This window comes from Candidatus Accumulibacter sp. ACC005, from assembly GCF_907163215.1.
Lineage (GTDB): Bacteria > Pseudomonadota > Gammaproteobacteria > Burkholderiales > Rhodocyclaceae > Accumulibacter > Accumulibacter regalis.
Window position 1 is genome coordinate 402,460 of record NZ_CAJQUB010000006.1, and the last position, 56,382, is coordinate 458,841.

The window sequence follows — 56,382 nt, forward strand, 5'->3', positions numbered from 1 at the left end:
TGGCGATCCCGATCAGACCGATCAAGCCGTCGCTCACGGCACGCCCGACGACACCGGCCGTAGAGGTCGGCTGCCACTCCTGCGCCCATTCCATGAGTGGCGCCGCAGTCCACGCGTCGAGCGTGGTGCTGAGTTTGAAGACCACCACCAGGACCAGCGCGAAGACCGTCAGGCATCCGATCAGCCCGCCCTGCGGATGCAGAAACAGGCCGTCGAGAAAGCGTTGCCAGCGGCCAGCGTCGGCGGCACCGCCAAAGCGCGTCACGTTCTCGAAAATCAGCGCCGCCCGATGATGGCGGTCGGCGTGCAGTTCGTCGGATAGCGAACGCGGCAGATGCGCCTCGGCGGCTACACGCGCAGCCAGCACCTGCGGCAGCAGGTGCGGAAAATGACCGCCGAGCTCCTGCAGGAAGTAGTCGTCGTTCTCGGCCAATTGCATGAGCAGGAAACGCCAGGGAACGCGAAAGGCCTGCTCGACATCGGGCCGGGCGAGCAGCGCACGCAGCGGTTTCAGCGTCGTGCCGAGATGCACGTTGGGCGCCGTTCGCTGCGGCAGTGTCCGGTCACGCGCCGCCGCCAGGGTGGCGGCGAAGAGCTCGGCGACGCCCAGCCCCATGTGCGCCACGGTCGCCACCACCGGCACGCCGAGGCGCTCCGACAAGGCGCGAGTGTTGATGTACAAGCCCTTGCGCCGCGCTTCGTCAACACGGTTGAGGGCGATCACCAGAGGCTTGCCGAGCAGACTCAGTTCCAGGCTCAGCTCAAGATCACGCTGCAAGGCGGTCGCGTCTACCACCTGTACCAGGACGTCGGGTGAACGAAAGGCGACTGCCGGCCGTTCTGCTTCGTGCGCGGCAACCGGCGGCCAGCGGTCACCCCAGAGCAGATACTTGAGCAGCACCCGGTCGCGCGGATTCAGCGAATGCAGCGAATCGATCGACGGCAGGTCGAGCAGCGAGATCTGCTCCAATCCGACGTCGACCAGGCACTCGTCATAGGGCTGGCCATCGTGCAGCCTTGTTTCCTGCTGCGGCGCAGCACTCGAGGCTGCCAGAAACAGGCTGCTCTTGCCCGTACGCAAGCGGCCGACAAGCGCGACTCGCGGGCGCCGCTCACCGCGCAGAAGCTGCCGCGGCACGGCGATGGTCGAGATTCCTGCCGCCACGTCAGTCCTCTTCCCCTGGTTCCGTTTGCCGATGGCGGTGCGCTGGCCGGCAGCGACCCGACTGCTATCCTCGCGGGCGCCGCCGTCGGCTAGCAGGCGGCACGGCCTTGCAACGGCCGACCGAGGGTGCGGCTAGCGAAGACTGCCGGCGACCCGCGCTCGCCAGAGCGAGTCAATCCTCGTCGTCGAAGTCGCCGTCGTGCGTGTGACCGTGGCTGATCTCTTCGGCAGTCGCCGGGCGAACACTGGTCACCGTACAGGTAAACACCAGCGCCATTCCCGCCAGCGGATGGTTGCCGTCGAGAACCACCTTGTCGTCGGCCATTTCCGTCACCCGATAGATCAGGACGTCCTCGTCGTCGTCATCGTCGTCGGCGCCCTCGGGAATTCCTTCGAACTGCATGCCAACCTGCAACTCCTCCGGGAACTGCGCGCGGGGTTCGACCTGGACAAGCGCTGCGTCGTATTCGCCGAAGGCATCGTCCGGTTGCATCTTTACGACCACCGACTCACCAACCTTCTTGCCCTGCACTGCTTCTTCGATGAGGGGAAAAATGTCGTCGTAGCCCCCGTGCAGATAGACCAACGGTTCCTGACCGGCATCGACCAGCGCTCCCTCGAAATCGGCGACGCTGTAGTCAAGGGTGACCACGGTATTCTTGGCAACTTGCATGTTCATGAATTGAGTTCCTTCACCCTGCGCAACATTTCCAGCGCATGGCCTTTGGCAGTCACTCCGTAAAGCGCGAGACGGAGAACGCCCTGTTTGTCGATGACGAAAGTCGAGCGCACAATGCCGTACTTCTTGACACCATTCACTTCTTTCGCCTGCCAGACACCGTACCGCTTGCAAGCCGCTCCTTCGCTGTCGGAAAGGAGTGCGACCGAAATCCCGTGCTTGTCTCTGAATTCGGCGTGCCTGATGCAGTCGTCACGGCTGATGCCGATAATCGTGCAATCATGGCGCGCAAACTGATCCTCATGATCGGAGAAATCGGTTGCCTGCAAGGTGCAGCACGGCGCGTCATCTCTGGGGTAAAAGAAGAGAATGACATTATTCTTGCCCTGGAAGCGGGCAATATCGATGAGTTCCATGTCCGCATCAGGGAGGACGAACATCGGTGCTGCCTGTCCTGCTTTCAGCATGGTGACCCCTCAAAGCTTCCCAACGACCCTTACGGCCCCTACGCGCGCAAATGGGTGTAGCCGATTCTAACCAAGCTTCCGGCAACTGGCCACAAGAAAGCGCTGGCAGCTCAGGCTACAATGAGCTGGCGACGAGGATGCTCGCTGACTCCGGTTACACGCCAGGAACACTCTCGCATCGTCGCCGCCCCCAGCTACGCGCGGAGCTGAAGGATACCCGTCATCCTCGTACGCCGCAAACCCGGAGAGCGACCCCATGACTTTCATTCGACCTCTGCTGCACGCCACACCCCTGCTGCTCATGGTACTCGCCACGCCGGCACCGGCAGCAGCGAGCGACGAGGCGCCAATCACCACCGTCGAACTTTCGGCCGAGGCGGAACGCCCGGCAGCCAACGATCTGGCGCGCGCCTCGGTCTTTGCCGAGGCCAGCGGAGCGACACCGGCGGAACCGGCCGGCCGGGTCAATAAGCTCATCAGCGACGCCCTGAAGACGGCCAGGACCTACGCCAAGGTCAGGGCGCAAAGCGGCGCCACGCACACCTATCCGATCTATGGCAAAGACGCCAGGATCGAAGCCTGGCGAATGCGCTCCGAGCTGACCCTCGAGTCGCGCGACAGCGCTGCGCTCTCCGAGCTCCTCGGCCAGCTCCAGACCGCGCTGGGTGTCGCCAACCTGATCATGCTGCCGAGCCCGGAAACCAGAAAACAGGCGGAAAACGAGGCCATCATCGAAGCCATCGCCGCGTTCAGGGAACGCGCCAGAACAGTCGCCGACGCACTCAGAAAAGACTACCGCATCAAGCAACTGTCGATCGGCAGCGGCGGTCGGCCACCCGCTCAACCCAGGATGCGTTCGGCAGCCCTGGCCTCGGCCGATGCCGCACCGATGCCGATCGAAGCCGGCGAGACGCTGATCCGGGCAACGATTTCCGGCCAGATCGAGCTGACCGACTAGTCGCCGCAGGCGCTGCGGCCAGCAGCGCAGGCGCGCCGGGACCTCCTGTGGGTGAGACCGGGCGAGCGCGCTCCGTAGCTTTCGCTAGCGCTTGGCCGGTTTCGCCGGAGCGACTTGAGCGGCGACGGCCGCGCTCCTGGCCGCCGGCGCGACGGCTGGCGCGGCGCGAGGACGATCAGGAATCTGCACGAAAACCTCATCCTGCTTGACCATCCCGAGTTCGAAGCGCGCACGCTCTTCGATGGCGTCGTAACCCTGCTTCAGGTCGCGCGCTTCGGCGTCGAGCCCGGCGTTGCGCATCTCGAGCGTCTGGTTGATTTCCTTCTGCTGCTGCAACTGCCGGTCGACATCCCATACCCGCAGCCAGCCCCCTTTGCCGATCCACAGGGGGGCCTGCAGCAAGACGACGACTACCAATAGCCCGACAGCAAGCCAGCGCACGGTGCGGGACGTCTAGGGCGCCGGGGGGTCAGGACAGATTGTAGAAGGCATCGCGGCCCGGGTAACCCGCCGTGTCGCCAAGGTCCTCCTCGATGCGCAGCAGCTGGTTGTACTTGGCAATGCGGTCGGAACGTGACAGCGAGCCCGTCTTGATCTGCAAGGCGTTCATGCCGACGGCGATGTCGGCAATGGTGCTGTCCTCGGTTTCCCCGGAACGATGTGAAATGACCGCTGTGTAGCCTGCACGCTTGGCCATTTCGATGGCCGCAAAGGTCTCCGAGAGCGTGCCGATCTGATTGATCTTGATCAGGATCGAGTTGCCGATTCCCTGCTTGATGCCTTCCTTGAAAATCCGTGTATTGGTGACGAAGACGTCGTCACCGACGATCTGCACGTTCTTGCCCAGCCGCGCGGTGAGCACTTTCCAGCCGTCCCAGTCGTTCTCGGCCATCCCGTCCTCGATCGAGACGATCGGAAAGCGGTCGGCCAGATTAGCCAGATAATCGGTCAGTTCGTGCGCGTTCAGCTGCAGGTTCTCGCCCTTCAGGTGGTAACGGCCATCCTTGTACAACTCTGACGCCGCGCAGTCGAGACCGATCAGGACGTCGGCGCCGGGACCATAACCGGCGTTTTCGATCGCCGTAACGATCAGCTCAAGGGCTTCGGCGTGACTGCCAAGGTTGGGGGCAAAGCCGCCTTCGTCGCCGACGGCGGTCGAGAAACCTTTCTCGTGCAACAGTTTCTTGAGCGCATGAAAGACCTCGGCGCCGCAACGTAGCGCTTCGCGGAACGAGTTCTGACTGACCGGGAGAATCATGAACTCCTGGAAATCGAGGCTGTTGTTGGCGTGCTCGCCACCGTTGATGATGTTCATCATCGGCACCGGCATCTGCATCGGCCCGGAACCGCCAAAATAGCGGTAGAGCGGCAGCCCGGATTCCTCGGCCGCGGCTTTGGCGACGGCCATCGACACGGCGAGCATGGCGTTGGCGCCCAGACGAGCCTTGTTGTCCGTGCCGTCGAGATGGATCAGCGTCTGGTCGATGAACGCCTGCTCCTGGGCGTCGAGACCGATGATCGCTTCGGAGATCTCCGTATTCACGTTCTCGACGGCTTGCAGCACGCCCTTGCCCAGATAACGCGCGGCATCGCCATCACGCAGTTCAATGGCCTCGCGCGAGCCGGTGGAGGCCCCCGAAGGCACCGCTGCCCGGCCCATGACGCCGGATTCGAGCAGAACGTCACATTCGACAGTAGGGTTGCCGCGCGAGTCGAGAACCTCGCGGGCGACAACATCAACGACAGAGCTCATGGTCTTTCCCTCGTCTGCAAAAATACTAGATTGGTAATCCCTCGACGACCAGTATGTTCATTTTCGCCGCATCCTTGCGCGCGGCTTTGGCTGCCTGGTATTCGGGAGAATGATAGAACTTCCTGGCCTGCTCGAGCGAATCGAACTCGACGATCACCAGCCGCTCCGGCGCCGACCACTCGCCTTCAAAAACTTCGAGACGTCCGCCACGCGCGCGATAGCGCCCGCCGTACAGCGCGATCGCCGCCTGCGCCAGACTCTTGTAAGTCTCATAGGCGAGCGGGTCGCTGATCTTCGCTTCGGCCAAGAGGTAAGCCGCCATTAGCGCGACTCCTCGAAACCCGCGGCCTTGACCAGGCGGTCGAGCGCCACCAGCGTCGTCAACAGGCTCTCCATGCGCGCCAGCGGCCAGCTGTTCGGCCCGTCCGAGAAAGCCTTTTCGGGACAGGGGTGCGTTTCGATGAACAGCCCGGCGACTCCCACCGCCACCGCCGCCCGCGCCAGCACCGGGACGAATTCGCGCTGGCCGCCGGAAACGCTCCCTTGTCCGCCTGGCAACTGTACTGAATGCGTGGCGTCGAAGACGACCGGGCAGGCGGTCTCGCGCATGATCGCCAGGCTGCGCATGTCCGAAACCAAATTGTTGTAACCGAACGACGCGCCACGCTCGCAGACCATGATCGTGTCGGCCCCGGCCGCGGCATCGCGGGCCTTGGCGACCACATTGCGCATGTCGGCGGGCGCCAGGAACTGCCCCTTCTTGATATTCACCGGCTTTCCGGTAGCGGCGACGGCCTGGATGAAGTCGGTCTGCCGACAGAGGAAAGCGGGGGTCTGCAGGACATCGACGACGCCCGCAACAGCAGCGACGTCCTCCTCGCGATGCACGTCGGTAAGCACCGGGACGCCGATCTGACGGCGCACTTCCGAGAGAATCTGCAGACCGGCGTCGACGCCAGGCCCGCGCGCCGTCCGACCCGAACTGCGGTTGGCCTTGTCGTACGAGGCCTTGAAGATGTACGGCAAGCCGAGCCGCGAACAGACTTCCTTCAGCTGCCCGGCGACGTCTATGCACAAACCCAGCGACTCGGCGGTGCATGGACCGGCAATCAGAAACAGCGGCTGGTCGACGCCGGCAGTGAAGCCGCAGAGTTTCATGACTTCGCCTGGTACGCTGCGGCAGCGGCGACGAAAGAGGTGAACAGCGGGTGGCCCTTGCGCGGCGACGAGGTGAATTCGGGGTGGAACTGGCAACCGAGAAACCAGGGGTGCGCGTGCGGACCATCGGTCGGCAGCTCGACGATCTCGCAAAGGTCGGTCACCGGTGCCCGACCCGAAACGACCAGGCCGCTCGCCTCGAGCTTGTCGAGCAGGGTGTTGTTGACCTCGTAGCGGTGGCGATGCCGTTCGGTGATCTCGGGCTGCCCGTAAATCAGACGCGCCAGCGTGCCGTCGGCAAGCTTGCACAGCTGCCCACCAAGGCGCATGGTGCCACCCAGGTCGGAGTTCTCGTCGCGCTTTTCGAGCCGGCCCGACGCGTCCTGCCATTCGGTGATCAGGGCGACCACCGGATACGCGGTGTCCTGGTCGAACTCGCTGCTGTGCGCGCCGTTCATTCCGGCCACGTGGCGCGCAAACTCGACAACGGCGAGTTGCATGCCAAGGCAGATGCCGAGAAACGGAATGCCGCCTTCACGGGCGTGGCGAATGGCGGCAATCTTTCCTTCCGTCCCGCGTCGCCCGAAACCACCGGGAATGAGGATCGCGTCCATGCCCTGCAGAGCAGCGCAACCCTGGCGCTCGATGTCTTCGGAGTCGATGTAGCTGATCTTGACCTTGCTGCGCGTCGCGATTCCCGCATGGACGATGGCTTCGGTCAGCGACTTGTACGATTCGGTGAGGTCGACGTACTTGCCGACGAAAGCGACATCGAGCACCCGCTCCGGATTCTCGAGCGCGTGCACGATCGTCTTCCAGACCGTGAGATCGGCGGCCTTGGCGAGAATGCCGAGCTTGTGACAAACAATTTCGTCGAGCATCTGGTCGTGCAGCATGGCCGGGATCTTGTAGATCGAGTCGGCGTCGCGCGCCTCGATCACGGCCTCGCGCTGGACATTGCAGAACAGGGCCATTTTCCGCTTGTCGTCTTCGGGAATCGGCCGATCGGTACGGCAAAGAAGGATGTCCGGCTGGATGCCGATCTCGCGCAGCTCCTTGACCGAGTGCTGCGTCGGCTTGGTTTTCAGCTCACCCGCCGTCGGAATGTACGGCACCAGCGTGAGATGCATGTAGCAGGCGTTGTTTCGCCCTTCCTGCAAACCCATCTGGCGGATCGCTTCCAGGAAGGGCAGCGACTCGATGTCGCCGACCGTCCCACCGACCTCGATGATCGCCAGTTCGGCACCCTCGGCGCCGCGCCGGATGTGCGCCTTGATTTCGTCGGTGATGTGCGGAATCACCTGCACCGTCTTGCCGAGGTACTCGCCGCGCCGCTCCTTCTTGATCACTGACTCGTAGATCTGGCCGGTGGTGAAGTTGTTGCGCCGCTCCATGCGCGCGTTGGTGAAACGCTCGTAGTGGCCGAGGTCAAGGTCGGTTTCTGCACCATCCTCGGTGACGAAGACCTCGCCGTGCTGGAACGGACTCATCGTGCCGGGATCGACGTTGATGTAGGGGTCGAGCTTGAGGTTGGTGACCTTGATCCCGCGCGACTCGAGAATCGCCCCCAGGGATGCGGCCGCAATACCTTTGCCGAGCGACGAAACCACGCCGCCGGTGACGAATACGTATTTGATCATGGAGAGCGCTGCAGCGGGAAAGCCAAATTGTAGCGGAAAAGGCGCTCTGCTCAAACCTCGCGGACATGGCTTGGGAGCTCGCGAGCGCCCCGTCGCCGCAACGGGTCAGCGAATGAACTCGCGGCTGACCGCACGAAAGACGTCCGTCCCGGCCTTTCCCAACCACTCGAAGGCGACCATTTCACGCGACACAATGTCGGCGCCGTGTGCACGCATGCGCTCCAGCGCCAACGCCTTGTCGCTGCTTCGCCGTGAGCCAACGGCGTCGTCGACGACGAAAACACGGCGACCGGCGGCGATCAGGTCAAGCACCGTCTGCTGAACGCAGACATGCGCTTCGGTGCCGGCAACGACAAACTGCGCGCGCTCGCCACCGGGCGCCCGAAACAGGGCCCCTTCGGCGACCGCCGAGAAATGCATCTTCTCGACCAGGCAGTCGTCGGGCAGCAAGGCCCGCAAGGCCGCCATGGTCGGCCCGAGGCCTTGCGGATACTGCTCGCTGCAGATGACCGGGACGCCGAGACGCTGCGCCAGCCGGGTCAACCACAAGCCGGCCTCAAGGACGCCTGCCGCGTCGTGGATGGCCGGGTACAGGCGCTCCTGCAAATCGACCAGCAACAAAGTGGAACGGTCAGCATGGATCAACATCTTCTCTCTCCAGACAATCAAACACGGGTGGCGAGGAAGCGGCGCGTACCCCAGGCGACAAGCAGCAGGCCGATCACGGCACCGCCCAGCATCCAGGGTACGAACGGGCCCAGACCGCCAGCGTCGGGATCGTACACAAAACCCAGCAGGTCGGTGCCCGGCTTGAGCTTGCCCTGCGCGGTGTAGACATCGACGATGTGCTGCCAGCGAGCGATGCTCATCACTCCGGGCTCGACGCCCGCTGGTCGCGCCAGGCCGCCGATCTGGCGCGCCTCGAAGAGCAGCTGCTCGCGGCTCCTGCCCTGCGTGTTGTAGCGGGCGAGGATCAGATCGACCACTTCCTCGGGATGATCGAGCGCGTAATCCAGGCCCTTGACGGTGGCCGCGCGAAACGCGCGCACCATGCCGGGCTGGGCCTGCAGAACGCTTTCCGAAGTGAACAGCAGCGTAGCGTAGAAGTCGATCGCCGCGCTGCGTGGCAGGAGCAGGAGGTAATCACCACTGCCGGTCAGCTCGCCTACCGCCGCGTCGCCGACGAACACACCGACCGCATCCACCTGCCCCGCCAACAGCGCCCGGCGTGCATCGCCGATAGCCGGCAGATGCTCGAATTTCCCTGGCAGCAGCGCGCTCGCCGCGAGGAAGGCCAGTATCTCGTCCTCGGTCGCGCGACCGGTGCCGACGCGCTGGCCGGCAAGATCGCCCGCCGCGGCGATTCCCGGCTGGCGACGGGCCAGCAGGCCCACCGGCGAGTGCTGCAGCAAGGCCGCCAGGGCAATTACCGGCCGCCCGTCGGCACGCTCGACGATCAGCGTCGAATCGAGCGTACCGAAGTCGGCCCGCCCGTCGGCGACCTCCTTGGCCACGTCGACAGCGGGCGACCATTCCCTGAGCGAGACATCGAGCCCGGCTTCGTGGTAATAAGCCTTCTCCAGAGCCGCGATGAAGGCCGCGAACTCGAACTGATACTTCCCGCCAAGCTGCACGGAAACCATCTGCCGAGGCTTGCCCTCGACGGCCAGGCCCTGTGCTCCCGCCGCAGGCAGGGCGGTCATCAGGGCCCAGGCGGTCAGGACAAGCGTCATTCGGGCAAGGGCGCGCAACAGGCGACGCGGGTGATCGGGCCGAGCGCGGAGGCGGGGAAACGTAGTCATCGGCAGCGATGGTAATATGCGCGACGCTGGGTGCCAAGCATTGACTGGACATTGCAGTCGCGCAGGAAGCCGACCCAGGCGGCGGCCGACCAGCGCCGAGCAAGAGATCGCGCAGAATGACGAACGAATTGGCGACTAGCGCCGAAGCCGTCGATCACAGGGTCGACAGGCAGGCGCCAGGGCCATCAAACTGGCGTCTGAGAGCAAATGAACAGCAGTTTCATTCGGGCAGGAGAACTACGCAGATGAAAACAGCCGCACCTCGCACCGCGCTGCTGGCCGCTGCCGTCCTGGCGCTCGCCCTGACCGGATGCGGCGAGAAGTCGGCGGACAGTGCACAGCCGGTCACGCCCGAGGTGGTGGAAAAAACGCCGGCTGAAGCACCGCCACTGGTCAAGGCAGCCATTGCCGGCGACCTGGCGGAAATCAGGGCCTTGCTCGACGCTGGCGCTGAAATCGATGCCACCGACGCACTGGGCAGAACGCCGCTGCACCTGGCCGCGTTCTACGGCCATCCGCGTACGACGGCGCTGCTGATTGCCCGTGGGGCAAACATCGAAGCCAGGGACGGCATCGGAATGACGCCCTTGCATGCAGCGGTGATTTCAGGAGGCCGGCGCGAGGTGGAAACGCTGATCGAGAGAAACGCCGACGTGACCGCGAAAACCGCCGCCGGACAGACGCCGCTCCACCTCTCGGCCGCCACCGGCCAGCCAAAGCTCTCGCAGTACCTGATCGCACAAGGCGCCGATCCGAATAGCACCGACCGCGACGGCAAGACGCCGCTCTTCTATGCCTCGCGCAACGGCCACCCGATCACCACCGGCGTGCTCAACAAATACGTCAAGAACAAGGATTGAGAGCGCGACGGCAGGCGTGGTACAGCACGAGGACCGCACCGCCGTCCGCTAAGGCCACGAGCAAATCAGGCCTTCTTAAGCGCCTCGTCACGCAGTTCGCGGCGCAGGATCTTGCCCACGTTGGTCTTCGGCAATTCACTGCGAAACTCGACCTGGCCCGGCACCTTGTAGCCCGTCAAATGTTCCCGACAATGGGCGATCAGCGCCTCGGCGGTCAGTCCTGAATCCTTCTTGACGACGAAGATCTTGACCGCCTCGCCCGATTTTTCATGCGGCACGCCAACCGCCGCCACTTCCAGCACGCCAGGATGCTGCGCAACAACATCCTCGATCTCGTTCGGGTAGACATTGAATCCGGAGACGAGAATCATGTCTTTCTTGCGGTCGACGATGCGCACGAAACCATTTTCGTCCATCACCGCGATATCGCCGGTAAGCAGGAAACCATCGGGCATGATGACCTTGGCGGTTTCGTCGGGACGATTGTAGTAACCCTTCATTACCTGTGGGCCACGCACGCAAAGCTCGCCGCGCTCACCGAGCGGGACATCGGCACCCGCGTCGTCACGAATTACCACTTCGGTCGACGAGACGGGCAGGCCGATAGACCCGGTGTACGCGGGAATGTCGAGCGGATTGATGGTCGCCGCCGGCGAGGTTTCGGTCAGGCCGTAAGCCTCGATCAACGGCTTGCCCGTGACCAGCTTCCACTTCTCGGCGACCGCTTTCTGTACGGCCATGCCGCCGCCAAGCGTGACCTTCAGCTTGCTGAAGTCGAGGGCGCAGAAAGCGTCGTTGTTGAGCATGGCGTTGAACAGCGTGTTGACACCGGTGATCACCGTGAATGGATACTTGGCCAACTCGGCGACAAAGGCCGGAATATCGCGCGGATTGGTGATCAACAGGTTGCTGGCCCCGACCTTGAAGAAGGTGAAGCAATTCGCGGTCAGGGCGAAGATGTGGTAGAGGGGCAAGGCGGTGACCACCAGATGCCGCTCCTTGCCAAGTGCCGGCCTGATCCATGCATGCGCCTGCGCCAGATTTGCCAGGATGTTGCGATGGATCAGCATCGCCCCTTTCGAAAGACCGGTCGTGCCACCCGTGTACTGGAGAAATGCGAGATCGTCCTGGACGACGGTCACTGATTGCAGTTCCGCTGCCGCGCCCTTGGCCAGCGCGGCCCGGAAACTGACCGCCCGGGGCAGACTCCAGGCCGGAACCATTTTCTTGACGTACTTGACGACGAGATTGACGATCGCCCCTTTCGGGAAACCGAGCATGTCGCCGAGGCGCGCCACCACGATGTGCTTGACCGGCATCCGGGCCACCACCTGCTCCAGAGTCACGGCAAAATTCTCCAGAATGACAATGGCTTCAGCGCCCGAATCCTTGAGTTGATGCTCGAGTTCGCGCGCGGTGTACAGCGGGTTTACGTTCACCACCACGTAGCCTGCACGCAAGGCGCCGAATATACAAACGGGATACTGCAGAATATTCGGCATCATCAGTGCAACACGTGCCCCCTGCGGCAACCTGAGGACCGATTGCAGGTAGGCGGCAAAATCACGCGACAGCTTGTCGAGTTCCCCATACTTGAGCTCGACGCCCATGTTGATATAGGCGACACGATCACGATACTGGGCGACGCTTTTCTCAAAAAGCTCGCCAAGCGACTGAAACTCGTTCAATTCGATCTCGGCGGGCACGCCCTGCTGATAGCTCTTGAGCCAGATCTTTTCCACCTGCTCTCCTCCTCAGTCACGCTGTTTATGGGTGAACCGCTAGCGCCACGTGGCTCGCGGCCTCACGGCAGCGCACCAGCGCAACAACTAACGCACATCTGTGCGCCACTGCTGCAATTCTAAGGGATTCTTGCTGCGCCGACTGCACTTCGCGCGGCAGCAACGTCGCCATGCGGAGCGCTGACGCGAAGCGGCCGTCCGACGATCCATCGCGCGCCAGAGCATTCCGGCAGCACTGCCCGCGCAGCTCGCCCGGGATGCCGCGACGGGTGGCGATGGCGTCGGCGGCGATCAGGACAACGCCATCCAGCGATCAAGACAATCCGGCCCCGGGCGGCGGGCGCCAATGGCAAACCCGCCGTGCCGCAGGCTCAGCGCTCGAGAAGCTTCAGCTTGTCGGGCTTGTTGTTCCACTCGTCGGCATCGTGTGGAGCCTCCTTGCGTTCGGAGATGATCGGCCAGCTCTTCGCCAACTCGGCATTCAGCGCGATGAAAGCCTGCTGCGAGTCGGGCACGTCGTCCTCGGCGAAGATAGCCTCCGCCGGGCACTCCGGGACGCACAAGGTGCAATCGATGCACTCCTCCGGGTCGATGACCAGGCAATTTGGACCTTCATGAAAGCAGTCGACGGGGCAGACATCGACACAGTCCGTGAATTTGCACTTGATGCAGTTCTCAGTAACGACGTAGGTCATTGTCTCTATTCTGAAAATTGAAACGCGCAACACTATAGCGTATTTGCGAACCGCGAGACAGCTCAGCGGCTTCCCTTCCCCGGGTTTTTTCGCTAGCATGGCAAGGCTAGCTGGCACTACGCGTGTGACTTCGTCCAAGCATGCGGCTCGCGTCCGTTACGCATCCCATCCCAGTCCCCCGCAAGAGGCTTCTTTTATGAGCGAACACATCCACCATGTTACGGACGCCAGCTTCGGCGCCGATGTCCTTCAGTCGGAGCAGCCTGTCCTGATTGATTACTGGGCCGAGTGGTGCGGTCCCTGCAAGATGATTGCCCCCCTTCTTGACGACATCGCCAACGATTACGCCGGCCGTCTCAAGGTTGTCAAGTTGAACATCGATGACAATCAGCAGACGCCCGCCAGCTATGGCATTCGTGGCATTCCGACGCTGATGATTTTCAAGAACGGGCAACCGGCAGCGACCAAGGTCGGCGCGCTGTCCAAGCTGCAACTGACCACTTTCATTGACAACAATCTTTGAAGCCGATACCCTGAGTCGGGTAGGTTCGATGGGCGCAAGTTCTGGCTCATAGCCAATCAGGAGCCGGCGCTGAGTCGATTCAGCGCGGCGCCCCCTTCAGTTGAACCTGCAGGCTTCCTCTCCCGACCGTAGTTCCCTCCCGCCTTCGCCGCACCGCGTTCAGTACGCGCTTCGTTCGCGACAGCGCGCGGCGCTTCTGGTTTTTCTCTTCCCGCTCTCCCCCTTCTTCGTCTCCGGCACATGCATCTATCCGAACTCAAAGCTCTCCACGTAAGCCAGCTCCTTGAAATGGCCGTCACCAACAATGTCGAGGGCGCGAACCGCCTGCGCAAGCATGAGCTGATCTTCTCCCTGCTCAAAAACCAGGCGCGAAAAGGCGAGACCATCTTCGGCGATGGAACCCTGGAAACGCTGTCAGACGGCTTCGGCTTCCTGCGCTCGCCCGACACCTCGTATCTGGCCAGCACCGACGACATCTACGTCAGCCCCAGCCAGATCAGGCGCTTCAACCTGCACACCGGGGACACCATCGAAGGCGAAATTCGCACGCCCAAAGACGGCGAACGCTATTTCGCACTGGTCAAGGTCGACAAGATCAACGGTGAAGTGCCTGAAGCGTCGAAGAACAAGATCCTCTTCGAGAATCTGACACCGCTGCACCCCTCGGAGCATCTGAAACTTGAACGCGAGATGCGTGCCGAGGAGAACATCACCAGCCGCATCATCGACATCATCGCACCGATCGGAAAAGGCCAGCGTGGCCTGCTGGTGGCCAGCCCGAAGAGCGGTAAGACGGTCATGATGCAGCACATCGCACACGCCATTACCACCAACCACCCGGACGTCACGGTAATCGTCCTGCTCATCGACGAGCGCCCCGAGGAAGTCACCGAGATGACGCGTTCGGTGCGCGGCGAGGTCGTTGCCTCGACTTTCGACGAACCCGCCACACGTCACGTGCAGGTTGCCGAGATGGTCATCGAAAAGGCCAAGCGCCTGATCGAACACAAGCGCGACGTGGTTATTCTGCTCGACTCGATCACCCGTCTGGCACGCGCCTACAACACCGTACAGCCGGCATCGGGCAAGGTCCTCACCGGCGGTGTCGATGCCAATGCACTGCAAAAGCCGAAACGCTTCTTCGGTGCGGCACGAAATATCGAGGAGGGCGGCTCGCTGACCATCATCGCCACCGCCCTGATCGACACCGGCAGCCGCATGGACGACGTAATCTACGAGGAGTTCAAGGGAACCGGCAACATGGAAATCCACCTCGATCGTCGGATGGCCGAAAAGCGCGTCTATCCGGCGATCAACGTCAACCGCTCGGGCACTCGCCGTGAAGAACTGCTGCTCAAACCGGATGTGCTGCAAAAGATGTGGATCCTGCGCAAGCTGCTCTACAACATGGACGATCTCGAAGCAATGGAGTTTCTGCTCGACAAGATCAAGGCGACCAAGAACAACGCCGAGTTCTTCGACTCGATGCGCCGCTGATCGACGCCGCGATCAGCGGTAGATTGCAGATGATCAAGAAATCACCGATAATCGCGTTCCTTCCAAAAAAGCCTCACCTGCCGATCGCCGATCCTGGCGATGGACGGACTGATCTAACACACAGGACACGCACCAGATGAAAGCCAACATCCATCCTGCATACAACGAACTCGCGGTGACCTGCTCCTGCGGCAACACCTTCACCACCAAGTCGACGATGAAGAAAGACTTGCATGTCGAGGTCTGCGCGGCCTGTCATCCTTTCTACACCGGCAAGCAGAAGATCATCGATACCGCTGGTCGGGTCGAGAAATTCAACCAGAAGTACGGCGCCATGCGTAAATCGGCTTAGGTCAACGCAAGGAGTCGACTGGGGTCGGCAGAAAGGGCAGCCGCGGGGCTGCCTTTTTTATGTGCATCGGCAGAAAACGAGGATGAGCACCAGTTCAGCGATGTCAGCTCCGCCGGAGCAGAAGCGATTGAAGGGGATCACGCTGCCGCCGAGTGGCTGGACTCTGGCGATTCTGCTCGCCCTCTACATTTTTACCGGGCTGATCGGCCACGACCCGTGGAAAAACGACGATGCGGTGACCATCGGCGTGGTCCACGATCTGGTCCGCAACGGCCACTGGCTGACCCTGAGCCTGGCGGGCACTCCCTACCCCGACGCGCCCTTGCACTATTGGGTGGCGGGGGCCACTGGCCACCTGTTTGCCTGGCTTCTGCCACTCCATGAGGCGGCGCGACTGGCCAGCGGCGCGTTTACGCTCCTCGCCCTGGCTTTCATCTATCTCGCCGCACGTGAACTGCACGGCCGCGAGCAGGCTCCGGCCGCCCCTCTGCTGCTGGCCGGCAGCATCGGCTTCCTATTCCACGCCCATGAGGCGCAGCCAATGCTGGCAACACTGACTGCGCACACCGCCGCCTATTGGGGCCTCGCCCAACTCAACAGACGGGCGCTGCGCGGGGCTTGTTGCTTCGGTGCCGCTCTTGGCCTGGGTTTCCTCGCCAACGGTCTGGCGCCGATGCTGCCGCTGCTACCCGTGGCCGCCTTTGCTGCCTGGTACTCCGGCGACCGCCAGCGTGCACTGCTGATGCTACTCGGCTCGCTGCTTGTGGCCGCTTTGCTTGCCGGCGCCTGGCTCGGCCCCTTGCTGCTCGGCGCCCCCGACTTCCTGGCAGCGTTCTGGCAGGGCGAACTGGCCCTGCTCCGTGGTGGCGATCAGCCGCTGCTCAATCTGATGCGTCTTCTTGGCTTGCTCCCCTGGTATGCATGGCCGGCTCTGCCGCTCGCCGGATGGGCGCTCTGGGCGAAACGCCGGCAATTGCGCACGCTCCCCATGGCCTTGCCGGTTCTTGCCTTTCTGTTGACCCTGTTGACCATCATTACCTACCTTGGCGCACGCAGCGCGACCGCCCTGTTACTGCTACCGCCGCTGGTCCTGCTTGCCGTCCCGGGCGTCTCATCGCTGCGCCGAGGTGCGGCGAATGCTTTCGACTGGTTCAACATGATCACTTTCAGTTTTTTTGCCTTGCTCGCCTGGATCGGCTGGTCGGCGCTGGTATTCGACTGGCCGGAGAAACTCGGACAACAGGCGAGGCAACTTGAGCCCGGCTTCGTCGGTCAGTTCAACCTTTTCAGCAGCGCTTTCGCGGTGCTCGGCACACTGATATGGTGCTGGCTGATCGCCACCAGTCCACGCTCGCCGATGCGCGGCATCATGCATTGGATGGCCGGTCTGACGCTGTTCTGGCTGCTCATTGCGACGCTGTGGATGCCATGGATCGACTACGGAAAAACCTATCGCCCGGTATCGGCAGCCCTGGCCAAAGCACTGCCCGAGAAGCGCGCCTGCATCGCCAGCCTGAATCTCGCCGACTCGCTGCTCGCCTCGTTCGACTACTTTGACGGCATACGCACGCTCAGCCTGTCCAGCCGCGCGGGGATGAACTGCGACCTGCTGCTGACACACGGTGCGCCCAGCCCCGCAGGCTGGCAGAAGGTATGGGAGGGGGGACGGCCAGGCGATCGTCGGAACAACGACAAGCTGCAGCTCTACCGGCGCGACGTAGATACGGCCGACAGGGATCAGCCAGGCGGCGCACAGCAGTAAGACCCGCCGGCAGCGACGCTCTCAAGACCGGATGAAGTGCTCGCGGTAGTATTTCAGCTCTTCAACAGACTCCCGGACATCCGCCAGCGCGGTGTGATCGGCTTTCTTGACAAAGCCTTTCGCCACCTCGGGTTTCCAGCGCCGGCACAGTTCCTTCAGCGTGCTGACGTCGAGATTCCGGTAGTGGAACCACGCCTCGAGCTGTGGCATGTACCTGACCATGAAACGACGGTCCTGACCAACCGAATTACCGCACATCGGGCTGACCGACTCGGCAACGTATTCCCGCATGAAGGCCAGTGCCGCCGCTTCGACCGCCCCCTCGTCAAGTGGAGACGCCTTGACTCGATCGATGAGGCCAGAGCGCGCGTGCGTTTTTCGGTTCCACTCGTCCATGGCGTCCAGGCAAGCGTCGTCCTGATGCACCACCCACACCGGTGATTCGGCGATCGTAGTCAGCTGACTGTCAGTGACGATCATCGCCAGCTCGATGATACGATCGCGCTCGGGTTCCAGGCCGCTCATTTCCATGTCCAGCCAAACGAGGTGATTCGCATCCTGTGCCATATAATCCGCCTGAACCGACAAAACGACTATTGTGTCACACCCGCATGCTCAATCCCTTCTCTCTCGCCTTTCTTGCCGCCTTGGCGGTGATGTTCGTCCTGCGTCTCTGGCTAGGCCAGCGCCAGATTTCGCATGTCATCGCGCACCGCACGGCTGTTCCCGACAGCTTCGCCGAACGCATCGAACTGCCCGCGCACCAGAAAGCCGCGGACTACACGGTGACGCGCACCCGTTTCGGGAGAATTGGCCTGGCCGTCGAAGTGGCGCTGCTGCTCGCCTTGACGCTGGGGGGTGGCCTGCAGGCGCTGCACAACTTCTGGTCACCACGACTCGACGGCCTTTCCTACGGCGTCGCCCTGACCTTCAGCGTGTTGGCAATTTCGGCCGCCATCGATCTGCCACTGGCCTATTATCGGCAGTTCGTCATCGAAGAGAAGTTCGCCTTCAACCGCATGACCCCACGCCTCTTTTTCGGCGACCTCCTGAAGCAGGCGGCGCTGGGCGTCGCCATCGGCGCGCCGGTGCTGCTCGCCGTGCTCTGGATGATGGAAGCAATGGGCAGCCTGTGGTGGCTCTACGTGTGGCTCTTCTGGTGCGCCTTCAATCTGCTGATCCTGTCCCTCTACCCGACCTGGATCGCGCCGCTGTTCAACAAGTTCGTCGCCCTCGACGACGGCGAACTGAAAGCGCGCATCGAAGCCCTGCTGAGCCGCTGCGGCTTCAGCAGTTCGGGTCTCTTCGTCATGGATGGCTCGAAGCGATCCAGCCACGGCAACGCCTATTTCACGGGCTTCGGCAAGAGCAAACGCATCGTTTTTTTCGACACCCTGCTCGGCCGCCTGCGGCCCCTTGAGGTGGAAGCCGTGCTGGCGCACGAACTCGGCCACTTCAAGCACCGGCACGTACTCAAGCGGATTGCCGTGCTCTTTGCGCTGTCGCTCGGCTTTCTCGCCCTCCTCGGGCAGCTGATCGATGCCCGCTGGTTCTTCACGGGCCTCGGTGTCGAAACGCAGAATACGGCCCTCGGACTGCTGCTTTTCTTCCTTGCCGGACCGGTTTTCTCCTTTCTCCTGACGCCACTGCTCAGCCTGCTCTCACGCCGCGACGAGTTCGAGGCCGACCGCTACGCGGCCGACAAGGCTTCCGCCAGCGATCTCGTTGCCGCACTGGTGAAACTGTACGAAGACAATGCTGCCACCTTGACGCCCGACCCGCTGCACTCGCTGTTCTTCGATTCTCACCCACCCGCCGCGCTGCGCATTGCACGCCTGCAGCAGGTGTAATCAAAGCAACCGAGGACCTCGCCGCCATGACCACCTTGGACGAACTAAGCCGCGAACATTGCCGCCCCCTGCGCGGCAGCGAACACCTGCTCACTGCTGCACAGGCCAACAGCCTGCTGACCTGCCTGCCGGACTGGTCCGTTTCCGACGGCGGTCTGCTTGAGAAGGAATTCAACTTTGCCAGCTACGCCGCGACGCTGCTCTTCGTCAATACCGTCGCCGGCCTCGCCGAACGCGAAAACCATCACCCGGACCTGGAAGTCGGCTATGGGCGGGTCAGGGTCAGCTACAGCACCCATGACGTGGGAGGCCTATCACGCAATGACTTCACCTGCGCTGCCAAGATCGAGGCCCTGATACGGATCTGAAACTCGCCGGCACCGTCGTCGCCGCCTACGGCCGCCAATACCGCGTCGAATTGGCCGACGGCGCGACGCTTCTCTGCTTCCCTCGCGGCAAGAAGAGCGATGTCGCCTGCGGCGATCGGGTGATGGTCGAGCAGACGAGTCCCGGCCAGGGCGTGATCAGCGCGATCGAAGCGCGCCAGACGCTGCTCTATCGATCGGACCCTTTCAAGCAGAAGCTGATTGCCGCCAACGTCACGCAAGTGATTATCGTCGTCGCCACCGAACCTGCTTTTTCCGACGAGTTGATCAGCCGCTGCATCGTCGCTGCCGAGAGTCAGGACATCGAGCTGCTCGTCGTTCTCAACAAGTGCGACCTTAGCGAGCGTGTGCCAGCCGCCAGCGCAGCACTGGTGCAGTACGAGACGCTCGGTTACCGGGTCGTCAAGCTCAGTGCAACGCACGACGGCGCGCGGCTGCTACCGTATCTCGCGGACCACCTCAGCCTCCTGATCGGCCAGTCCGGGATGGGCAAGTCAACGCTGGTCAATGCCCTGGTTCCCGACGCCCGAGCAGCCACGCGCGAGATCTCGGAAGCGCTCAACACCGGCAAGCACACCACCACCCATTCCCGGCTCTATCGTCTGGGAACGACCAGCGCGCTGATCGATTCGCCCGGGATGACCGAGTTCGGCCTGCACCACCTGTCGCCGGAAGAGATCGCGCTGGCGTTTCTCGAACTTCGCCCCCTGCTCGGCCAGTGCCGCTTTCGCAACTGCCGACACGACCGTGAACCCGACTGCAGCGTACATGCGGCGCTCCGGAATGGCGAAATCAACCCGCGCCGCTATGCGGCGTTCCGCTCACTCTGTGCCGAAATCGGCTAACCCTTCAGGACCCCACTTCCGATGAGCGACATCAGCATTCGCCGGCAACACGGCAAAACCCGCGCCGAGGCCCGTGCCTCCGCCGAACACATGGCCTCCGAATTGCAGGATGAATTCGACCTGGACTACGTCTGGGACGGCGACGTGATGACCTTCAAGCGGCCGGGAATTGTCGGCGAGCTGGTACTCGACAAGCAGGAGGTCACCCTCGACATCAGCCTTGGATTGATGCTCTTCGCCCTCAAGCCAACCATAGAACGCGAAGCTCACCGCTTCTTCGACGAGAACTTTCCCGCCTGATCACTCTCCGCGCCGGTCAGTTGGCCCCTCAGCCGGCTTGCAAGCCCTCGACCAGGGCGATGTATTGGCTCATCGCATCGTCAGCGGCGGTGCCCTTGACCGCCGCCCAGGCATCGAACTTGGCACGACCGACCATGTCGGCAAACCCTGGCCGACGGCCCTCGACGTCGCCATCAACAGCCTGTTTGTAGAGGGCATAGAGCTTCAGCAAGGAAGCGTTGTCGGGGCGCTCGCTGAGCGTCCGGGAACTGGCCACGGCGGCCTCGAACTGAGCCTGTAAATCACTCATGCTGATCTCTCCCGTCGATGAACTGTTTGAATGGCTTGCTATTATAGGGCTTCGCCATTTTCTCCGGGAGCAGCTGCGATGACGGTGCGCGAGAGAGTGTCCCACGTCGATACGGCGTGGCTGCGCATGGACCGGCCGGAAAACCTGATGCAGATCGTCGGGGTGATGATCTTCGTCGGTCGTATCGACGCCGCGCGCTTGAAGCGCACCCTCGCCAAGCGCCTTCTGCGCTATCGCCGCTTCCGGCAAATCGCAACGCTGGACGCTGACGGCGCCTGCTGGGTGGACGATGCCGATTTCGACATCGACCGCCATCTTCGCCACTCGCTGCTTCCCGCTCCCAGCGGCAAACACGAGCTCCAGAAGTTCGTCGCCGAGATGGCCAGCGAACCGCTCAACCCGGCGCGCCCGCGCTGGGAATTCAATCTCGTCGAACTTGCCGACGGAAACTCGGCGCTGGTCGCCCGCATCCATCACGCCATTGCCGACGGGATTGCCTTGATCGGCGTCATGAACACGCTGACCGACGAGCGAAGCGACGCTCCCGAGGATGACCGCCAGCCAACGCAGTCTGGCGCCAATGATTCGGGCGACAGCGATGCCGGCAACGTTCTCTGGCGCTGGGCCCTTGCGCCACTTACCGACGTCACCCAAGGCGTGCTCAGCGTCGGTGGCCAGCTCTGGGGGCAATACCTCGGCCTGCGCAAACAGCCCGGCGCAATCGCCGACTACGCCCGCGTCGCCGCCGCCATTGCCGAGGAAATCGGCAGGCTCGCGCTGCTGCCTGGCGACAGCCAGACGCGTTTCAAAGGCCAGCCGGGCACGGTCAAACGCGTCGCCTGGTCGGAACCTGCGTCGCTGGCCGAGATCAAGGCCTGCGGCAAGCTGCTCGGCTGCTCGGTCAACGACACCCTGCTCTCTTGCGTGGCCGGTGCCTTGCGCGGCTACCTGGTGGCCAAGGGTGAGCGCGTGGAGAACACTGAAATCCGCGTCATGGTGCCGGTCAATCTGCGTGCGCCGGACGACGCCGAGACGCTCGGCAACCGCTTCGGCCTGGTCGCGCTGGAACTACCTATCGGCATCGCCAACCCGCTCGCCAGGCTGTATGCAATCCGGGCCCGGATGGCCGCGTTGAAGGGCTCCTATCAAGCCTTGCTGACCTTCGCCCTGCTCGGCGCAACGGGCATGGCACCGAGCTTCGTCGAGGAACAGGTGCTCAAAGTGCTGGCCAGCAAGACGACCGCGGTGATGACCAACGTCCCTGGCGCGCAGCAAGCCCGCTATCTTGCCGGCGCCAGGATCGACCAGCAGATGGTCTGGGTCCCGCAGGCCGGCGACATCGGCATGGGCGTCAGCGTCCTCTCCTACGACGGCCGGGTGCAATTTGGCCTACTCACCGACAAGACCATGGTCGACGATCCGCAGAACATCGTCGATCGCTTTGCCGACGAATTCGAAAAGCTGCTCTGGCTGGTCCTGTTGCAACCCGTCGACCGGCTCGCCGACCCGAACGCCGTTGCCGAAGACCTGGCCCGCAGCGCGCGCGGCCCGCGCGCGGCGGCGAGCCCTCAGTCGGCCAGTTCGGCGCGCGCAGCTTCGACGTCGAGACGCTCCATCGCGTCCATCGGCACCAAATCCGCGGCTTCCTGATAGAGGCGCTCGGCGTCCTTCATTTTCGCCTTGCCAAACATCATCACCAGAGCATTCGCATATTCAATGCGCGTGATCGCCGAATCGGGATTGAGCTTGAGAGCCGCTTCGAGGAGAGCGTTACCGGTACTCTTCTTGGCGCCGTAAGTGAGCCCGCCGACCATCGCCCCGACCTTGTCGAGGACCTCGGCGTGATAGGCGCCGAGAGCAACCTGCGCATCGGCGTGCCTCGGCTCGATTTCGAGCGCCTGCGTCAGGCTGTGTTTGATCTTGCCACCGAGGCCCTGCGCCAGCGCCTTGACCACCGAGATGCTCTGGCTGTAGCGGCCGAGGGCGTAGGCATGGAGGTACCAGCCATTGGCATCCATCGGCGCTTCCTTCTGCTGCTCCTCGCAGCGTCGGGCGACCTCCAGGAGCAGGGCGCACTTACGCTCGTCATCAGTCTCGAGGTAATTCGCGTAGATGGCGGCCGCCTTGTTGGCCGCGTTATAGCCGGCCAGACCACAGGCCAGACCCGATTCGACGGCCTGAGCAAAGTCTCCGGCGTGATAACTGCGCCAGGCGTCCGCTACTTTCGCATCGTCCGGAAACGGCTCGCAGTCGCCGCGATGCAGGCGTGCCCAGTTCTTCTGCAGCGCAGCACCGGGATAGCTATAGGCTTTTTCGGGATAGGGAAACTTGCGCCAGGCCATGATCTTCCTCCAGGTTCGTGAATCGCCACCGCGAGCCAGCGCTTATGGTCAGAGATACTCTCGCGACAACTTGTCCAGCAGTCCTTTCGACTCTTCTAGCAGAAATGGCGAAATCATCGCCATCACCTGATACACACCTCGTCCAATGCGATCGCTTTCGACCTTGCCGCGCGGATCGCAGGCGTACTCGAAAGACAGCCAGTAACTGGCGATCACCGCCATGTTAGTCGCCAGCGCACGCAGTTCCAGCGTTGTCGCGCGCATGGCACCGGTCGACACCAGGCCCTCGCAGAGAATCGTCGCGGTGTGCACCTTGTGCGCCATGATCTGCTTGAAATGGATCTCGAGAAGCCGATTGCGGGTGAGCAGATCGTTGAGGTCACGATAGAAGAAGCGATACTTCCAAATCTGTTCGAACAGCAAATGCAGGAACAGCCAGATGTCTTCCACGTCGGCCAGGCGGCGCGTCGGCGCAGCGAGCGTTTCCTCGATCTCGCGCTCGAAAGCGACGAAAATCGCCTCGATGATCTCGTCCTTGTTGTGGAAGTGGTAATACAGGTTGCCAGGACTGATGTTCATCTCGTCGGAAATGACGGTCGTCGTCACGTTCGGCTCGCCAAAGTCGTTGAACAGCCGCAGGCTGGTCTCGATGATTCGCTCGCGGGTCCGCCGCTTGGGCTTCTTTTCCATCAGCACCCTATCGCCATGGTGATTGTCGACAGCGGTCAGCATAGCACCGCCGCAAAGCGCAGGGAACGCCGCCTGCCTGAAGGCCTACGCCAAGATCGAAACGATCAGCCTTCTTGCCCCTGCAACCAGAGCTCGAGATCGGCCAAGGACGAATCCAGCGCGCTGACGCTGGTCGCCAGATCGGGGCGGCGCCTGCGTGACAGCAAGGATCGCGTGTGATCCTTGAGCACCCCGAGATTCAGGTGAATGCCATGCCGTTCGAAGATCGGCCGTAGTTCGTGGCGCCGCTGATAGAGGTCCTTGCGGGTCCGCTGATAGGCATGCTCGCACAGGCGACTACGACCACGATAGCTGAAGACGTTGGTGAAGAACATGTCGGCATCGTCACGGCTGGGTTCGAAGAGCACCACGTCGGCATCCTTGAACTCGAGCCGGTAGCGATCCATGCCGGTGCGCATGCGCGAATGGATGATGGCGCGGAAGGTCTGCGACAGGACGACCGGCAAACCGCCTTCGACCAGATGTGCGGGTGCCGGTGTCGGCCGCTCGTGAGGCGGCCGCCTGGCCGCCAGGCGGGAATCAAAGGGCACCAGAGGGTTGATGCAAATCACCAACTCGGCCCCCGCATGCAGCGCGACCGAGGCGTGCAGGGTCTTGATCAAGGCACCATCGACGAAATAGCGCTCGCCGATCCTCACCGGCGGAAACAGACCGGGCAAGGCGGCGCTGGCCTGCACGGCGACGGAAATCGGCACGTCGTCGTGACCTGCGGAGCCGAAAGCCACCGATTCCCCGCTGTCGAGGTCGGTGGCGACCAGAAACAGCCGGTGCTTGAGCTTGCGAAAATCGTTGCTTCGCCCGCCGCTCGAAAACAGCTTGCCGAGCAACTCATCGATTCCGGCGTTGTTGAAAACGCCGGTCGGAATGGCATGGCTGAGGCCCTGGAAAGCCTCGAGCAGACGAACATGCCAGGGGTCGGCGAGGTACTGGCGCAGCGATGACCAGAAGAGCACCGGCACCGACAGGGCGCGCCGAAGGTATTCACCAAAAGCGGGCCGCAACAGCACGCCGGGGTCGAACACTTCGGTGCTATCGTCTTCCACGAGCATCCTGGCCAGCGCCGCGGGGCCAAGCCCGTTGGCGACCGAGGCCGAAAGCAGCGCCCCGGAGCTGACACCTACGTAGATGTCGAACGTCGTAAAGTCGACGCCTTCCAGTGCCTCGGCCAGCGCCGCCATCGCACCGACTTCATAGATTCCGCCGACCGGACCGCCGCCAGCGAGCGCCAGAGCGATCTTGGAACGTCTGCCTGTAGCAGTCATCGAGTAGCCCCTATCGTCGAAGGAAGCAGCGTATGGCGGCCGACGAAACACCGCCTAGCAGCCTGTCGGACTTGATTCCGGCCAAGTCCGCGAATTTCACTATGCGGAACAAAAAAGCCGGATTTCCTTGATTTTCTGGCTTTTCCGAGGGTTTCCCCCTCCTTTTCCCTACTGTGGACGCAATACGGCCAGGCGCTTCAAATTCCATGCCATGCAAACCAGCGTCCACTCACCGGTGACCTTCTTCAAACCGCGCAGAGAGAAGCGGCGAAATCCCATCACCGACTTGATGATCCCGAACACCGGTTCGATGGTCTGCTTGCGTAGCGCGTAGTGCGCTCGTCCTGCCTTGGTCTTCAGCCGATGGGACATGGCCTGTGTTGGCGTGGCGTTGTCAGGCAATAGGGCCGGTTCGCTGTGGCGCTCCCGCCAGCCCGGGTGGTGCTCGTCGCGCGCGACAGCGATCAGGGGATCGATGCCGGCCGCTTCACACGCCTTGATGTTCTTCTCGCTGCAGTAACCGCTGTCGGCGATCAGGCATTCCACGGTGCCGAGCACGTCGACCTGCGCCTTGAGGGTGGCCAGCATCGGCTCGACCTGCTCTTTATCGTTGGGCGCCTGCGAGACCCCGGTGGCGACGACCAGCATCGTTGCCGCATCAGCCGCCGCCTGGGCGTTGTACGCTTGTTTGAAGCCGCCACCGGCCACCGGCATGATGCGCGACTCTTCGTCCGTGAGGTTGACCTGATCACTGGCCCTTGCGCCAGGCTCGGGGGGCTTGGGTGGCTTGCCGCCCAGCTTCTTGCCGGTCGCCTCTTCCTTGGCGGCGCGGCGGGCGACCTTCTCGTCGTACTCGGCCTTCTCCCGCTGATAGCGCTCCTTGGCCCGAGCAGCAATCGTGGCCTTGGCGGCGGCCATGGCTGCCAAGCGATCTTCCCGACGCTTCAGCTCCTCGGGCAGGTCGACACCCGTCGGAAGGTCGGCCTGATCAGCTTTTTCCGCCAGTGCCAGCAATTCCTGAACCTCGGCCTTGAGCTGAACTTCCAGCTTTTCGATATACCCGTGTGACAGCGCACTGTGCCGTGAGGCATTGGCCTCCATCTTCGTCCCATCGAGACAGATGTTACCCACCTTGAGCACCTTCATTTCCTTGGCCATTTCGAGAATCTGTAGAAACAGGTCGCTCAGTTCGTCAAGGAAACGTCGGCGGAAGGCCGCCAGACTGTCGTGATCGGGATGAAGATTGGCGGCGATGAAGCGGAAGGCCACCGAGTCGTAGGTTGCCTGTTCCAGCCGGCGGCTGGAGAAGACACCCGTAGCGTAGCCATACACCAGGATCCCCAGCAGGGTCGCCGGATGATAGGCTTTCGATCCGCGCCCGGCGTACTGCTGAATGAGTTTGGAAAGATCAAGCTGGTCGATCACGTCAACAATGAATCGGGCCAGGTGATCCTGGTTCAGCCAATCGTCCAGCGACGGCGGGAGTAGATAGTCGGTCTTGCGGTCAGCGATAATGAAGTGGGCCATGTGACGACTCGGTAGCTCGAACAAAGTATGATTTTATCATGTACGGCTTACGGCACCGCGAAAGTCCGACAGGCTGCTAGATCTCCGCCCTGCATGTATGTTTCAGCGCACACCGCATCGCAAGATCAGCAGCGGCGCACCACTGCCGACTGAGCGCGGGTCACCGGCGGTCGCGCAGCGGGCTCACCCGGGGGGCGAGCCCGCTGCGCGCCAGAAAACGCTGCCCGCCACTTCCGGAGTCAGCGCAGGCGGTGCAAGCGGGCGACGTGACTACTCACCACTCTTGGGAAGGGTATTCAGGACGTCGGCGGGAGTGACCGGAGCCGCCGGTTTTACCGCTGCGGGTTTGCGCACCGGCGGTTTGCGGACAGCCGGCTTGGCCGCTGTCGCGGCCTGCGCGACGCTTGCCGCCGCCTGCGTCGCCGACTTGACGGTGGCTCTTGGCGCGGCCACTTTGGCGACAGGCTTCCCTTCAGTCAGCGCCTGCACGGCGGCGCTCAGATCGACGACGCGTCTGGACAAGCGATCAATATCCTGCTTGCTCGGTACGCCCAGGCTTCCCAGCGCCCGCGCCACGCGATCCTCGAAAACCTGCTCGAGACGATCCCAGGTACCGGTTGCCTTGCCCGCCACTTCGGCGATCTTCTCGTCGGTGGCCTTGCGCGTTTTCGCCTGAATGCTCTCGCCTTCCTTGACCAGCGCGTCGAACACTTTGCCGCCCTCTTCCTGTGCCTTGGCAAAAGCACCCAGACCCGCTAGCCAGATCTGCTGGGCAGAATCCTTGACCGTCGATGCCAGTTGGTTTTCCTTGACCTCACCCGCCAGTTCTTTGAGTTTCTTGCCCATCTTCATCTCCTTGAACGTACCAATCAAAAGGTGACAAGCTTTTTCGCTTGCCCTGGAAAGCCAGTCTAGTGACAATATCTAGAGGACGCACACTAAAGGCCTAGAGTGCGGCGCCTAGGCATCGACAGTCTAGCAAATACCCACCGCGCAACAAGGCCATGAATCTCGGGAGACAGCAATGAATTACTTCGTTACGGGCGCCACTGGTTTCATCGGCAAACGGCTGGTGGCAAGGCTCTTGGCTCGCCCGGACGCCGTCGTCTATTTTCTGGTACGCAGCGTCGAAGCAGAGCGCCTCGGGGAATTGCGCGAATACTGGAACAGTGATGACAAGCGGGTTATCGCCATCGTCGGCGACCTGACACAGGGAAAGCTCGGAATCTCGAAAACCGATATTCGCAAGCTGAAAGGCAAGATCGATCACTTCTTTCATCTGGCGGCCGTCTATGACCTCAAGGCCAGCGCCGAGGAGCAACAGCGGGCTAACGTCGACGGTACGCGCAACACGGTGCAACTGGCCGAGGAGATTGCCGCCAGGCACTTTCATCTGGTCAGTTCGATCGCCGCAGCCGGACTTTTCGAAGGGCTGTTTCGCGAAGACATGTTCGACGAAGCGGAAAACCTGGAAAACCCCTACTTCCGCACCAAACACGATTCCGAAGGCATTGTGCGCAAGGAATGCTCGATCCCGTGGCGCGTATTCCGTCCGGCCATCGTCGTCGGTGACTCGCGCACCGGCGAAATGGACAAGATTGACGGCCCCTACTACTTCTTCAAGCTGATCCAGAAGATCCGTAAGGCCTTTCCGGCATGGATGCCGACCATCGGCATCGAGGGTGGGCGCATCAACGTCGTACCCGTCGACTTCGTGGTCGCCGCGATGGACCACATCGCGCACCTCAAGAACGAAGACGGTCGCTGCTTCCACCTCACCGATCCAACACCGATGCGCGTTGGCGACCTGCTCAACACTTTCGCGCGCGCGGCGCACGCGCCGGAAATGGCGATGCGCATCAACGCCGCGCTGCTCGGCTTCATCCCGCGCTCGGTGCGCAAGGCGATGTTCGCCCTTACCCCGGTGCGACGCATCCGCAACGCCGTCATGAAAGACCTTGGGCTGCCCGACGATATCCTCGACTTCATCAACTACCCGACCCGCTTCGACTGCCGCGAAACGCAACGCGCGCTCAAGGGCAGCGGCATTGGCGTGCCGCCGCTCGACAGCTACGCGTGGCGCCTGTGGGACTACTGGGAACGCCACCTCGATCCGGACCTGTTCATCGATCGCACCTTGCGCGGCCAGATCGAGGGCAAAGTGGTGCTGGTCACCGGCGGTTCGTCCGGGATCGGCCGGGCGACCATCCGCAAGATGGCCGAGGCCGGGGCCATCGCCATCACCATCGCCCGCGATCAACAGGCGCTCGACGAAACCCGCCGCGAGTTCGAGGCCGCCGGTCTGCAACTGATCACGCACGCCGTCGACATCGCCGACAAGGAGCAGTGTGACGCCCTGGTAAAATCCCTCAACGAGGAACATGGAGGCGTCGACATCCTGGTCAACAACGCCGGGCGCTCGATTCGCCGCGGCATCGAAAACTCCTTTGATCGCTTCCACGATTTCGAGCGAACGATGGAAGTGAACTACTTTGGCGCCCTGCGGCTGACCATGGGTCTGCTGCCAGGAATGCTTGCCAAGCGCAAGGGACAGGTCATCAACATCTCGTCGATCGGCGTCCTCACCAACGCCCCGCGCTTCTCGGCTTACGTCGCGTCGAAGGCGGCAATGGACGCCTGGGCGCGCTGCGCCGCCTCCGAGTTTACCGACCGCGGCATCGAATTCACGACCATCAATATGCCGCTGGTGCGCACGCCAATGATTGCACCGACGAAGATCTACGAGCAGGTGCCGACGCTATCGCCCGAAGAAGCCGCCGACCTGGTTGTCGAAGCGATCATCCACAAACCGGTGCGTATCGCCACGCGACTGGGTATCTTCGGTGCCTTGCTGCACTCGCTGACGCCAAAGGCGGCGCAGATCATGATGAACACCAGCTTCCGCATGTTTACCGATTCCAGCGCCGCCACCCACCAACCGGGTGACACGGCACCGCAAACTGCGGACCAGATCGCCTTCTCGCAAGTGATGCGCGGAATCCACTTCTGACCCGGGCCCGGGCAGTCTACGCCGCTGCGCGGCGCGGATTCCCTGCGCTTTTTCCTTCCTGCCTTTTGCGCCAAACACACTATCAAGCCCACCATTCATGACTACACCCTCCGCTAGCCAGGAAACCAGCCCGGAAGCCCTCAAGCCGCAGGCGAGCCCGCCGGACAAACCGCTTCCGGCCCAGAACGCTCGCCAATTGCTGAAGGACCTGCAGGAAAGATTTCCCGTCTTCCGCGACTGCCAGCCACTGGCCATCGGCATCGACAAGCAACTCATGGCGCGACTGCCGGGTCTTGAGCGCAAGTCCTTGCGTATCGCTCTGGGGATCCACACACACTCGCTGCGCTACCTGAAAGCAAGCGAAAAAGCGCCTGGCCGGGTCGACCTCGACGGCCAGCCCGCCGGCGAAATAACGCCGGAGCAACGCCTGCATGCATCCGAACTGGTCAAGGAGCGCCTGAGAAAACAAGCCGAACAGCGCAAGATGCAGCGCCAGGCCGAAGCCCAGGAGCGCCAGCACGCGGCCAAACTCGGCCAACTGGTCGAGAAGTTCGGCCGTAGCACCTGACCCGCCCGGCGCCGTTCACCACTCGCCAGAGCAATGATGGATCACCTGCTCAGGGACAGCACCACACTCGAGTTGTACGCCTGGCTGGACAGCGATGGCGAACTGCCAGGCTGGGACATCCTCGTCGGCAACCCCTTCGCCGAGGCACTCGCGGCAGACCGCATGGCGACGGTTCAGAACTACTTTGCCGAGTACCACCTCGAGTACTTCCGTCAACGCCTGTACCAGCACTTCCCCAGCCGCCTGCACGCCGTCGTCCTCTTTGCCACCCGTGTCGACGCGGAGACCTTCCGCAGCAAGCATCCAGCCCGCGTTTTCGGCAAAGCCCTCACGCCGGCGCGTAGCAAGGGGACCTACCGCTGTTCGTTTCATGATGCCAGTTGGCTGGACTACCTGCGCCTGCCGCACAGCCTGAGCCTGGCGACACTCGACGAAATCGCCAATCATTACTGGAAAGGCGCGCTGGTCGAAGAAGTTGGATTAACTTTCCTCAATGAGCGCTGGCGCGAGCCACCGGTGATCGAAGCCGTATTTCAAGGCACGCTGGAAACCGTGATCCCGACGCCCCAAAGCGCCTGGCTACCCGGTTTCGCATGACGTCCGGCAAGCCTTTGCGGGCAACGTCGCGGCGCATCGGTTCAGGCAGCCAATGAACGACGCGCCGATCAGCGGCGTGATCCTGGCCGGCGGCCTCGGCCGGCGCATGGGAAACGTCGACAAGGGGCTGCAATTGCTTGCCGACAAGCCGCTCGTCCGGTGGGTGATCGAGCGCCTCGCGCCACAGGTCGACGAGCTGCTGATCAATGCCAATCGCAACGCCTCCCACTACGCGAGCTTCGGCTACCCGGTCATCGCCGACGAGATTGCCGGCTTTGCCGGCCCGCTCGCCGGCGTGCACGCGGCGCTGAGTCGCTCGGCCCACCCGCTGCTGCTCACCGTACCCTGCGACTCGCCGTTCCTGCCGGCCGATCTCGTCGCCCGCCTGCGTACGGCGATGCTGAGCAGCGGCGCCGACCTGGCCACGGTACGCAGCGGCGGGCGGGCACAGCCGGTGTTCTCGCTCTTCCGGCGCGAACTCCTGCCGCAACTGACCGACTTCCTGGCCACGGGCGGGCGCAAGATCGACTTGTGGCACGGGACGCTCGAACGTGTCGAGGTGCCTTTTGACGATCAGGTCGACGCTTTCCGCAACATCAACGACGCGGCAGAACTGAGCGAAGTGGGCCGCCACCACTGTCGAAATTTTTTACACAAAACGGCAAACAGCACCGAGTAATTTGCGCAAGCCATTGCTAGATATGGATGTTTTTTTACTGGCATGGTACGTGCTTTGTAAGGGCAAGTGGCTGCCGAGCGCAGTAGTCACGGTATACGAGACACCCATACCTACTCACTGGAAGGATACGATAATGAAAAAACAACTTTTGGCCGGCGCAGTTCTCGCCGCCCTGGGTAGCGGTGCGGCACACGCGGCTTTCCTCAGCGGTGGCAGCTTCAACAACGCCCTTGCGAACACGGAAATTTCCCAAAGTGGCAACCTGAACCTGTTCGACAGCGCCCTCGGCAACCTGCTCGGCGCAACGCTGACGCTCACTGGCCAGGATGCAATGACCATCGTCTTGACCAACAACGCCCAACAAGCGCAATTGGTCGAGGCCACCGGCAGGGTCCGCCTTTTGTTTGGCAGCTCGATAGTCCCGCTGAACGGCATTTTTGCCGGCGCCAATCCGCTGATCACCCTTTTGAACCCGACCGGTATCAACACTCTGGCATCGGGTGAAACCCGTAGCTTCGGCCCGCTCCTCGCTTCCGACAGTGCGACCATGAGCGCACAGCTGACCCCCATCCTGGCGAGCTTCTCGCAAAACGGCGGCGGCACGTTTAGCATCAGCTGTCAATCGATCAGCGGCCTGGCGCTGGACGGCGGCGGCGGTCAAGTGGCCTCCCAGCAGACTACGCAAGCTGCCTGCGGCGCGAGCATCAACTATGAGTATGAGGCTCGCAACCAGACACCTGAGCCTGCCTCGATGGCGCTGGTTGGCCTGGGCCTGCTCGGCCTCGGCGCAGCACGCCGTCGCAAGGCCTGATCGACGACGACAGCTCTGCGTCGCCGGAAAAGCCGCTCCCAGGAGCGGCTTTTTTCTTGCCTGCAGGCCTCGCGCCGACCACCCGCGGCGAACGGCGGGGAACACACTCCTTGCCGCCCGACCGCCCGCAAGATAGAATCCCGGGTTCGCTTCGCCGAGCGAATCCCACCCTTCATCCATCTGGCGTCGGCTCTATCAAACTGGGGCTGCGTCGTTCTTACGAAAGAGAGTTTGACATGGCGATCAATGTTGAGCAGAAAGCTCAAATCATGGCCGAGTACCAGCGTACTGCCGGCGACTCCGGTTCTTCCGAAGTCCAGGTAGCGCTGCTTACCGCGCGCATCAACGACCTTACCGGTCACTTCAGAGAGCACAAGAAGGACAACCACTCGCGCCGCGGTCTGCTGCGCATGGTCAGCCGCCGCCGCAAGTTGCTCGATTACCTGAAGCAAACCAACGTCGATTCGTACCGCACCCTGATTCAGCGTCTCGGCCTGCGCAAATAGGCCCGCTCGCCGATCCGCCCTGCGGTCGGAGGTGCAGGCCATTCCCAGAGCCGCCAGCGGCCAGCCCCACGCGGGCTGCGCCGCTGTTTCTGCTGCCGCGGCTGGCATATTGGTACGTCGTTTGAATGGTTGAGCTGTTGAATTTCCTGCCGGAGTCGTGGGCAGGCACGTACCAGACTATTGAGAGAGGCAACAATGTTTAATATCGTCAAGAAAAGCTTCGCCTATGGCGCCCATCAGGTCACCCTGGAAACCGGCGAAATCGCGCGCCAGGCCGGTGGTGCGGTCATCGTCTCGGTTGACGACACCGTCGTCCTGGTCAGCGCAGTCGGCAACAAGACGGCCAAACCCGGCCAGGATTTCTTCCCGCTGACCGTTGATTACATCGAAAAAACCTACGCCGCCGGCAAGATCCCCGGCGGCTTTTTCAAGCGCGAGGGTCGTCCCTCCGAGAAGGAAACGCTGACCTCGCGCCTGATCGACCGGCCGCTGCGCCCGCTCTTCCCCGAGGGCTTCTATCACGAAGTCCAGATCGTCGCCATGGTGATGTCGTTGAACCCGGAAATCGACCCCGACATCCCGGCGATGATCGGTGCCTCGGCCGCGCTGGCGATCTCCGGCATTCCCTTCGACGGCCCGATCGGTGCCGCCCGGGTCGGCTACCTCAACGGCGAATACGTGCTCAACCCGAGCACCAGCCAGCTCGACGCAAGCCAGCTGAACCTGGTCGTCGCCGGAACGCAGGCAGCCGTGCTGATGGTCGAATCGGAGGCCAAGGAACTGTCCGAAGAGGTGATGCTCGGTGCCGTGATGTTCGGCCACCAGCAGATGCAGGCAGTGATCACCGCGATCAACGAACTGGTCGATGAAGCCGGCAAGCCGGAATGGGAATGGTCGGCTGCCGCCAGAAACGAGGCCGTCCACGCCAAGCTCGACCAACTCGTCGAAGGCGAGCTGAAGGAAGCCTACGGGATCACCAGCAAGGGCCTGCGCAGCCAGCGTCTCAAGGAGATCACGGCCTACGCCGTCGAGGCCATGACCGCCGACGACAACGCCCCCGACGCCAGCGCCGTCCGCCGCATGGTTTCCGACGCCGAGGCACGCATCGTGCGTGGCCGCATCCTGGCCGGCGAGCCGCGCATCGACGGTCGCGACACGCGCACCGTCCGGCCGATCGCCATCCGCTCCGGTGTGCTGCCGCGCGCGCACGGCTCGTCCTTGTTCACACGTGGCGAAACGCAGGCCATCGTCGTCGCCACGCTCGGTACCGGTCGTGACGAACAGATCATCGACGCACTGGCCGGCGAGTATCGCGAGCGCTTCATGATGCACTACAACTTCCCGCCCTACGCCACCGGCGAATGCGGGCGCGTCGGAACGCCAAAGCGGCGTGAGATCGGCCACGGCCGCCTGGCCAAGCGGGCAATACTCGCCGTGCTGCCGTCGCCGGAAGACTTCTCCTACACCATCCGTGTCGTCTCGGAGATCACCGAGTCGAACGGATCGAGCTCGATGGCGTCGGTCTGCGGCGCCTCGCTGGCGCTGATGGACGCCGGCGTACCGCTCAAGGCCCACGTCGCCGGCATTGCCATGGGCCTGATCAAGGAAGGGAATCGGGTCGCCGTCCTGACCGACATCCTCGGCGACGAGGATCACCTCGGCGACATGGACTTCAAGGTTGCCGGTACCGATAGCGGCGTCACCGCGCTGCAGATGGACATCAAGATCCAGGGCATCACCCAGGAGATCATGAAGATTGCGCTGGCCCAGGCCAGCGAAGCCCGCCTGCACATTCTCAAGCAGATGCAGGATTCGATGTCGGCGCACCGCGAAGAAGTGTCGACCTACGCGCCGCGCCTGTACACGATGAAGATCAATCCGGAGAAAATCCGCGACGTGATCGGCAAGGGCGGCGCGGTCATTCGTGCCATCACCGAGGAAACCGGGACGACCATCGACATCAAGGACGACGGCACGATCACCATCGCCTCGGTAAGCGGCGACGCTGCCGACGCCGCCAAGGCACGCATCGAGTCGATCACCGCTGACGTCGAAGTCGGCAAGGTCTATGACGGCACGGTTCTCAAGCTGCTCGACTTTGGCGCCATCGTCAGCATCCTGCCCGGTCGCGACGGCCTGCTGCATATTTCGCAGATCGCCAACGAACGCGTCAATGCCGTTGCCGACTATCTGAAGGATGGCCAGAAGGTCCGCGTCAAGGTCCTCGAAGCCGACGAGAAGGGACGCGTCCGCCTGTCGATGAAGGCGCTCACCGTCGAGGAGGGCGGCGTGCCGCCAGCGGCTTGATCGGCATCGCCTGACGGCGGCCAGCGAGCCGCTGTCGACAGCAAAAAGGACGCCACGGCGTCCTTTTTTTGGCCTCGGCGGGGCAAGCATGCAGCCGCTCGCCAGACGGCGGTGTCGTTGCCTCGCGGTGACCGCCTGCGGCTACACGCGCCCGCCAGCTACTTGGCCATCTGCTTCTCGCGCACTTCTTCGAGGGTCTTGCAGTCGATGCACATCGTCGCCGTCGGACGCGCTTCAAGACGCTTGATGCCAATCTCGACTCCGCAAGCAGCGCAATAGCCATAGTCGCCACTGTTGAGCAGCTCCACGGTTTCTTCGATCTTCTTGATCAGCTTGCGCTCGCGGTCGCGGTTGCGCAGTTCGATGGCGATGTCTGTTTCCTGGCTCGCGCGATCATTGGGGTCAGCAAAAACGGTCGCCTCATCCTTCATCGTATGCACCGTACGCTCGATGTCTTCGATGAGCTGTTGCTTCAGCGCCTCGAGGATGCCGCGAAAATGAGCCAGCTGATTGCTGTTCATGTACTCCTCGCCCGCTTGCGGCACGTAAGGGGTGAAATGCTTGTACGTCAACTCATCAGCCATGTTCGAAGACCCTATTGCAAAAGAGACGACTAAATATCAGAAATGGCGCCGCCTGGCAAGCAGACGACCGCTGCCGGCCGGCGCAAGCACCGTTTTCCCGCCCCTGCAGCGCCGCCCTGGCAATGCTCCCGACAGCCATCGTTCACGTCATCACCTGACTCCCTCTCCGCCAGGCGCGTCACTGAGCGACGTCCGCCGCAGGGCCGCGACGGCTCGCCCTGTAGCGCGCGCGCTGGGCCATCGCCATTTCGAACGCGGCCTGCGTGAAGCCGAGAATCTCGGCGAATTCCTCGTCGCTAAGGGTGCGCGCGTCGTCGTTGCTGCGATAGACATTGACGAACTGATGTTCGCGCACGGACTGCAATACCAGCTTGCCGACGCCGAGTTCTTCAAGGCTCTTCCACAGCTCCGGGTTGGCCGTACGCGTCAGGCCCATGACGAAACCGATCGGATCCTGGCGACCAAGGACCGCCGCCAGGCGCAGGATGAGTTCGAACGACACCGCCAGGCGCCCGTTCTCCAGCGCTTCGACCAGCGACGGGTCCTTGAGGTCGATGGCCACGCCGAGTTCGGCAATCGTCAGCCCCGCGCGCTCGCGCATCCTGCGCACGACGGCCCCGGTCTTGGCCCAGGCGGCGGACTCGGCGGCGCTCGGCAGCACCACCCGCAAGACTTCCGACGCGGCCTCGATGGCCTGCCCGTCGAGGAGTGCTCGCGAGACCTTGCTCGCCATTTCCAGCGTTCGCCCGGCGACACCGGCCGCCGAACTGACGTCGAGCAGCCTGCCAGCCATGGCACGCACCTGGTCGACCAGACCGGGATCGCTGGCCGCGGGCGCGATCGGCTTCGCCGGCGCCGCGGCTTTCTTCCCTGTCCGTTTGCCAGGCGCTGCCGCCTGGGGCTTGGCTGCTGACGCGGTTGGCCTGTTCATCGACAATCCTCCACAGAGTAGCCGGGTCGAAAGGTGAGCACTGTGCCGGCCGCCGCTTCGCGTCGACGGTTCGCCGCCGCGACCGGCGAACAACCTTGCACAGCCTGCGGGTCAGCGGCCACTATAGCCGGGAAAGCCTTTCCCCGCCATGGCCGGCGGCTACTGCATCGGCTTCCCGGACGGGGTTGGCGCCGCGCTCTTGCCCCCCTGGCGCGAAAAGCTCGACGATGGCCCGCCCGCGCCACCGCTGATCGCCGGAAAACTCGCCCGGCACTTGATTCCCGCCGGCAGCTTGAAATCCGCATTGGCCAGTTCGAGGCGTACGCCGAAAGTCCCGCTGGCGGCGTCGAGAACCCGGTCGATCACCCGCACCGTCGCCGTATACCGCCCGCCGATCGGCGCCTCCGGAAATACCTCGACCTTCTCGCCGGCCTTGAGCTTGCCGAAAGCGTCGAGCGGCATCAGCACCTCGACGTACAGGGTGCCGATGTCGGCCAGTCTGAGAATCGGCTTGCGCAGGTCGCGATTGTCGGCCAGCTCTCCGGCGCTGAGCAGGCGATCGACGACCACGCCGTCCACCGGGCTCTCGATCGTGCGCAGGCGCAGCTGCTCGGACAGACGGCGATACTCGAGCTCCGCCAGGCGACGGTCGTCGCGGGCTTCGAGCAGCTCCGTTTCGGCGAGCCGCTTCTCGGTCAGGGCTTCGTCGCGATCGTGCAGCGACATGAACGACTCGCCCGCCAACTTCTCGCGCCGCTTGTATTTCGTCGTCGCGAACTCGACGCGGCTTTCGCCGGTGCGGATTTTTCCCTGCATCGTCGAACGATAGCGCGCGGCTTCGGACGCCGCGTGTTCGACGCCCGAATCGAGGCTTACGAGGACCTGGCCTTTCTTGACCAGATCACCACGATCCACCCAGATTTTCTCGATCAGACCTTCGCTCGCTGCGCGCACGTCGACGGTCTTGCTCGGTTCGATGATGCAATCGAACTCGGCGGCCAGCCCCCTGCCCGCCGACAACAACGCCAGCAACACGGCGCTCCCGAATCCGTTCACCCACATTCGACTTGTCCGACTCGGCATTTTCCTACTCCCCTCTTCCGGCAAACGCCAGGGACCGTTCCACTCTCTTGTCCATCTCGATGGTCTGCCGGCGCACCCGCGAATTCTGTCGCTCTGCCGCTGCCTGCGCGGACTGACGCAGCACGCGCGCCAGCGGCGCCGGTAGCAGCCCGGCCTCTGAAACGCACCCGCGCAGCCAGCCGAGCAGCGCTGAAGCGTGGGCGAGAAACAATTCGTCATCGAGCGCGACGATCGCTTCGCACGATCCGGGATCGCCCTGCCGACCGGCACGGCCGAAGAGCTGCCGATCGACGCGCGCCGAATCGTGGTATTCGGAAAGAATGACGTGCAGACCGCCCGCCTGGCGAACCTCCGGGCTGAGGAGAATATCGGTGCCGCGCCCGGCCATGTTGGTGGCCACGGTGATCCGCCCCGGCTGACCGGCGTCGGCGATGATCTCCGCCTCGCGCTGGTCCTGGCGCGCGTTGAGCACCTCATGCGCCAGTCCGGCCGCGCCCAGGTGCACGCTGGCCAGCTCGGAAGCCGCCACCGAACGCGTTCCGATCAGCACTGCCCGTCCCGCACGGCGCATTTCGGCCGCACGCTGCACCACCGCGGCCCAGCGCCTGTCGCCGTCGAGAAATACCCGCTGCCCGAGGTCGCGGCGCGCAAGCGGTCGATTCGGCGGGATGCGCAGAACGTCCATCGCGTACACCGAACGCATTTCCGGCGCCACCTCGGTCACCGTGCCGCTCATCCCGGCCAGGCACAGGTAGCGACGGAAGAAACGCTGATAGGTGATCCGCGAAATGGTGTCGCGTCGCTTGCTGGTCGCCAGCGCTTCCTTGACCTCGATCATCTGGTGCAGGCCGCGCTCCCACGAACGGTCGGCCATCACCCGACCGGTGTACTCGTCGACGATCTGCACCTTGTCGTCGGCGATGATGTAATGCCGGTCGAGCTGAAAGAGATACAGCGCCGACAGCCCCTGTTCGACGAGTTCCTCGCGCGCCCGCGGGATGCGCCACAGTCCAGGCAGCCCGCAGGCAAAATCGCCCACCGCCGCCCGGCCGGCGTCGGTCAGTTCGATGCTGCGTTCCTGCGCCCGGAGCAGGTAATGGCCCTTGCTGTTCAGGCTCGCGGCCAGCGCCAGCGCCTGCTCGTAGAGGGCGCGCCCGTTCGGGTCGTCGACGTCGCTGGAGATGATCAGCGGCGTTCGCGCCTCGTCGATCAGGACGCTGTCGGCCTCGTCGACGATCGCGAAGTACAAGCCGCGCAGCAGGACGCCGGCGCTCCCCTGGGCCGGACTTCGCCGCCCCGCCAGCCAGCCGTCGAGCAGCGCACGCTGACCGCCGCGGACACGCTTGCGGGCAACCCGATCGCGAAGATAGTCGAAGACCAGATCCTTGTTCACGCAGTAGGTGACGTCGGCGGCGTAGGCCGCGACGCGCTGCGCAGGCTCCTGGTCGGGGACGATCAGACCGACGCGGAGGCCGAAAAACTCATAGACCGGCGCGAGATACTGTGCATCGCGAGCCGCCAGGTAGGGGTTGACCGTAATCACATGCACCGGCGCACCGGCAAGGGCCACCGTCACCGCCGGTAGAACGGCGGTCAGCGTCTTGCCCTCACCGGTCTGCATTTCGGCCAGCGCGCCGCGCAGCATGGCGTAGCCGCCCATCAGCTGCACCGGGTAATGGCGCGGGCCGAGCTGGCGCGAACATACCTCGCGTACCAGCGCGAAACACTCGGCAACCAGCGCCTCGGCTGGCCCCTGGACGGCCAGGGCCGCGCGTACGGCCAGCGCCCGGCTGCGCAGTCGCTCGTCGTCGGCGGCCAGAAAGGCCTCTTCCAGCGCCTGTACGCGCGCGGCAAAACGGCGCAGCCTGTGCAGGCGCAGCGGCGAGCCCGCCTGCGCCCAGCGCCCCAGCAGACGCCCAAGGAAGCGGTCGAGACGATCGTCCTTGGGGTCGCGACGCTCGGGGTACAGTCCTGGAGCGAACTCATGCACCTGCCAGCACTCGAGCAAGGCCCTAGACATCGAAGCGCGAGAGGAAGAGCTGCCGCAGCCGCCTCGCCCACTGCTCGGCGAGGGGCTCGGCGCGGTGGTGGAAACGCACGTAGACGCGCGTGCCGATATGCAGCGGCCCGACCTCCGGCGGCAGTTCGAGGTCGAATTGAAACAGCCTGTGCAGCGACTTCAGGCCCTTCGGGTCGCGCGGATCGGTGCCCTGCTGGCCGCCCCCTGCGATCGACAGCGCCTTGCTTGGCAACTCCTCGTGCGCACCAGGCACCTCGCGTATCAGGCGCGCGCTATAGGTGTGTTCGAGTCGGTCGGCGATCTTCACCTGCACCTCGGCGCGCGCTTCGCGAACCAGGGCAATGTCATCCTGGACAACGACCACCCGCGCCAGCCGCGGCGGACCATCGACGATATAGCCGAGCAGCTCGCCTTTCTTCACGAAGCGCTGCGGCAGGTCCTGGGGCCGGGCCAGCTTGAGCGCGCCGGATACGGCGGCGACAACCAGCAGCGAATCCAGCTTTTCTTCGGCGCGCGCCAGGGCAAACCTTTCCCGGCGCAGATCCTCGCGGGTTGTCGCCGCCTGTACGCGCTCGTCGAACATCTGCGTGGTGTACTGCACCTCGAGCTGCCGTACCCGCGCCTGCGCCTGCTCGACCTCGGCGGCAAGCGTCGGTCTGGCCGTGACCAGCAACAGATCGCCGACCTCGACGTGCTCCTCTGGCTGAACCAGCAGCTGCTCGACAAAGCCGTCGGCACCGGCCCGCACTTCGGCCTTGTCGGGAACCCAGACCACGCCTTCGGCGTGCGTGCGCAGGGGCATCGGCACCGCGAGCACGAAGACCAGAACGAGCGCCAGCGAAGCGAAGCTGACGATGCGCGCACGCGTCCGCTGGCGCTGCAGCTCGGGGCTGGAAATCACATAGCTGAGGCCCTTGCCGATCGGCAGAACGAACATCGTCGTCGCGGCCCATATCGCCAGCACGACGCCGACGAAAAAGAACTCCCCGGCGATGAACAGGATGATGGCGATCATTACCAGCGTCCGGTAGACGAAAGACGCCGCCCCGTAGAAGAGAAACCAGCGGCGCTCGCCCGTAGTGGCCTGAGGTCGCTCGACGCTCTTGACGCCGAACAGGTAGCGCTTGGCAAGCCATTGCCAGTATTGATTCGAACGATTGCTGAGATTGGCAATCTCGATCAGATCGGCGAGGACGTAATAGCCGTCGTAACGCAGCAGGGGGTTGCCGTTGAAGAGCAGCGTCGACGCGCCGGCGACGAAGAGCACGTTGAAGGCGACCGAGCGCACCAGCCCGGGCTCGACCATCACCCACACGGCCATGGCGATCGCCGCCAGGAACAGTTCGACCAGCATCCCGGCGGCGCCGACCAGCGCCCGCCGCCACTTGTTGCGAAAGGCACCGGCGGCGGTTGCATCGACGTAGGGAATCGGCGCCAGGACGAGCAGCATGATGCCCATCTCGTGCACCTCGCCGTCGCCGGACTTGACCGCATAGGCGTGGCCGAGTTCGTGCAGTGCCTTGATCAGCGGATAGACCAGCCAGAGCAGGAAGAGGTTGTGCGCCGAGAGTACCTGGTCGCTGAGGTTGGCCGTCAGTTCATGCCAGTTCACCGCCGCGACGACGATCGCCGGCAGCACCGCCAGCAACCACAGCACCATTCCAAGTCGGCCGAAAATCGGCCGCAGCAGCGGCCAGCTGCGATTCAGGAAGGCGTCGGGATCCCACAGCGGGATGCGGATCGACATCGGGTTGATGAAGCTCTGCAGCAGTTTCTGGCGCTTCTGCTTGCGACCACGCTCGGCGAGTTCGTCAACGTCGGGTGGCAGTTCGGCCTGCAGCAGGTCGCCAGCGTGCAGTTGCGCCAGCAGGCGGATCACTTCGTCCTGCGTCGGGGCGTCCTCGCCGGCTTCGGCGGCGACCTCGGTCCACATCTCGTCGATCGTGCGCTGGCCGTCCATCAGCTGGATGACTCGGTACGCGGCAGGGCTGAAACGATGCAGCTTGCCCGAAGCGCCATCGTGCAGCACGTACCACGGCTCGCCACGAAAGCGCTGACGATGGATGCGCGCATGTGCGCGCAGTTCGGGGCGCAGCTCGGCGACACGATACCAGGAGGCGCTGAGGAAAGGGGCGGCCATGGCTGTCAACGCCCTACGGCAACCAGATCCAGGCCTGCATGCGCAGCCAGTCGCTCAGGCGATGCGTCCAGATCCACACATAGCTCTGTTCGCCGACACTGATCTTGCCCACCCCTTCCATGCCGGGACGCAGCTTGAGGTCGCTGCGCTCGAGCTGCGCTTCGACGCGAAAGGTATTCCTGCCGTCTTCGGCCTCGGCCATCGACACGTTGCGCACTTCGAAAACCAGGGCTTCGCCGGCCAGCCCGGCGAGCACCAGACGACCCGACTGGCCGACGCGCACATCGCGGATATCGCGGTCCTCGACTTTCAGGATCACCCGATAGGCGTCCAGCGGCGCCAGTTCGAAAAGGAGTTTGCCCTGTTCGACCGGCGAACCGAGCAGCTGGCTGAGATCGCCGGAGACGACGACGCCGTCGAAGGGGGCGACGATGTTGGCACGCGCCAGCTTCTCGTCGACCAGCGCCAGTTGCGAGTCGGCTTCCCACATCTGCGCCAGCGCGACATTGGCATTGGCGCGTTCGTGCTTGGCCAGTGCCTCGCGGTAGCGCGCCTTGTGCTGTTCGCGCTCGGATAGCCAGCGTTGGCGCTCGACGCGCAGATCGCGGTCGTCGAGCGTCGCCAGCAGCTGTCCCTGCTTGACGACAAAGCCGGCACGTACCGGCGCCTCGCGCAGGAAACCATCAAAGGGGGCCACCGCCGCGCGCTGCACCGCTCCCTCGACGACCGCCCTGGCGCTGACGCGATAATCGCCGTCAAGAACGAAAAGGCTCAGCAACACGAGCAGGGCGACAGCCATGGCGACACGAAAACCAGGCCGGCGGGGATCCTTGAGATGCCGCCCCCAACCGCGCAGCTGGTCGGCAAGGCGACCGGCGAACCAGCGATGCAGGTCAAGCCGGCTGTCGAGCAGCGGCCCGAGCAAGGCGCTGACAGCCTCGAAGGTCCTCGTTTCGTCGCTGCTGAAAGGCGTCCCCTGATGGCGCTCGAAAGTCAGTACGCCAACGCCGATGCCGCGGCTAACGACGAGCACCGAGCACACCGCTCGCGTCGCGGCGAAATCACGGTGAGCAATGGCGATCGCGCCGGAGCTTTCCGCCGTGGGCGGGAAAACGACGCTGCGCCGCTGATCGAGCGCCTCGTCCATGGCGTTTTCGAGACTGCTGACAAACTGGCTCTTCTTCTCGAAGAACGCGGAGTGCGACATGGCCAGCAAGCGCGCCCGCCCTCCCCGGTCGACGCCGAGCGAAACCCTGTCGCAGTCGAAACGGCTGGCAAGGTCGTTCACCACGGCCATGGCCATGGACTCGAGGCGGGCCTCCTCGGCCGCCACGGCAAGCACGTCGAGAGCGACGCGCGCGCGCTGCAAGGCCTGCGCGTCGTCGCCGTTCTGGCGGCGCAGGAAAAGCGTCTCGACCCAGCCGATTCCCCAGTGCAGTTGCCTGAGCACCTGCTGCAGCGCCGCTTCCGGGCGTTCGCCGACGTCGAGCACGACCGCGCCATGCACCTGTCCCTCGAGCTCTACCGGATAGGCGACGACGAGCAGCGCGCCCGCCTGGTCGGCAAGCAGAACACCGCGCCGCTCGCTCAGGCACTGCTGAGCGGCTGGCGCAAGATAGGTAACGTCGGTCTGCTCGGACGGCCATACGGCGGCCGGGACGAAGGTGCTGCTGCCCTGCTCGAGCAGCAGCAGCGCAGCGCGCACGTCGGCAACCTGCAGGCATTGCAGTGCCAGCCAGCTGCGGCAGAATTCGCCCGACGTCTGCGCTGAAGCGAAGGCCCCCCACAGCGCGTCGTCGTGCGCCCGCCTGGCGTGATCCCCAGGTCCGGGCGACGGGCCTGCGCCTGGCGCGGTCGAAGAGCAGAAACTGGAAGACAAGTGCTGACCTCGCAACCAGAGTAGCAATGACGAATGCAGCGTAAAGCGACGCCATAGATTGTAGCCAAGCCACAGGGCCTATCTGCAAGCCACTGTTTTCATTGCTGTAACAACCAAGAAAACTGCTCGCCAACCCCCTTCGCCGCTTTACAGTTGATACTCGGCGTCCGGCCGTGCACCGGCAATCGCCATGTCGACCGCTTTTCGCGTCAGCTGCGGCGCAAACAGTTCGATGAATTCGTATTCGTAGCGACGGATGTGGTTGCCGCGGCGCAGTCCGATGCGCGTGGTGTTCGAACCAAAGAGATGTTCGGCGGGCAGCGCCTGCAGACCGGCGTCACGGGCAGCATCGAAAGCCATGCTGGCGATGATGCCCAGGCCCAGGCCGAGGCTGACGTAGGTCTTGATGACGTCGGCGTCGATGGCGGTGAGCACGACGTTGGGTGTCAACTGCGCCAGCTCGAAGGCCTTGTTGATGCGCGAGCGACCGGCGAAGGCGGAGTCGTAGGTGATCAGCGGCCAGCGTGCCAGCGCCGTCAGCGACAAGGACTTCTCGCCAAGGATAGCATGCCCGTCGGGGGCGATCACGCAGTGCACCCATTGGTAGCAGGGGAGCATCAGCAACTGCGGGTACTGGTCGAGGGCTTCGGTGGCGATGGCGATGTCGGCCTCGCCCTTCAGCGCCCATTCGGCGATCTGCGTCGGATGCCCCTGGCGCAACGACAGCCGTACGCGGGGATGGCGCTCGACGAACTGCTTGACCACGCCGGGAAGCGCGTAGCGCGCCTGCGTGTGCGTCGTGGCGATGACCAGGCTGCCGGAGTCACCGCCGGCATACTCCTCGCCGACGCGACGGATGTTCTCGGCGTCGCGCAGGATGCGCTCGGCGATTTCGAGCACCGCCCTGCCCGGCTCGGTGACCGCCGTAAGGCGCTTGCCACTGCGTTCGAAAACGATCACCCCGAGTTCGTCTTCGAGCAGCTTGATCTGTTTGGAGATTCCCGGCTGCGAGGTATACAGCGCCGCCGCGGCCTCGGAAACGTTGAGGCCACGCTGCGCCACTTCGACGAGATAGCGAAGTTGTTGGAGCTTCATTGCCGCCTTTAATTGCTATTGGTTATAACAATCTAACTGAATATTCTTTTTCGATCAAACCGCCTGCTGCTACCATGCGCGCTCGTTTTCGCTATGGCTCATTGCTGATGGACTGGATGTTCACCCTGTCGGGCTTTGTCGTCGGCGCCATCGTCGGGCTCACCGGCGTCGGCGGCGGCTCTCTGATGACGCCGCTGCTGGTGCTCGTCTTCGGCGTTCACCCGGCAACGGCCGTCGGCACCGACCTGCTTTACGCGGCAATCACCAAGGCCGGCGGCACCTTCGTGCATGCCAAGAAGGGCCACGTCGACTGGCGCATCACGCGCCTGCTGGCGAGCGGCAGCATTCCCGCCGCACTGCTCACCGTCTGGGGGCTGTCGTTCCTGCCCAAGCAGAGCGCCGAGGTTTCGCACGTCATTTCGGTTTCGCTGGGGATCGCGCTGCTGCTCACCGCCGGCGCGATCATCTTCCGCCACCAGCTGCAGACGCACGCGCTGGCACACGCCGACGACGGTGCGCACACACAGCTTCGGGCGCCGATCACCGTCGCCTTCGGTGCGCTGCTCGGCGTCCTGGTCACCGTGTCATCGGTCGGTGCCGGCGCGCTCGGCGTCGCCGTGCTGTTCTACCTTTACCCCCGGCTGCCGACGATCCGCATCATTGGCAGCGATGTCGCGCACGCCGTGCCGCTGACCCTGGTCGCCGGCCTCGGTCACTGGCTGCTCGGCAGCATCGACTGGTCGTTGCTCGGCAGCCTGCTGCTCGGCTCGCTGCCCGGGATCTGGCTCGGCAGCCACGCCTCGGCAAAAATCCCGGACCGTATTCTTCGCCCCATTCTGGCGTGCATGCTGCTCCTGATCGGCGGCAAGCTGATCGCCCAGTAGATGCCCGTGCCCGGCCTGGCCCACGCAGTGGCAGGCATGGCTTCATTTATATAAGGAGCGACCCATGTATCGCTACGACAGTACTGACCAACAACTGATCAACGAGCGGGTAAGCCAGTATCGCGGCCAGATGGAACGTCATCTGGCCGGCGAGCTCTCGGAAGACGAGCTGCGTCCGCTGCGCCTGCAGAACGGGCTGTACATCCAGCGGCACGGCCCGATGCTGCGTATCGCCATCCCCTACGGCATGCTCTCGTCGGCGCAGCTGCGCAAGCTGGCCGAAATCTCGCGCCGCTACGACCGCGCGGTCGGGCACTTCACGACCCGCCAGAACATGCAGCTCAACTGGCCGCAATTCGAGGAAACGCCGGAAATCCTGGCCGAGCTGGCGAGCGTCGAAATGCACGCCGTGCAGACCTCGGGCAACTGTATCCGCAACATCACCAGCGATCACTTTGCCGGCGTCGCGCCCGACGAACTGGTCGACCCGCGCCCGTACTGCGAACTGCTGCGCCAATGGTCGACTTTCCATCCGGAATTCGCCTTCCTGCCGCGCAAGTTCAAGATCGCGGTCAATGCTGCGGCGCAGGACCGCGCCGTGATCCGGGCGCACGACATTGGCCTCGAGGTGGTCAGCGACGAGCGCGGCGAGATCGGCTTCAAGGTCCTCGTCGGCGGCGGTCTCGGGCGCACGCCGATCCTCGGCAAGGTGGTTCGCGAGTTTCTGCCGCGCCGGCACATCCTTTCCTACCTGGAAGCCATCGTGCGCCTTTACAACCGCTACGGTCGCCGCGACAACATGTACAAGGCACGCATCAAGATTCTCGTCCAGGCGCTCGGGATCGACGAGTTTGCGCGCCAGGTGGAAGCCGAGTGGGCGCATCTGCGCGACGGCGAGACGACGGTCACCGACGCCGAGTTCGACCGAATTGCCCGCCATTTCGAGCCGCCGGCCTGGGAGACGCTGGCCGCCGAAGACCCCGTGCATAGTGCCCGTCTGCATACCGACAAGGCCTTCGCCAACTGGGTCAAGCGCTGCGTGCACGCCCACAAGACCCCGGGCTACGCCGCCGTGACGCTGTCGCTGAAGGCGCCGGGAGTCGCTCCCGGCGACATCAGCGACGTCCAGATGATCGCCGTCGCCGACCTTGCCGATCGCTTCAGCTTCGGCGAACTGCGCGTCAGCCACGAACAGAACGTGATCCTCGCCGACGTCAAGCTGGGCGACCTGCATGAAGTCTGGCAGATTGCGCGCAGCCAGCGCCTGGCAACCGCCAACATCGGTCTGCTGACCGACATGATCTGCTGCCCTGGCGGCGACCTCTGCTCCCTGGCCAATGCGCGCTCGCTGCCGATCGCCGAGGCGGTGAACGACAGGTTCGACGACCTCGACTATCTCTACGACATCGGCGACATCTCGCTCAACATCTCCGGTTGCATGAACTCCTGCGGCCACCATCACGTCGCCAACATCGGCATCCTCGGCGTCGACAAGAATGACGAGGAGTGGTATCAGATCACCGTCGGCGGCCAGCAGGGCAACGGCGCGACGATCGGCAAGGTCATCGGCCCCTCGTTCTATGCGCAGGAAGTGCCGGAGGTCATCGACGCGCTGATCGCCGTCTATCTCGAACAGCGCACCGCCAGCGAGCGCTTCATCGACACCTGGCAGCGAGTCGGTGTCGAGCCCTTCAAGGCGCGCGCCTACGCCGGCCGCGACCGTCGCCGAACCGCCAAGGTCGCCGGCACGGGCAGCAACGCAAAGGAAATCGTCAATGCCTAGGATCATCAAGAACACGCAGATCGTCGACGACCACTGGCAGGTGCTGACGCTGGCCGAGGGCGAGACGCCGGAAAGCGTCACCCTGCCTGCCGAACCGACGCTGCTGCCGCTGGCCGTGTGGCTCGCGCGCAGGGACGGGATCGCCGCCGCCCGCCTACCCATTGGCGTCTGGCTCGACGCCGGCGAGGGCCCGGAAGCGCTGGCTGACGACCTCGACCGATTGGCCGTGATCGGCGTCAACTTCCCGAAGTTCACCGACGGCCGCAGCTACTCGAGCGCCCGTCTGCTGCGCGAGCGCTACGCCTACAAAGGCGAGATTCGCGCCCTCGGCGACGTCCAGCAGGATCAGCTGTTCTTCATGCGCCGCTGCGGTATCGACGCCTACGCACTGCGCGCCGACAAGGACCTCGAAAAAGCGCTGGCCGGCCTGGCGGTGTTCAGCAACACCTACCAGGCGGCGGTCGACCAGCCGCAACCGCTCTTCCGGCGGCGCCCGGAAAACGGCAAGGAGGCGGCATGAACCACCTCGGCAAGCTCGACGACCCGGCGCTGCTCGACGCGCTGGCGAGCAAGGTCGCCGACGCGCGCCGCCTGCTGCGCGAGATCGCCGACGACTTCTCGCCAGCGGCGTTCGCCAGCAGTCTCGGTGGCGAAGACATGGTGCTCACCGACCTCATCGTCCGTGATGCACTCGCCATCGAGATCTTCTCGCTCGACACCGGCCGCCTGCCGGCCGAGACCTATGCGCTGATCGCCCAGGTGAAGAGCCATTACGGCCTGGCGCTGCGCCTGTACTATCCACGCCACGACTTGGCCGAGGCGTGGACCCGTGAGCACGGCATCGACGCTTTTTACGAGTCGGTGGAGCTGCGCAAGGGTTGCTGCCATTTCCGCAAGGTCGAACCGCTGCAGCGCGCGCTGGCCGGCCGCAAGGCCTGGATCACCGGCATGCGCGCGCAGCAATCAGCGACCCGCGAAGGCTTGCCGGTGCGTAGCTTCGACCCTGGCAGCGGCGGTTTGGAGAAATTCAACCCGCTCACTGCGTGGAGCGAACGCGAAGTCTGGGCCTACCTCAAGCAGAACCAGGTGCCGTACAACGCCCTGCACGACCAGTTCTACCCGAGCATCGGCTGCGCGCCGTGCACGCGCGCCATCACGCCCGGAGAAGATGTGCGCGCCGGCCGCTGGTGGTGGGAGAATCCGGAATCGAAGGAATGCGGCTTGCACATCAAGCGCGCCTGACACCCGCCAAAACAAACAATCGATGAATCACACAGGTCAATCATGAGCAGCGCAGCACTCTCAAGTGTCACCCTATCCCATCTCGACTGGCTCGAATCCGAGGCCATCCACATCATGCGCGAGGTCGCCGGCCAGTGCAGCAACCCGGTGCTGCTTTTTTCCGGCGGCAAGGACTCGATCTGCATGCTGCGCATCGCCGAGAAAGCTTTCCGCCCGGGCCGCTTCCCGTTCCCGCTGATGCACATAGATACCGGCCACAACTACCGGGAAGTGACCGCTTTCCGCGACCAGCGCGCGGCCGAACTCGGCGAGCGGCTGATCGTTCGCTCGCTCGAGGACTCGATGGCGCGCGGCACGGTGGTGCTGAAATCGGCCGACGAACCGCGCAACAAACACCAGTCGGTGACGCTGCTCGAAGCGATCGAGGAGTTTGGCTTCGACGCCTGCATCGGCGGTGCGCGCCGCGACGAGGAAAAGGCGCGCGCCAAGGAACGGATTTTTTCCTTCCGCGACGAATTCGGCCAGTGGGACCCGAAGAACCAGCGCCCCGAGCTCTGGGATCTCTACAACGCACGCAGTTTCAAGGGTGAAAACATTCGTGTCTTCCCGATCTCGAACTGGACAGAAATCGACGTCTGGCAATACATCGAACGCGAGCAACTGGCGCTGCCGTCGATCTATTTTGCCCACCGCCGCCCCATCGTTCGCCGCAGCGGCGGCCTGCTGCCGGTGACCGCGGTGACACCCGTCAAGCCCGGCGACGTGGTCGAGGAAATGATGGTTCGCTTTCGCACCGTCGGCGACATCACCTGCACCGCGCCGGTCGAGTCGGAAGCCGACAGCGTCGCGGCGATCATCGCCGAGACGGCAATCACGACGATCACCGAGCGTGGCGCAACCCGCCTCGACGACCAGACCTCGGACGCGTCGATGGAGCAACGCAAGAAGGAAGGCTATTTCTGATGTCCGCAATCGACCCCATTGAACCCATGCAAGCATTCTCCCTGGAAGACGTCCCCGACAACGGCCTGCTGCGTTTTCTGACCTGCGGCAGCGTCGATGACGGCAAGAGCACGCTCATCGGCCGCCTGCTCTACGACAGCAAGACGATCCTCGCCGACACCCTGCACGCCATCCAGCGCACATCCGAAAAGCGCGGCCTCGACGTCGTCGACCTGTCGCTGCTCACCGACGGCCTGCAGGCCGAGCGCGAACAGGGAATCACCATCGACGTCGCCTACCGCTACTTCACCACCGGCACGCGCAAGTACATCATCGCCGACGCCCCGGGCCACGAGCAGTACACGCGCAACATGGTCACCGCCGCGTCGACGGCCGACCTGGCGATCATCCTCATCGACGCCCGCAAGGGCGTTCTCGCGCAGACCCGCCGCCACTCCTATATTGCGCACCTGCTCGGTATTCCGCACGTCGTCGTGGCGGTGAACAAGATGGACCTGGTCGACTACTCACCGGAAGTCTTCGCCCGCATCAAGGCCGACTACCTGGCCTTTGCCGGCAAGCTGGGAATCGAGGACGTACGCTTCATGCCGATGTCGGCGCTGCACGGCGACATGATCGTCGATCGCGGCGAACGCCTCGACTGGTACGCGGGGCCGAGCCTGGTCGAGGTCCTCGAAACGGTGCCGGCGGTGCATAGCGCGCACGCCGAGAAATTCCGCTTCCCGGTACAATACGTGTGCCGTCCGCAGGACTCGGCGAACCCGGAGCTGCACGACTACCGCGGCTTCATGGGCCGTGTCGAGTCCGGCGAGCTGGCCATCGGCGACGCGGTGACGGTGCTCCCGTCGGGGCTGGAAACGCGCGTCAGGGACATCCAGGTTCTCGCCGAGTCGGTGCCGCACGCGGTCGCCGAGCAGTCGGTGACCATCCTGCTCGACGACGAGATCGACATCTCGCGCGGCGACATGATCGTCAAGAGCGGCGAACTGCCGACGGTCAGCAAGCAGATCGACGCCATGCTCTGCTGGCTGGCCGAAGCGCCGCTCGACCCGCGCCGCAAGTACCTCATTCGTCATACCACGCGCGACAGCAAGGCGATGCTTGCCGGCATCGATTACCGGATCGACATCAACACCATGGAACGGCAGGCTTCCGAGCGCCTGGCGATGAACGACATCGCCCGCGTACGCTTCAAGCTGGCGCAACCGATCTTCGCCGACCCCTACGCGGAGAGCCGCGGCACCGGCGCGTTCATCGTCATCGACGAGTCGTCGAACAACACCATCGGCGCCGGCATGATCGTCTGATCGGCACGCGCCAGTCATCTGGCGCGTCCTCCCGGCGAAAATCGCAGCCGCGTTTGACCCGAACGCCGACGCCACCGATACTTCATAGGGTTCAGCGGTGTACGGGTCGCTGAAACGTTCGGTCGGCGCGCGACCGTTTCTTCGCGAGGCTGCTGCGGCCATGGATATTCACGGAAAGCCGATCGCCGAACGCATCGACTGGCTGTTCGGTCTGGCCGACCGCCATGCAGCGATGTACCGCAGCCCTGAAGCCTGGCTCGCCCGCCAGCGCTATCAGGCCGAGCATCCGACGGCAATCGCCGTCCTCAAGTGCATGGACGGGCGCATCAACATCCCGGTGGCGACCAACACGCCGGTCGGCCTGCTGATGCCCTTTCGCAACCTCGGTGGAATCTTCGACCTTGGCTGGCCGCACCTCGGCGAAGTGCTCGCCCACCATGTCCAGCGCGTGGTCAGCGCCGGTCGGCATGTGCTCTTCCTGGTCACCTACCACTATTCGCAAGGCGAGCCGAAGCGCGGTTGCGCGGGCTTCGACTACGACACGGCGGCGGCGATCGCCCACACCTACGAGATACGCCGCCAGGTCGAACACATTTTCGGCGGCGATCATGCGACCGTCTATCCGCTGGTCTGTGGCTTCGAGACCGACGAGGACGCCCTGGTGATCCACGGCACGGCGGGCGAGCAGCTGCACCTGGCGAACCTGACGGCCGCCGACCGGACGACGCTAGAACAGCGCCTTGCCGCCCTGCTGCCCGACATGCCAGCGCAGATGCGCGCCGATCTGCTGCCACTGCTGCACGGCAATCTCGAACATGTCGAGAGCGTACGCTCGCAGATCCGCAGTCGCGAGCGCCTGCTGGACATCGAGCACCGCGAGTGGACGATCTGTCTGGGTCGTGGTTTCGACTTCCTGCACACCCCCAACGTGGCCTTGATCATCGGCCCCTACAGCCCCAACCTGGACGTTCCGATCCGCAGGGCGGCCAGCATCATCGAGGCCAACATGCAGGCCGGACGCATCCCGGACGATGGTTTTCTGCTCCTGGCGTCGGTGCCGTACGAGGAGATCGGCGTCGACCGCGCCCGCGCCGAGCTCAAGTCGAGCTTCCTGTCGAGCTTCGCGGCCGACGTCATTCGCCGTGAATTTCCCCGACTGGGCGGGCAGATGACGACGCGCACGGCAGTCCTCGACTGGCGCTCGCGAACGCTGGAAGCGATCGCCAGCAAGCAGTAGCCGAGTTGGCCGGCCGCCGAGCCATGGCCAGCGAACCGACAGCGAGGCGGCAAGCTGTTAGAATCGCGGCCTTTCCCTGTCGGCCTTGCCTACCATGTCCCAGAATTCACGCCTGATCTTCGGTTTTCATTCGACGCTCGCCAAACTGCGTCACGACCCCGGTGCGATACGTGAAATCTACGTCGACGCGGCGCGCCATGACGCCCGCCTGCGCGATCTGGTTCGCCACGCTGAGTTCGCCACGGTGCGCGTGCTGCCGGTGGACAGCGCACGCCTGCAGGCAATGGCGCCTGGCGCCCGCCACCAGGGAGTGATCGCCACCGTCGACGCGGCGCAGCGACACGTGACCCTCGACGACGTTCTCGACACCCTCGACGAACCGGCCTTCCTGCTCGTTCTCGACGGCATTCAGGATCCGCACAACCTCGGTGCCTGCCTGCGAGTGGCCGACGCCGTCGGCGCGCACGCGGTGATCGCCCCCAAGGATCGCGCGGTCGGCTTGACGCAGACGGCGGTGAAGGTCGCCAGCGGCGCCGCCGAAACGGTGCCCTACGTCACGGTGACCAATCTTGCGCGCACCCTGCGCGAGTTGAAGGAACGGGAAATCTGGGTCGTCGGCACCGATGCCGACGCCGACGATGACCTCTATACCGCGCAATGGCCAACGGCCTGCGCCTGGGTGCTCGGCGCCGAGGGCGACGGCCTGCGCCGCCTGACCCGTGACACCTGCGACCAACTGGTGAACATCCCGATGCTCGGCTCGGTGGCCAGCCTCAACGTCTCGGTGGCCACCGGCGTATGCCTCTACGAGGCACGCCGCAGACGCGCGCCGGGCAGTACTCGCGGCCCGCTCAGCCCCACCAGTCCCAGCGCCTAAGTCTTGTACGAGTACCGGTAGACGTAGCCCTTGTAACCGTAGCGGTAACGCTGGCGGCTGACATTGAGGTCGTTGAAGACGAAGCCCTTGACCTCGACGCCGGCCTGATTGAGGCGCTTGACCGCCTGCTCGAGTTCGCGGATCGGGTGTTTTCCTGAGCGGGCGACCATCAGCGTCGCGCCAACATGACGACCGATGATCGCCGCATCGGAAACGGCCAGCACCGGCGGCGCATCGACGATCACGGTGTCGAAACGTTCGCCGAGTTCTCTGAGCAGCGTGGCAAAGCGCTCGTGCATCAGCAGTTCGGAAGGATTCGGGGGAATCTGGCCGGTCGACACCACGCACAGATTGGCCACCGAGGTCGTTTTCAGAACGGCGTCCAGTGCGGCCTGCCCGGCGACGTACTCGGAGACGCCCAGCGCGCGCTCCCTGCCGAACTCCTTGTGGATATGTCCGCGACGCAGGTCGGCATCGACGATCACCACGCGCTTGCCGACCTGTGCCAGCACGACGCCCAGGTTCTTGGAAATGAAGCTCTTGCCCAGACCGGGGCTCGAGCCGGTGATCAACAGCGAGTTGCGTTGTGCGTCAAGCAGCGCGAAGTGGAGCGTCGTACGCAAGCCGCGCAGGCTCTCGACGGCGTCGTCTTCCGGAAACGAGACCGCCAGCAATTCGCCGACGCCGGATTTCGACTTGCGCTGCAAATCGATTTCCATCTTGCTGTGCGGCACCGTGGCATAGACCGGCAGGCCGAGCTGCGACTCGATGATCTCCGGGTCCTCGACGACGACGCGCAAGGCGCGAAGCAGCCAGATGATGACCATGCTGAACAGCACGCCGAGGAGCAGCGCGATGCCGAGAATGGCAATCGGCTTGGCGCCGACCGGTTGGCGACCAACGGCCGCAGAATCGATGATGCGCACGTCGCCAACGGTCCCGGCCTTTGACACGCGCAACTGCTGGGCGGTATTGAGCAGCTCGGTATACAGCCGGTTCGAGACTTCGACGTCGCGTGCCAGGCGCAGAACCGTCTGCTGCGTATCGGGCAAGGCCGCCACGTCGGCGTCGAAGGCCTTGCGGCGCTCATTGAGACGCTGCAGCTTGTTGTCCACCGCCTGAATCCTGGGGTGTTCCGGAGTGAAGTTCTGGCGCAGTTCGTCACGCTCCTGCTTGAGCAGTACGGCGGCGTTCTCGACCTCGACCAGGGACTTCAGCACGCTTTGCGTCTCGAGGCTCAAATCGAGCGAGCCGCGACTCTGGCGATAGTTGTTGTATGCGGCCTCGGCGCTGTCTACCTGTGTCTTGAGCGCAGGCAGCTGGGTTTCGAGAAAGGCCAGCGTCTTCTCGGCTTCGGCCGAACGGCGTTCGACGTTCTGGCGAAGGTAGGTATTCATGATGTCGTCGAGGACGATGCCGATCTGCTCCGGGTCGCCACCCGTCAGGCTGAGCTCGAGGAGACTCGATTTCTTGCCGCGTTCCTTGACCGAGTAGTTCCTGCGCAGATCGTCCACGGCGGTCTCGGCGGAGAGTTTCATCAGCCGGAAGCGCGTCCCCGGCCGCGCCTTGAGCTGGGCGACGAAGATGGAGTAATCCTGGCCAATGGCACGTTTTCCGACCTGGCCCTTGAGGACAGACTGCCCGTCGCCATCCATCACTTCGAAGCCACCCTCGTCACCGGCGACGAGGGTCAGCTGATCGTCCAGCGCCCGTGCCGGAACCTCGAGCGAATCGACCTGGATGCGGTCGCCGCCCCAGGAAAAGCTCGACAAACCCAGCCACGGGGAATTCGGATCGTCACCGTCGTAGCGCCGGCTCAAAGCACCGCCAATCAACGGAAATGTTCGCGGAACGGCAACGATGTCCAGCTTGAGCTTCTTGACCACCCGGCCAAGGACCATCCGCGAGCTGAGAATCTCGAGTTCGGCGGATACGCTCGTCTCGTCACCGAGCAAGGGCTGCAAGGCCTTGAGAGAGCCCATTCCGGAACTTTTTTCTTCGACCTGCAAGAGGCCATCCGCCCGGTAGATCGGCTTGGCGACAAACACCCAGGCCAGGCCGAGGACGAGGGCAAACAGGGTCACCGCGGCAATCAGCCAGCGATAATCCATGAGCACGGCGATGATCTCGCCAAGCGCCAGCCCCTCGTCGTCGTCTTCCGGGGACGTCTGCTGCAGCGACTGCGTTTGCGCCTGGGCGCCTGACCTGCCCGGGACGCCGGGTGCGTTGAAAGGGGTCTGTGACTGGTCGTTATCCATGGATCGTCCGTGATTGCCGCCGCCGAAGTTGGCTGGGCGGCTCAGCGTGATAGGCAGGCTCTTGGGGGCCGGTCAGCCGGCGGCTGTGCATGCCCCCTGTCCGGCGGTGAAAGGAAAGACGGTCAGGATCAGTACGGCGGCTGTTTTCCGCCGAAGAGCGGGTACTGCGTCTGACTGGTCAAATTGAGCATTGTCGCCGTCGGCAGAATGTTGGAGATCACGCGCTGCCAGCGAACGATTGCCGCGGCATCGACATAGACCACGTCGCGCGGACGCAGCGGGAAGCGGTCGGCGAGCAACATCGCGTCGGGAAGACGGGAATCGAGATGGAAGAGCTCGGGAGTTTCGCTATCGCCGCGCATGACGTAGATCCAGCGCGGGTCGGAGGTCGCCTGGTTGATGTAGCCGGCGTCGCTGAGCGCTTCGGCGAGCGTCGAGCGTTTCTTGTTCATCACTTGCGAGCCGGGCCGGACGACTTCGCCAAGAACGAAGATCTTGTTGAAACTACGGTCGGCAACATTGATGATGTCGCCGTGCTCAAGCAGGGCATTCTGTGCCGTCGCCCCATAATCGTACATCGCCTGGATATCGACCAGGTAGGTGGTGCCGCGCCGGGTGAGCAAGACGCGGCTATAGTCGGCCTCCGGCGTGAAGCCACCGGCGCGGTTGACGGCCTCGACGACGGTCATCGGAATATCGGTCACCTGCTGGATACCCGGTTTCGCCACCTCGCCGACGACATACACCTGCTGACTGCGAAAAGCGACCATGCGCACGTCGAGCTGAATCTGCTCGATGTATTTGGCCAACTTGGCCGACAGCAGCTTGCGTACCTCGCTGGTCGTCTTGCCCTGGACGTTGAGCACGCCCGCGTACGGGAAGAAGATCGTCCCATCGTCGGCGACAACGGTGCCCGCCTGCTCGGCAGTGCGGAAGCTGCCGGCCGGAATCGTCAGCTCGGGGTGATCCCAAACAATGATCGAAATGATGTCGCCAGGCCCGAGCCTGTACTCGGGC

The 56,382-nt window shown here is 63.7% G+C and carries 54 protein-coding genes (2 of these 54 cut by a window edge); 26 read left to right on the forward strand and 28 right to left on the reverse strand.

Features of this window, described 5'->3' with window-relative positions; translation table 11 throughout:
* From QZ613_RS08910 to QZ613_RS08920, 3 genes are all read right to left on the reverse strand, one after another.
* Positions 1-1,165 carry the 5' portion of a FeoB small GTPase domain-containing protein gene (locus QZ613_RS08910; protein WP_291982055.1) on the reverse strand. It extends 884 nt beyond the left edge of the window, so the window shows 1,165 of its 2,049 coding nt (coding positions 1-1,165); its start codon is at positions 1,163-1,165; its stop codon lies off the left edge, out of view.
* A 172-nt stretch (positions 1,166-1,337) separates the two neighbouring features.
* Positions 1,338-1,844 (reverse strand): peptidylprolyl isomerase, encoded by a 507-nt coding sequence (locus QZ613_RS08915; protein WP_291863489.1) that lies wholly within the window; start codon positions 1,842-1,844, stop codon positions 1,338-1,340.
* A complete protein-coding gene (locus tag QZ613_RS08920; RefSeq protein WP_291863487.1) occupies positions 1,841-2,311 on the reverse strand; it encodes a peroxiredoxin in 471 nt (156 codons plus the stop codon). Before QZ613_RS08920 ends, QZ613_RS08915 begins: the two co-directional genes overlap by 4 nt.
* A gap of 256 nt (positions 2,312-2,567) precedes the next feature.
* On the opposite strand from QZ613_RS08920, the gene QZ613_RS08925 reads away from it, so the two are divergent.
* Positions 2,568-3,269 carry an SIMPL domain-containing protein gene (locus QZ613_RS08925; RefSeq protein WP_291863485.1) on the forward strand — a complete coding sequence of 234 codons (702 nt, stop codon included), beginning with the start codon at positions 2,568-2,570 and terminating at the stop codon, positions 3,267-3,269.
* An 84-nt stretch (positions 3,270-3,353) separates the two neighbouring features.
* On the opposite strand, the gene ftsB is transcribed toward QZ613_RS08925, so the two are convergent.
* From ftsB to QZ613_RS08960, 7 genes are all read right to left on the reverse strand, one after another.
* Positions 3,354-3,710, reverse strand: a complete 357-nt coding sequence (ftsB, locus tag QZ613_RS08930; protein WP_043569429.1) for a cell division protein FtsB — start codon at positions 3,708-3,710, stop codon at positions 3,354-3,356.
* Positions 3,711-3,738: 28 nt separating this feature from the next.
* Positions 3,739-5,022, reverse strand: coding sequence for a phosphopyruvate hydratase (gene eno, locus QZ613_RS08935; RefSeq protein ID WP_043569432.1), 1,284 nt, complete (start codon positions 5,020-5,022; stop codon positions 3,739-3,741).
* 25 nt (positions 5,023-5,047) lie between these two features.
* A complete protein-coding gene (locus QZ613_RS08940) occupies positions 5,048-5,344 on the reverse strand; it encodes a DUF1330 domain-containing protein (protein WP_043569435.1) in 297 nt (98 codons plus the stop codon).
* On the reverse strand, positions 5,344-6,180 hold the full coding sequence (kdsA, locus tag QZ613_RS08945; RefSeq protein WP_291863482.1) for a 3-deoxy-8-phosphooctulonate synthase: 837 nt from the start codon (positions 6,178-6,180) through the stop codon (positions 5,344-5,346). The genes QZ613_RS08940 and kdsA overlap by 1 nt, the downstream gene beginning before the upstream one ends.
* Entirely contained in the window at positions 6,177-7,820 is a 1,644-nt protein-coding gene (locus tag QZ613_RS08950) for a CTP synthase (RefSeq protein ID WP_043569439.1), read from the reverse strand. The genes kdsA and QZ613_RS08950 overlap by 4 nt, the downstream gene beginning before the upstream one ends.
* 105 nt (positions 7,821-7,925) lie before the next feature.
* Positions 7,926-8,468, reverse strand: a complete 543-nt coding sequence (locus tag QZ613_RS08955; RefSeq protein WP_043569441.1) for a hydrolase — start codon at positions 8,466-8,468, stop codon at positions 7,926-7,928.
* A 17-nt stretch (positions 8,469-8,485) separates the two neighbouring features.
* Entirely contained in the window at positions 8,486-9,622 is a 1,137-nt protein-coding gene (locus QZ613_RS08960; RefSeq protein WP_291863479.1) for an ABC transporter substrate-binding protein, read from the reverse strand.
* A 245-nt stretch (positions 9,623-9,867) separates the two neighbouring features.
* Between QZ613_RS08960 and QZ613_RS08965 the strand changes: the two genes are divergently transcribed.
* Positions 9,868-10,482, forward strand: coding sequence for an ankyrin repeat domain-containing protein (locus QZ613_RS08965; RefSeq protein ID WP_291902672.1), 615 nt, complete (start codon positions 9,868-9,870; stop codon positions 10,480-10,482).
* Positions 10,483-10,547: 65 nt separating this feature from the next.
* On the opposite strand, the gene fadD is transcribed toward QZ613_RS08965, so the two are convergent.
* On the reverse strand, positions 10,548-12,224 hold the full coding sequence (gene fadD, locus QZ613_RS08970; RefSeq protein WP_043569443.1) for a long-chain-fatty-acid--CoA ligase FadD: 1,677 nt from the start codon (positions 12,222-12,224) through the stop codon (positions 10,548-10,550).
* Between the two features lie 371 nt (positions 12,225-12,595).
* Positions 12,596-12,919 (reverse strand): ferredoxin FdxA, encoded by a 324-nt coding sequence (gene fdxA, locus QZ613_RS08975; RefSeq protein WP_043569446.1) that lies wholly within the window; start codon positions 12,917-12,919, stop codon positions 12,596-12,598.
* Between the two features lie 196 nt (positions 12,920-13,115).
* Between fdxA and trxA the strand changes: the two genes are divergently transcribed.
* The 4 genes from trxA (at position 13,116) to QZ613_RS08995 (ending at position 17,053) form a co-directional block, all read left to right on the forward strand.
* Positions 13,116-13,442 carry a thioredoxin TrxA gene (trxA, locus tag QZ613_RS08980; protein WP_042333888.1) on the forward strand — a complete coding sequence of 109 codons (327 nt, stop codon included), beginning with the start codon at positions 13,116-13,118 and terminating at the stop codon, positions 13,440-13,442.
* 240 nt (positions 13,443-13,682) lie between these two features.
* Complete coding sequence (gene rho / locus QZ613_RS08985) at positions 13,683-14,939, forward strand: transcription termination factor Rho (RefSeq protein ID WP_043569449.1); 1,257 nt, start codon at positions 13,683-13,685, stop codon at positions 14,937-14,939.
* Positions 14,940-15,075: 136 nt separating this feature from the next.
* A complete protein-coding gene (rpmE, locus tag QZ613_RS08990; protein ID WP_043569451.1) occupies positions 15,076-15,291 on the forward strand; it encodes a 50S ribosomal protein L31 in 216 nt (71 codons plus the stop codon).
* A gap of 82 nt (positions 15,292-15,373) precedes the next feature.
* Positions 15,374-17,053, forward strand: coding sequence for a glycosyltransferase family 39 protein (locus QZ613_RS08995; RefSeq protein WP_291863470.1), 1,680 nt, complete (start codon positions 15,374-15,376; stop codon positions 17,051-17,053).
* A gap of 21 nt (positions 17,054-17,074) precedes the next feature.
* Here QZ613_RS08995 and orn read toward each other — a convergent pair whose 3' ends face one another.
* Positions 17,075-17,620, reverse strand: coding sequence for an oligoribonuclease (orn, locus tag QZ613_RS09000; RefSeq protein ID WP_043569453.1), 546 nt, complete (start codon positions 17,618-17,620; stop codon positions 17,075-17,077).
* 44 nt (positions 17,621-17,664) lie between these two features.
* Between orn and QZ613_RS09005 the strand changes: the two genes are divergently transcribed.
* Genes QZ613_RS09005 through QZ613_RS09020 form a run of 4 tightly spaced genes read left to right on the forward strand, consistent with a single transcriptional unit; the run spans position 17,665 to position 20,434 of the window.
* On the forward strand, positions 17,665-18,903 hold the full coding sequence (locus QZ613_RS09005) for a M48 family metallopeptidase (RefSeq protein WP_043569455.1): 1,239 nt from the start codon (positions 17,665-17,667) through the stop codon (positions 18,901-18,903).
* Between the two features lie 26 nt (positions 18,904-18,929).
* Complete coding sequence (locus QZ613_RS09010; RefSeq protein ID WP_043569457.1) at positions 18,930-19,271, forward strand: 4a-hydroxytetrahydrobiopterin dehydratase; 342 nt, start codon at positions 18,930-18,932, stop codon at positions 19,269-19,271.
* 50 nt (positions 19,272-19,321) lie between these two features.
* Positions 19,322-20,134, forward strand: a complete 813-nt coding sequence (gene rsgA, locus QZ613_RS09015) for a ribosome small subunit-dependent GTPase A (protein ID WP_291863466.1) — start codon at positions 19,322-19,324, stop codon at positions 20,132-20,134.
* A 21-nt stretch (positions 20,135-20,155) separates the two neighbouring features.
* The gene (locus QZ613_RS09020) at positions 20,156-20,434 is read left to right on the forward strand and encodes a polyhydroxyalkanoic acid system family protein (protein WP_043569462.1); all 279 of its coding nucleotides are present in this window, start codon (positions 20,156-20,158) and stop codon (positions 20,432-20,434) included.
* A 28-nt stretch (positions 20,435-20,462) separates the two neighbouring features.
* On the opposite strand, the gene QZ613_RS09025 is transcribed toward QZ613_RS09020, so the two are convergent.
* Positions 20,463-20,723, reverse strand: a complete 261-nt coding sequence (locus tag QZ613_RS09025) for an acyl-CoA-binding protein (RefSeq protein ID WP_043569465.1) — start codon at positions 20,721-20,723, stop codon at positions 20,463-20,465.
* 78 nt (positions 20,724-20,801) lie between these two features.
* Between QZ613_RS09025 and QZ613_RS09030 the strand changes: the two genes are divergently transcribed.
* The gene (locus QZ613_RS09030; RefSeq protein WP_291902678.1) at positions 20,802-22,373 is read left to right on the forward strand and encodes a wax ester/triacylglycerol synthase family O-acyltransferase; all 1,572 of its coding nucleotides are present in this window, start codon (positions 20,802-20,804) and stop codon (positions 22,371-22,373) included.
* Here the strand turns inward: QZ613_RS09030 and QZ613_RS09035 are convergent.
* From QZ613_RS09035 to QZ613_RS09055, 5 genes are all read right to left on the reverse strand, one after another.
* Positions 22,292-23,065: a hypothetical protein gene (locus tag QZ613_RS09035; RefSeq protein WP_291982058.1), complete on the reverse strand. Its 774-nt coding sequence runs from the start codon at positions 23,063-23,065 to the stop codon at positions 22,292-22,294. The two genes, QZ613_RS09030 and QZ613_RS09035, sit on opposite strands and share 82 nt — an antisense overlap.
* A 48-nt stretch (positions 23,066-23,113) precedes the next feature.
* Positions 23,114-23,755 carry a TetR/AcrR family transcriptional regulator gene (locus QZ613_RS09040; RefSeq protein ID WP_043569575.1) on the reverse strand — a complete coding sequence of 214 codons (642 nt, stop codon included), beginning with the start codon at positions 23,753-23,755 and terminating at the stop codon, positions 23,114-23,116.
* Positions 23,756-23,859: 104 nt separating this feature from the next.
* Positions 23,860-25,077 carry a patatin-like phospholipase family protein gene (locus QZ613_RS09045; protein ID WP_043569578.1) on the reverse strand — a complete coding sequence of 406 codons (1,218 nt, stop codon included), beginning with the start codon at positions 25,075-25,077 and terminating at the stop codon, positions 23,860-23,862.
* 168 nt (positions 25,078-25,245) lie between these two features.
* Positions 25,246-26,604 carry an IS1182 family transposase gene (locus QZ613_RS09050; RefSeq protein ID WP_291900786.1) on the reverse strand — a complete coding sequence of 453 codons (1,359 nt, stop codon included), beginning with the start codon at positions 26,602-26,604 and terminating at the stop codon, positions 25,246-25,248.
* 270 nt (positions 26,605-26,874) lie between these two features.
* Positions 26,875-27,450 carry a phasin family protein gene (locus tag QZ613_RS09055; protein ID WP_043569469.1) on the reverse strand — a complete coding sequence of 192 codons (576 nt, stop codon included), beginning with the start codon at positions 27,448-27,450 and terminating at the stop codon, positions 26,875-26,877.
* Positions 27,451-27,628: 178 nt separating this feature from the next.
* Here QZ613_RS09055 and QZ613_RS09060 point away from each other — a divergent pair, with 178 nt between their 5' ends.
* The 7 genes from QZ613_RS09060 to pnp all read left to right on the forward strand — a co-directional run bounded on the left by QZ613_RS09060 (position 27,629) and on the right by pnp (position 35,082).
* Positions 27,629-29,614, forward strand: coding sequence for an SDR family oxidoreductase (locus QZ613_RS09060; RefSeq protein WP_043569472.1), 1,986 nt, complete (start codon positions 27,629-27,631; stop codon positions 29,612-29,614).
* A 97-nt stretch (positions 29,615-29,711) separates the two neighbouring features.
* Positions 29,712-30,182 (forward strand): ProQ/FINO family protein, encoded by a 471-nt coding sequence (locus tag QZ613_RS09065; RefSeq protein ID WP_291902682.1) that lies wholly within the window; start codon positions 29,712-29,714, stop codon positions 30,180-30,182.
* A 33-nt stretch (positions 30,183-30,215) separates the two neighbouring features.
* A complete protein-coding gene (locus QZ613_RS09070) occupies positions 30,216-30,779 on the forward strand; it encodes a hypothetical protein (RefSeq protein WP_291982060.1) in 564 nt (187 codons plus the stop codon).
* A 52-nt stretch (positions 30,780-30,831) separates the two neighbouring features.
* The gene (gene mobA / locus QZ613_RS09075) at positions 30,832-31,458 is read left to right on the forward strand and encodes a molybdenum cofactor guanylyltransferase MobA (protein ID WP_291902685.1); all 627 of its coding nucleotides are present in this window, start codon (positions 30,832-30,834) and stop codon (positions 31,456-31,458) included.
* Position 31,459: 1 nt separating this feature from the next.
* Complete coding sequence (locus tag QZ613_RS09080) at positions 31,460-32,269, forward strand: choice-of-anchor E domain-containing protein (protein WP_291982062.1); 810 nt, start codon at positions 31,460-31,462, stop codon at positions 32,267-32,269.
* Between the two features lie 236 nt (positions 32,270-32,505).
* Positions 32,506-32,775 (forward strand): 30S ribosomal protein S15, encoded by a 270-nt coding sequence (rpsO, locus tag QZ613_RS09085; protein WP_291902689.1) that lies wholly within the window; start codon positions 32,506-32,508, stop codon positions 32,773-32,775.
* A gap of 195 nt (positions 32,776-32,970) precedes the next feature.
* Positions 32,971-35,082: a polyribonucleotide nucleotidyltransferase gene (gene pnp / locus QZ613_RS09090; protein WP_043569483.1), complete on the forward strand. Its 2,112-nt coding sequence runs from the start codon at positions 32,971-32,973 to the stop codon at positions 35,080-35,082.
* Positions 35,083-35,240: 158 nt separating this feature from the next.
* Here pnp and dksA read toward each other — a convergent pair whose 3' ends face one another.
* The 7 genes from dksA to QZ613_RS09125 form a co-directional block, all read right to left on the reverse strand.
* Positions 35,241-35,666: an RNA polymerase-binding protein DksA gene (gene dksA / locus QZ613_RS09095; protein ID WP_043569484.1), complete on the reverse strand. Its 426-nt coding sequence runs from the start codon at positions 35,664-35,666 to the stop codon at positions 35,241-35,243.
* 178 nt (positions 35,667-35,844) lie between these two features.
* Positions 35,845-36,597 (reverse strand): helix-turn-helix transcriptional regulator, encoded by a 753-nt coding sequence (locus QZ613_RS09100; RefSeq protein WP_291982065.1) that lies wholly within the window; start codon positions 36,595-36,597, stop codon positions 35,845-35,847.
* A gap of 159 nt (positions 36,598-36,756) precedes the next feature.
* On the reverse strand, positions 36,757-37,659 hold the full coding sequence (locus QZ613_RS09105; protein WP_291982067.1) for an efflux RND transporter periplasmic adaptor subunit: 903 nt from the start codon (positions 37,657-37,659) through the stop codon (positions 36,757-36,759).
* Between the two features lie 25 nt (positions 37,660-37,684).
* Positions 37,685-39,700, reverse strand: a complete 2,016-nt coding sequence (locus QZ613_RS09110; protein WP_291982069.1) for a preprotein translocase subunit SecA — start codon at positions 39,698-39,700, stop codon at positions 37,685-37,687.
* Positions 39,693-41,840 carry a PqqD family peptide modification chaperone gene (locus tag QZ613_RS09115; RefSeq protein ID WP_291902698.1) on the reverse strand — a complete coding sequence of 716 codons (2,148 nt, stop codon included), beginning with the start codon at positions 41,838-41,840 and terminating at the stop codon, positions 39,693-39,695. Before QZ613_RS09115 ends, QZ613_RS09110 begins: the two co-directional genes overlap by 8 nt.
* 13 nt (positions 41,841-41,853) lie before the next feature.
* On the reverse strand, positions 41,854-43,719 hold the full coding sequence (locus QZ613_RS09120; protein WP_291982071.1) for an HlyD family efflux transporter periplasmic adaptor subunit: 1,866 nt from the start codon (positions 43,717-43,719) through the stop codon (positions 41,854-41,856).
* Positions 43,720-43,866: 147 nt separating this feature from the next.
* Complete coding sequence (locus QZ613_RS09125; protein WP_043569491.1) at positions 43,867-44,814, reverse strand: CysB family HTH-type transcriptional regulator; 948 nt, start codon at positions 44,812-44,814, stop codon at positions 43,867-43,869.
* A gap of 107 nt (positions 44,815-44,921) precedes the next feature.
* On the opposite strand from QZ613_RS09125, the gene QZ613_RS09130 reads away from it, so the two are divergent.
* The 8 genes from QZ613_RS09130 (at position 44,922) to rlmB (ending at position 53,107) form a co-directional block, all read left to right on the forward strand.
* On the forward strand, positions 44,922-45,698 hold the full coding sequence (locus QZ613_RS09130; RefSeq protein WP_291866893.1) for a sulfite exporter TauE/SafE family protein: 777 nt from the start codon (positions 44,922-44,924) through the stop codon (positions 45,696-45,698).
* A gap of 64 nt (positions 45,699-45,762) precedes the next feature.
* Positions 45,763-47,481 (forward strand): nitrite/sulfite reductase, encoded by a 1,719-nt coding sequence (locus QZ613_RS09135; RefSeq protein WP_043569493.1) that lies wholly within the window; start codon positions 45,763-45,765, stop codon positions 47,479-47,481.
* Positions 47,474-48,001: a DUF934 domain-containing protein gene (locus QZ613_RS09140; protein ID WP_043569495.1), complete on the forward strand. Its 528-nt coding sequence runs from the start codon at positions 47,474-47,476 to the stop codon at positions 47,999-48,001. The genes QZ613_RS09135 and QZ613_RS09140 overlap by 8 nt, the downstream gene beginning before the upstream one ends.
* Entirely contained in the window at positions 47,998-48,723 is a 726-nt protein-coding gene (locus QZ613_RS09145; protein ID WP_043569497.1) for a phosphoadenylyl-sulfate reductase, read from the forward strand. The genes QZ613_RS09140 and QZ613_RS09145 overlap by 4 nt, the downstream gene beginning before the upstream one ends.
* A gap of 42 nt (positions 48,724-48,765) precedes the next feature.
* Positions 48,766-49,686, forward strand: coding sequence for a sulfate adenylyltransferase subunit CysD (cysD, locus tag QZ613_RS09150; RefSeq protein ID WP_043569499.1), 921 nt, complete (start codon positions 48,766-48,768; stop codon positions 49,684-49,686).
* Positions 49,686-50,993, forward strand: a complete 1,308-nt coding sequence (gene cysN, locus QZ613_RS09155) for a sulfate adenylyltransferase subunit CysN (RefSeq protein WP_291866872.1) — start codon at positions 49,686-49,688, stop codon at positions 50,991-50,993. Before cysD ends, cysN begins: the two co-directional genes overlap by 1 nt.
* A 160-nt stretch (positions 50,994-51,153) precedes the next feature.
* The gene (locus tag QZ613_RS09160) at positions 51,154-52,230 is read left to right on the forward strand and encodes a carboxysome shell carbonic anhydrase domain-containg protein (protein WP_291866869.1); all 1,077 of its coding nucleotides are present in this window, start codon (positions 51,154-51,156) and stop codon (positions 52,228-52,230) included.
* A 94-nt stretch (positions 52,231-52,324) separates the two neighbouring features.
* Complete coding sequence (gene rlmB, locus QZ613_RS09165) at positions 52,325-53,107, forward strand: 23S rRNA (guanosine(2251)-2'-O)-methyltransferase RlmB (protein ID WP_043569501.1); 783 nt, start codon at positions 52,325-52,327, stop codon at positions 53,105-53,107.
* Here rlmB and QZ613_RS09170 read toward each other — a convergent pair.
* Both QZ613_RS09170 and QZ613_RS09175 read right to left on the reverse strand, forming a co-directional pair.
* Positions 53,104-55,365, reverse strand: coding sequence for a polysaccharide biosynthesis tyrosine autokinase (locus QZ613_RS09170; RefSeq protein ID WP_291902701.1), 2,262 nt, complete (start codon positions 55,363-55,365; stop codon positions 53,104-53,106). The two genes, rlmB and QZ613_RS09170, sit on opposite strands and share 4 nt — an antisense overlap.
* A 128-nt stretch (positions 55,366-55,493) precedes the next feature.
* On the reverse strand, positions 55,494-56,382 hold the 3' portion of the coding sequence (locus tag QZ613_RS09175; protein WP_291902703.1) for a polysaccharide biosynthesis/export family protein. The gene runs 311 nt beyond the window's last position; 889 of the gene's 1,200 nt are visible here — the last part of the coding sequence; its start codon lies off the right edge, out of view; it ends in the stop codon at positions 55,494-55,496.

What these genes read in the sequence shown, in the direction of transcription:
- mobA (WP_291902685.1), top strand. Translation starts at nt 30,832, where the DNA reads ATGAACGACGCGCCGATCAGCGGCGTGATCCTGGCCGGCGGCCTCGGC.
- QZ613_RS09100 (WP_291982065.1), bottom strand. Translation starts at nt 36,597, where the DNA reads ATGAACAGGCCAACCGCGTCAGCAGCCAAGCCCCAGGCGGCAGCGCCT.
- QZ613_RS09170 (WP_291902701.1), bottom strand. Translation starts at nt 55,365, where the DNA reads ATGGATAACGACCAGTCACAGACCCCTTTCAACGCACCCGGCGTCCCG.
- pnp (WP_043569483.1), top strand. Translation starts at nt 32,971, where the DNA reads ATGTTTAATATCGTCAAGAAAAGCTTCGCCTATGGCGCCCATCAGGTC.
- QZ613_RS09070 (WP_291982060.1), top strand. Translation starts at nt 30,216, where the DNA reads ATGATGGATCACCTGCTCAGGGACAGCACCACACTCGAGTTGTACGCC.
- QZ613_RS09160 (WP_291866869.1), top strand. Translation starts at nt 51,154, where the DNA reads ATGGATATTCACGGAAAGCCGATCGCCGAACGCATCGACTGGCTGTTC.
- rho (WP_043569449.1), top strand. Translation starts at nt 13,683, where the DNA reads ATGCATCTATCCGAACTCAAAGCTCTCCACGTAAGCCAGCTCCTTGAA.
- fdxA (WP_043569446.1), bottom strand. Translation starts at nt 12,919, where the DNA reads ATGACCTACGTCGTTACTGAGAACTGCATCAAGTGCAAATTCACGGAC.
- QZ613_RS09055 (WP_043569469.1), bottom strand. Translation starts at nt 27,450, where the DNA reads ATGGGCAAGAAACTCAAAGAACTGGCGGGTGAGGTCAAGGAAAACCAA.
- QZ613_RS09005 (WP_043569455.1), top strand. Translation starts at nt 17,665, where the DNA reads ATGCTCAATCCCTTCTCTCTCGCCTTTCTTGCCGCCTTGGCGGTGATG.
- cysN (WP_291866872.1), top strand. Translation starts at nt 49,686, where the DNA reads ATGTCCGCAATCGACCCCATTGAACCCATGCAAGCATTCTCCCTGGAA.
- rpmE (WP_043569451.1), top strand. Translation starts at nt 15,076, where the DNA reads ATGAAAGCCAACATCCATCCTGCATACAACGAACTCGCGGTGACCTGC.
- QZ613_RS09060 (WP_043569472.1), top strand. Translation starts at nt 27,629, where the DNA reads ATGAATTACTTCGTTACGGGCGCCACTGGTTTCATCGGCAAACGGCTG.
- QZ613_RS09050 (WP_291900786.1), bottom strand. Translation starts at nt 26,604, where the DNA reads ATGGCCCACTTCATTATCGCTGACCGCAAGACCGACTATCTACTCCCG.
- QZ613_RS08955 (WP_043569441.1), bottom strand. Translation starts at nt 8,468, where the DNA reads ATGTTGATCCATGCTGACCGTTCCACTTTGTTGCTGGTCGATTTGCAG.
- QZ613_RS09065 (WP_291902682.1), top strand. Translation starts at nt 29,712, where the DNA reads ATGACTACACCCTCCGCTAGCCAGGAAACCAGCCCGGAAGCCCTCAAG.
- QZ613_RS09115 (WP_291902698.1), bottom strand. Translation starts at nt 41,840, where the DNA reads ATGGCCGCCCCTTTCCTCAGCGCCTCCTGGTATCGTGTCGCCGAGCTG.
- QZ613_RS09030 (WP_291902678.1), top strand. Translation starts at nt 20,802, where the DNA reads ATGACGGTGCGCGAGAGAGTGTCCCACGTCGATACGGCGTGGCTGCGC.
- QZ613_RS08915 (WP_291863489.1), bottom strand. Translation starts at nt 1,844, where the DNA reads ATGAACATGCAAGTTGCCAAGAATACCGTGGTCACCCTTGACTACAGC.
- QZ613_RS09140 (WP_043569495.1), top strand. Translation starts at nt 47,474, where the DNA reads ATGCCTAGGATCATCAAGAACACGCAGATCGTCGACGACCACTGGCAG.
- eno (WP_043569432.1), bottom strand. Translation starts at nt 5,022, where the DNA reads ATGAGCTCTGTCGTTGATGTTGTCGCCCGCGAGGTTCTCGACTCGCGC.
- rlmB (WP_043569501.1), top strand. Translation starts at nt 52,325, where the DNA reads ATGTCCCAGAATTCACGCCTGATCTTCGGTTTTCATTCGACGCTCGCC.
- QZ613_RS09125 (WP_043569491.1), bottom strand. Translation starts at nt 44,814, where the DNA reads ATGAAGCTCCAACAACTTCGCTATCTCGTCGAAGTGGCGCAGCGTGGC.
- QZ613_RS09035 (WP_291982058.1), bottom strand. Translation starts at nt 23,065, where the DNA reads ATGGCCTGGCGCAAGTTTCCCTATCCCGAAAAAGCCTATAGCTATCCC.
- QZ613_RS08920 (WP_291863487.1), bottom strand. Translation starts at nt 2,311, where the DNA reads ATGCTGAAAGCAGGACAGGCAGCACCGATGTTCGTCCTCCCTGATGCG.
- QZ613_RS08965 (WP_291902672.1), top strand. Translation starts at nt 9,868, where the DNA reads ATGAAAACAGCCGCACCTCGCACCGCGCTGCTGGCCGCTGCCGTCCTG.
- QZ613_RS09105 (WP_291982067.1), bottom strand. Translation starts at nt 37,659, where the DNA reads ATGTGGGTGAACGGATTCGGGAGCGCCGTGTTGCTGGCGTTGTTGTCG.
- QZ613_RS09040 (WP_043569575.1), bottom strand. Translation starts at nt 23,755, where the DNA reads ATGGAAAAGAAGCCCAAGCGGCGGACCCGCGAGCGAATCATCGAGACC.
- QZ613_RS08960 (WP_291863479.1), bottom strand. Translation starts at nt 9,622, where the DNA reads ATGACTACGTTTCCCCGCCTCCGCGCTCGGCCCGATCACCCGCGTCGC.
- kdsA (WP_291863482.1), bottom strand. Translation starts at nt 6,180, where the DNA reads ATGAAACTCTGCGGCTTCACTGCCGGCGTCGACCAGCCGCTGTTTCTG.
- QZ613_RS09025 (WP_043569465.1), bottom strand. Translation starts at nt 20,723, where the DNA reads ATGAGTGATTTACAGGCTCAGTTCGAGGCCGCCGTGGCCAGTTCCCGG.
- QZ613_RS09010 (WP_043569457.1), top strand. Translation starts at nt 18,930, where the DNA reads ATGACCACCTTGGACGAACTAAGCCGCGAACATTGCCGCCCCCTGCGC.
- trxA (WP_042333888.1), top strand. Translation starts at nt 13,116, where the DNA reads ATGAGCGAACACATCCACCATGTTACGGACGCCAGCTTCGGCGCCGAT.
- QZ613_RS09110 (WP_291982069.1), bottom strand. Translation starts at nt 39,700, where the DNA reads ATGTCTAGGGCCTTGCTCGAGTGCTGGCAGGTGCATGAGTTCGCTCCA.
- QZ613_RS09145 (WP_043569497.1), top strand. Translation starts at nt 47,998, where the DNA reads ATGAACCACCTCGGCAAGCTCGACGACCCGGCGCTGCTCGACGCGCTG.
- QZ613_RS09130 (WP_291866893.1), top strand. Translation starts at nt 44,922, where the DNA reads ATGGACTGGATGTTCACCCTGTCGGGCTTTGTCGTCGGCGCCATCGTC.
- dksA (WP_043569484.1), bottom strand. Translation starts at nt 35,666, where the DNA reads ATGGCTGATGAGTTGACGTACAAGCATTTCACCCCTTACGTGCCGCAA.
- QZ613_RS08995 (WP_291863470.1), top strand. Translation starts at nt 15,374, where the DNA reads ATGAGCACCAGTTCAGCGATGTCAGCTCCGCCGGAGCAGAAGCGATTG.
- QZ613_RS09135 (WP_043569493.1), top strand. Translation starts at nt 45,763, where the DNA reads ATGTATCGCTACGACAGTACTGACCAACAACTGATCAACGAGCGGGTA.
- rpsO (WP_291902689.1), top strand. Translation starts at nt 32,506, where the DNA reads ATGGCGATCAATGTTGAGCAGAAAGCTCAAATCATGGCCGAGTACCAG.
- orn (WP_043569453.1), bottom strand. Translation starts at nt 17,620, where the DNA reads ATGGCACAGGATGCGAATCACCTCGTTTGGCTGGACATGGAAATGAGC.
- QZ613_RS09020 (WP_043569462.1), top strand. Translation starts at nt 20,156, where the DNA reads ATGAGCGACATCAGCATTCGCCGGCAACACGGCAAAACCCGCGCCGAG.
- QZ613_RS08925 (WP_291863485.1), top strand. Translation starts at nt 2,568, where the DNA reads ATGACTTTCATTCGACCTCTGCTGCACGCCACACCCCTGCTGCTCATG.
- QZ613_RS08940 (WP_043569435.1), bottom strand. Translation starts at nt 5,344, where the DNA reads ATGGCGGCTTACCTCTTGGCCGAAGCGAAGATCAGCGACCCGCTCGCC.
- QZ613_RS09045 (WP_043569578.1), bottom strand. Translation starts at nt 25,077, where the DNA reads ATGACTGCTACAGGCAGACGTTCCAAGATCGCTCTGGCGCTCGCTGGC.
- cysD (WP_043569499.1), top strand. Translation starts at nt 48,766, where the DNA reads ATGAGCAGCGCAGCACTCTCAAGTGTCACCCTATCCCATCTCGACTGG.
- QZ613_RS08950 (WP_043569439.1), bottom strand. Translation starts at nt 7,820, where the DNA reads ATGATCAAATACGTATTCGTCACCGGCGGCGTGGTTTCGTCGCTCGGC.